This is a genomic window from Trichococcus sp. ES5 (assembly GCF_900067165.1).
Classification (GTDB): Bacteria; Bacillota; Bacilli; order Lactobacillales; family Aerococcaceae; genus Trichococcus; species Trichococcus flocculiformis.
This window is the reverse complement of the sequence record NZ_FJND01000015.1, coordinates 1-57,671: the sequence shown is the minus strand read 5'-3', so window position 1 is coordinate 57,671 and position 57,671 is coordinate 1. Positions and strand designations below refer to the sequence as shown.

52 protein-coding genes and 3 pseudogenes are annotated in these 57,671 nt (G+C 39.1%); 12 read left to right on the top strand and 43 right to left on the bottom strand.

The features are described 5' to 3' along the window. Positions 1-124 precede the first annotated feature (124 nt). The 4 genes from TES5_RS11140 to TES5_RS11125 form a co-directional block, all read right to left on the bottom strand. The gene (locus TES5_RS11140; protein ID WP_068562073.1) at positions 125-856 is read right to left on the bottom strand and encodes a plasmid pRiA4b ORF-3 family protein; all 732 of its coding nucleotides are present in this window, start codon (positions 854-856) and stop codon (positions 125-127) included. 75 nt (positions 857-931) lie between these two features. Beyond that, on the bottom strand, positions 932-1,633 hold the full coding sequence (locus TES5_RS11135) for a DUF3226 domain-containing protein (RefSeq protein ID WP_068562072.1): 702 nt from the start codon (positions 1,631-1,633) through the stop codon (positions 932-934). Then, positions 1,633-2,724: an AAA family ATPase gene (locus TES5_RS11130; RefSeq protein ID WP_068562071.1), complete on the bottom strand. Its 1,092-nt coding sequence runs from the start codon at positions 2,722-2,724 to the stop codon at positions 1,633-1,635. The genes TES5_RS11135 and TES5_RS11130 overlap by 1 nt, the downstream gene beginning before the upstream one ends. 143 nt (positions 2,725-2,867) lie before the next feature. Further along, positions 2,868-3,944: an NERD domain-containing protein gene (locus TES5_RS11125; RefSeq protein WP_178137839.1), complete on the bottom strand. Its 1,077-nt coding sequence runs from the start codon at positions 3,942-3,944 to the stop codon at positions 2,868-2,870. A gap of 515 nt (positions 3,945-4,459) precedes the next feature. On the opposite strand from TES5_RS11125, the gene TES5_RS11120 reads away from it, so the two are divergent. After that, positions 4,460-5,005: a DUF6036 family nucleotidyltransferase gene (locus TES5_RS11120; protein ID WP_068562070.1), complete on the top strand. Its 546-nt coding sequence runs from the start codon at positions 4,460-4,462 to the stop codon at positions 5,003-5,005. Positions 5,006-5,042: 37 nt separating this feature from the next. After that, on the top strand, positions 5,043-5,363 hold the full coding sequence (locus TES5_RS11115) for a hypothetical protein (RefSeq protein WP_068562069.1): 321 nt from the start codon (positions 5,043-5,045) through the stop codon (positions 5,361-5,363). Positions 5,364-5,705: 342 nt separating this feature from the next. On the opposite strand, the gene TES5_RS11110 is transcribed toward TES5_RS11115, so the two are convergent. The 3 genes from TES5_RS11110 to TES5_RS11100 all read right to left on the bottom strand — a co-directional run bounded on the left by TES5_RS11110 (position 5,706) and on the right by TES5_RS11100 (position 8,024). After that, complete coding sequence (locus tag TES5_RS11110) at positions 5,706-6,011, bottom strand: helix-turn-helix transcriptional regulator (RefSeq protein WP_068562068.1); 306 nt, start codon at positions 6,009-6,011, stop codon at positions 5,706-5,708. Then, complete coding sequence (locus TES5_RS11105; RefSeq protein WP_068562067.1) at positions 6,004-6,369, bottom strand: type II toxin-antitoxin system RelE/ParE family toxin; 366 nt, start codon at positions 6,367-6,369, stop codon at positions 6,004-6,006. The genes TES5_RS11110 and TES5_RS11105 overlap by 8 nt, the downstream gene beginning before the upstream one ends. A gap of 458 nt (positions 6,370-6,827) precedes the next feature. Beyond that, positions 6,828-8,024, bottom strand: a complete 1,197-nt coding sequence (locus TES5_RS11100; RefSeq protein ID WP_068562066.1) for an IS256 family transposase — start codon at positions 8,022-8,024, stop codon at positions 6,828-6,830. Positions 8,025-8,571: 547 nt separating this feature from the next. On the opposite strand from TES5_RS11100, the gene TES5_RS11095 reads away from it, so the two are divergent. Beyond that, a complete protein-coding gene (locus tag TES5_RS11095) occupies positions 8,572-9,276 on the top strand; it encodes an EAL domain-containing protein (protein ID WP_068562065.1) in 705 nt (234 codons plus the stop codon). Between the two features lie 658 nt (positions 9,277-9,934). On the opposite strand, the gene TES5_RS11090 is transcribed toward TES5_RS11095, so the two are convergent. From TES5_RS11090 to TES5_RS11070, 5 genes are all read right to left on the bottom strand, one after another. Then, positions 9,935-10,597 (bottom strand): ABC-2 transporter permease, encoded by a 663-nt coding sequence (locus TES5_RS11090; protein ID WP_068562064.1) that lies wholly within the window; start codon positions 10,595-10,597, stop codon positions 9,935-9,937. Then, positions 10,594-11,445 carry an ATP-binding cassette domain-containing protein gene (locus TES5_RS11085; protein ID WP_068562063.1) on the bottom strand — a complete coding sequence of 284 codons (852 nt, stop codon included), beginning with the start codon at positions 11,443-11,445 and terminating at the stop codon, positions 10,594-10,596. The genes TES5_RS11090 and TES5_RS11085 overlap by 4 nt, the downstream gene beginning before the upstream one ends. After that, positions 11,442-11,822 carry a GntR family transcriptional regulator gene (locus TES5_RS11080; protein WP_068562062.1) on the bottom strand — a complete coding sequence of 127 codons (381 nt, stop codon included), beginning with the start codon at positions 11,820-11,822 and terminating at the stop codon, positions 11,442-11,444. Before TES5_RS11080 ends, TES5_RS11085 begins: the two co-directional genes overlap by 4 nt. 550 nt (positions 11,823-12,372) lie before the next feature. Continuing rightward, positions 12,373-14,196, bottom strand: a complete 1,824-nt coding sequence (locus tag TES5_RS11075) for a polysaccharide biosynthesis protein (protein ID WP_068562060.1) — start codon at positions 14,194-14,196, stop codon at positions 12,373-12,375. 585 nt (positions 14,197-14,781) lie between these two features. Beyond that, positions 14,782-15,846, bottom strand: a complete 1,065-nt coding sequence (locus tag TES5_RS11070; protein ID WP_068562057.1) for a glycosyltransferase — start codon at positions 15,844-15,846, stop codon at positions 14,782-14,784. Between the two features lie 757 nt (positions 15,847-16,603). Between TES5_RS11070 and TES5_RS11065 the strand changes: the two genes are divergently transcribed. From TES5_RS11065 to TES5_RS11055, 3 genes are all read left to right on the top strand, one after another. Next, on the top strand, positions 16,604-17,899 hold the full coding sequence (locus TES5_RS11065; RefSeq protein ID WP_068562055.1) for an AAA family ATPase: 1,296 nt from the start codon (positions 16,604-16,606) through the stop codon (positions 17,897-17,899). Then, entirely contained in the window at positions 17,899-18,540 is a 642-nt protein-coding gene (locus TES5_RS11060) for an RloB family protein (protein WP_068562053.1), read from the top strand. Before TES5_RS11065 ends, TES5_RS11060 begins: the two co-directional genes overlap by 1 nt. A 702-nt stretch (positions 18,541-19,242) precedes the next feature. Continuing rightward, on the top strand, positions 19,243-19,647 hold the full coding sequence (locus tag TES5_RS11055) for a PTS sugar transporter subunit IIA (protein ID WP_068562051.1): 405 nt from the start codon (positions 19,243-19,245) through the stop codon (positions 19,645-19,647). Between the two features lie 23 nt (positions 19,648-19,670). On the opposite strand, the gene TES5_RS11050 is transcribed toward TES5_RS11055, so the two are convergent. Next, complete coding sequence (locus tag TES5_RS11050) at positions 19,671-20,579, bottom strand: hypothetical protein (protein WP_068562050.1); 909 nt, start codon at positions 20,577-20,579, stop codon at positions 19,671-19,673. A 416-nt stretch (positions 20,580-20,995) separates the two neighbouring features. Between TES5_RS11050 and TES5_RS15705 the strand changes: the two are divergent. The 6 genes and pseudogenes from TES5_RS15705 to TES5_RS15400 form a co-directional block, all read left to right on the top strand. Further along, positions 20,996-21,532: pseudogene (locus TES5_RS15705) on the top strand (transposase); the annotation flags it as partial. Further along, on the top strand, positions 21,506-21,961 hold the full coding sequence (locus TES5_RS15700) for a transposase (RefSeq protein WP_369813495.1): 456 nt from the start codon (positions 21,506-21,508) through the stop codon (positions 21,959-21,961). The pseudogene TES5_RS15705 and the gene TES5_RS15700, both read left to right, overlap by 27 nt. 647 nt (positions 21,962-22,608) lie before the next feature. Then, positions 22,609-23,190 (top strand): hypothetical protein, encoded by a 582-nt coding sequence (locus TES5_RS11040; protein ID WP_068562048.1) that lies wholly within the window; start codon positions 22,609-22,611, stop codon positions 23,188-23,190. Positions 23,191-23,202: 12 nt separating this feature from the next. Further along, positions 23,203-24,030, top strand: a complete 828-nt coding sequence (locus TES5_RS11035; RefSeq protein WP_068562046.1) for a DnaJ domain-containing protein — start codon at positions 23,203-23,205, stop codon at positions 24,028-24,030. A 105-nt stretch (positions 24,031-24,135) separates the two neighbouring features. Beyond that, positions 24,136-24,387: a hypothetical protein gene (locus TES5_RS15405; RefSeq protein WP_068562044.1), complete on the top strand. Its 252-nt coding sequence runs from the start codon at positions 24,136-24,138 to the stop codon at positions 24,385-24,387. Beyond that, positions 24,384-24,665 carry a transketolase-like TK C-terminal-containing protein gene (locus tag TES5_RS15400; protein ID WP_068562042.1) on the top strand — a complete coding sequence of 94 codons (282 nt, stop codon included), beginning with the start codon at positions 24,384-24,386 and terminating at the stop codon, positions 24,663-24,665. Before TES5_RS15405 ends, TES5_RS15400 begins: the two co-directional genes overlap by 4 nt. Positions 24,666-25,330: 665 nt before the next feature. On the opposite strand, the gene TES5_RS11020 is transcribed toward TES5_RS15400, so the two are convergent. From TES5_RS11020 to TES5_RS10875, 30 genes and pseudogenes are all read right to left on the bottom strand, one after another. Further along, positions 25,331-25,639, bottom strand: a complete 309-nt coding sequence (locus TES5_RS11020; protein ID WP_068562040.1) for a hypothetical protein — start codon at positions 25,637-25,639, stop codon at positions 25,331-25,333. Between the two features lie 161 nt (positions 25,640-25,800). Continuing rightward, positions 25,801-26,091 carry a hypothetical protein gene (locus TES5_RS11015; RefSeq protein ID WP_068562039.1) on the bottom strand — a complete coding sequence of 97 codons (291 nt, stop codon included), beginning with the start codon at positions 26,089-26,091 and terminating at the stop codon, positions 25,801-25,803. Positions 26,092-26,734: 643 nt separating this feature from the next. Next, positions 26,735-27,469 (bottom strand): annotated as a pseudogene (locus tag TES5_RS11010) (UTP--glucose-1-phosphate uridylyltransferase); the annotation flags it as partial. Positions 27,470-27,795: 326 nt separating this feature from the next. Beyond that, complete coding sequence (locus TES5_RS11005) at positions 27,796-28,104, bottom strand: hypothetical protein (protein WP_143148228.1); 309 nt, start codon at positions 28,102-28,104, stop codon at positions 27,796-27,798. Between the two features lie 28 nt (positions 28,105-28,132). Further along, positions 28,133-28,879: an IS21-like element helper ATPase IstB gene (gene istB, locus TES5_RS11000; protein ID WP_068562035.1), complete on the bottom strand. Its 747-nt coding sequence runs from the start codon at positions 28,877-28,879 to the stop codon at positions 28,133-28,135. Further along, a complete protein-coding gene (locus TES5_RS10995; RefSeq protein ID WP_068562033.1) occupies positions 28,876-29,622 on the bottom strand; it encodes a Mu transposase domain-containing protein in 747 nt (248 codons plus the stop codon). The genes istB and TES5_RS10995 overlap by 4 nt, the downstream gene beginning before the upstream one ends. A 172-nt stretch (positions 29,623-29,794) precedes the next feature. After that, positions 29,795-30,826: a tyrosine-type recombinase/integrase gene (locus TES5_RS10990; protein ID WP_068562030.1), complete on the bottom strand. Its 1,032-nt coding sequence runs from the start codon at positions 30,824-30,826 to the stop codon at positions 29,795-29,797. Then, positions 30,816-31,790, bottom strand: coding sequence for a tyrosine-type recombinase/integrase (locus TES5_RS10985; RefSeq protein WP_068562029.1), 975 nt, complete (start codon positions 31,788-31,790; stop codon positions 30,816-30,818). The genes TES5_RS10990 and TES5_RS10985 overlap by 11 nt, the downstream gene beginning before the upstream one ends. Continuing rightward, positions 31,783-33,360, bottom strand: a complete 1,578-nt coding sequence (locus tag TES5_RS10980) for a tyrosine-type recombinase/integrase (protein WP_068562027.1) — start codon at positions 33,358-33,360, stop codon at positions 31,783-31,785. Before TES5_RS10980 ends, TES5_RS10985 begins: the two co-directional genes overlap by 8 nt. Before the next feature lie 102 nt (positions 33,361-33,462). Next, positions 33,463-34,245, bottom strand: a complete 783-nt coding sequence (locus TES5_RS10975; protein WP_072763775.1) for a DDE-type integrase/transposase/recombinase — start codon at positions 34,243-34,245, stop codon at positions 33,463-33,465. A 181-nt stretch (positions 34,246-34,426) separates the two neighbouring features. Next, a pseudogene (locus TES5_RS10970) lies at positions 34,427-34,624 on the bottom strand (sugar phosphate nucleotidyltransferase); the annotation flags it as partial. A gap of 127 nt (positions 34,625-34,751) precedes the next feature. Further along, positions 34,752-35,918 carry a nucleotide sugar dehydrogenase gene (locus TES5_RS10965; protein ID WP_068562023.1) on the bottom strand — a complete coding sequence of 389 codons (1,167 nt, stop codon included), beginning with the start codon at positions 35,916-35,918 and terminating at the stop codon, positions 34,752-34,754. Between the two features lie 6 nt (positions 35,919-35,924). Further along, positions 35,925-37,058 carry a non-hydrolyzing UDP-N-acetylglucosamine 2-epimerase gene (gene wecB, locus TES5_RS10960; protein ID WP_068562021.1) on the bottom strand — a complete coding sequence of 378 codons (1,134 nt, stop codon included), beginning with the start codon at positions 37,056-37,058 and terminating at the stop codon, positions 35,925-35,927. A gap of 3 nt (positions 37,059-37,061) precedes the next feature. Further along, entirely contained in the window at positions 37,062-38,171 is a 1,110-nt protein-coding gene (locus TES5_RS10955; protein WP_068562020.1) for a capsular polysaccharide biosynthesis protein CapF, read from the bottom strand. After that, positions 38,171-39,190, bottom strand: a complete 1,020-nt coding sequence (locus TES5_RS10950; RefSeq protein ID WP_068562017.1) for a nucleoside-diphosphate sugar epimerase/dehydratase — start codon at positions 39,188-39,190, stop codon at positions 38,171-38,173. The genes TES5_RS10955 and TES5_RS10950 overlap by 1 nt, the downstream gene beginning before the upstream one ends. Positions 39,191-39,209: 19 nt before the next feature. Next, the gene (locus tag TES5_RS10945; protein WP_178137840.1) at positions 39,210-40,724 is read right to left on the bottom strand and encodes an oligosaccharide flippase family protein; all 1,515 of its coding nucleotides are present in this window, start codon (positions 40,722-40,724) and stop codon (positions 39,210-39,212) included. An 83-nt stretch (positions 40,725-40,807) separates the two neighbouring features. Further along, the gene (locus TES5_RS10940; RefSeq protein WP_068562014.1) at positions 40,808-41,773 is read right to left on the bottom strand and encodes a hypothetical protein; all 966 of its coding nucleotides are present in this window, start codon (positions 41,771-41,773) and stop codon (positions 40,808-40,810) included. A gap of 562 nt (positions 41,774-42,335) precedes the next feature. Next, complete coding sequence (locus TES5_RS10935; RefSeq protein ID WP_068562012.1) at positions 42,336-43,472, bottom strand: glycosyltransferase; 1,137 nt, start codon at positions 43,470-43,472, stop codon at positions 42,336-42,338. Positions 43,473-43,482: 10 nt separating this feature from the next. Beyond that, positions 43,483-44,574 (bottom strand): EpsG family protein, encoded by a 1,092-nt coding sequence (locus tag TES5_RS10930; RefSeq protein ID WP_068562010.1) that lies wholly within the window; start codon positions 44,572-44,574, stop codon positions 43,483-43,485. A gap of 2 nt (positions 44,575-44,576) precedes the next feature. After that, the gene (locus tag TES5_RS10925) at positions 44,577-45,788 is read right to left on the bottom strand and encodes a glycosyltransferase (protein WP_068562008.1); all 1,212 of its coding nucleotides are present in this window, start codon (positions 45,786-45,788) and stop codon (positions 44,577-44,579) included. A 1-nt stretch (position 45,789) separates the two neighbouring features. Beyond that, a complete protein-coding gene (locus tag TES5_RS10920; protein WP_068562007.1) occupies positions 45,790-47,079 on the bottom strand; it encodes a glycosyltransferase family protein in 1,290 nt (429 codons plus the stop codon). A 4-nt stretch (positions 47,080-47,083) separates the two neighbouring features. Further along, a complete protein-coding gene (locus TES5_RS10915; RefSeq protein ID WP_198143347.1) occupies positions 47,084-48,274 on the bottom strand; it encodes a glycosyltransferase family 1 protein in 1,191 nt (396 codons plus the stop codon). Further along, positions 48,207-49,181 (bottom strand): SDR family oxidoreductase, encoded by a 975-nt coding sequence (locus TES5_RS10910; protein ID WP_068562003.1) that lies wholly within the window; start codon positions 49,179-49,181, stop codon positions 48,207-48,209. Before TES5_RS10910 ends, TES5_RS10915 begins: the two co-directional genes overlap by 68 nt. 15 nt (positions 49,182-49,196) lie before the next feature. Then, a complete protein-coding gene (locus TES5_RS10905) occupies positions 49,197-50,516 on the bottom strand; it encodes a nucleotide sugar dehydrogenase (RefSeq protein ID WP_068562001.1) in 1,320 nt (439 codons plus the stop codon). Between the two features lie 12 nt (positions 50,517-50,528). Then, positions 50,529-51,611: a glycosyltransferase family 4 protein gene (locus TES5_RS10900; RefSeq protein WP_068561999.1), complete on the bottom strand. Its 1,083-nt coding sequence runs from the start codon at positions 51,609-51,611 to the stop codon at positions 50,529-50,531. After that, a complete protein-coding gene (locus TES5_RS10895) occupies positions 51,608-52,231 on the bottom strand; it encodes an acetyltransferase (protein WP_068561997.1) in 624 nt (207 codons plus the stop codon). Before TES5_RS10895 ends, TES5_RS10900 begins: the two co-directional genes overlap by 4 nt. Positions 52,232-52,281: 50 nt before the next feature. Next, entirely contained in the window at positions 52,282-52,914 is a 633-nt protein-coding gene (locus TES5_RS10890) for a sugar transferase (RefSeq protein WP_198143346.1), read from the bottom strand. Position 52,915: 1 nt separating this feature from the next. Next, positions 52,916-54,037 carry a DegT/DnrJ/EryC1/StrS family aminotransferase gene (locus TES5_RS10885; RefSeq protein WP_068561995.1) on the bottom strand — a complete coding sequence of 374 codons (1,122 nt, stop codon included), beginning with the start codon at positions 54,035-54,037 and terminating at the stop codon, positions 52,916-52,918. A 191-nt stretch (positions 54,038-54,228) separates the two neighbouring features. Continuing rightward, positions 54,229-55,590 carry an IS4 family transposase gene (locus TES5_RS10880; protein ID WP_068561993.1) on the bottom strand — a complete coding sequence of 454 codons (1,362 nt, stop codon included), beginning with the start codon at positions 55,588-55,590 and terminating at the stop codon, positions 54,229-54,231. A gap of 738 nt (positions 55,591-56,328) precedes the next feature. After that, positions 56,329-57,627 carry an IS1380 family transposase gene (locus tag TES5_RS10875; RefSeq protein ID WP_068561991.1) on the bottom strand — a complete coding sequence of 433 codons (1,299 nt, stop codon included), beginning with the start codon at positions 57,625-57,627 and terminating at the stop codon, positions 56,329-56,331. Positions 57,628-57,671 lie beyond the last annotated feature (44 nt).

The following is a 57,671-nucleotide window of genomic DNA, read 5'->3' as shown; positions in this document are numbered from 1 at the left end:
GGCCAACATTCGCTCACCGGAGTTGATGTATCCGGCGCAAACCTTACCTTCGACAAGGCCACTCTTCATCGGAGGTAGGTCCGCGCAAAAAGACCAGTGCGGCTGCAACTGGTCTTTTCAGGGTTCAATTCTTCCGGTATTTGTCTTCGATGATGAAATAGTTATCGTGGTTGATCTGGTCCCACTCGGTCTTCTTGTAGTCCAGGTATTTCAGGGAGTTGTTGATCCAGTCGGGGTCGTACTCCCTGAACTCTTGTGAGTCGGCCCATTCTTTCATTTCCGCATATTCGGGGTGTGATGGATCGCGGTAGATTTCCAGGAACTCCTCGAAACCACCCAAGCCACCCACATCTTCAGGCGGAGCCGATTCGGCACCATCAAGCAAAGTCGGGTAGCCAAAGTGATAATCATCAACAGTCTGTTCAAGAGTAATCAGAAACTCCCATCCGTCGCCAAAATCGTACGAATAGCGAATCTCTTTGTATTTTTCCAGATACTTGTCGATTTTAATCCGGGATGGTTGGCGCACTACAGTTTTCATTAAGCGCTCCAGACTGGACCGCTGAAATGATCCAATTGGCGCCAGTCTTAGTCGTTCTTCATATTGCTTTTTATTTTGCTTGTAATATTGATACTCCTCAAAGCTTTCTTCGTCATTCGTGACAGTGATATTTTCTGCCGACAGGTCAAATTCGTAGAGATGGTAGCCGCCATAAGAGCCTCCGCTCAGGAAATTGGTCACGGTTTGGATGACGTCGTGCAGGCGCCTGAACGTCGCATCGGCGGGCATGACCACCCTGCGCCAGATCAGGGGATATGAATCCAGAAGTTCTATTTTGATGATATATGCTTTCATATTAAAATCCTTTCCATCGACAAATAAGGTTTCAATACATTTTGAATGTTATATTGCAGAATCCCTATCTATTTTTTAGTCACCATCTTCAAGAAGTGTTTTAACCTTTGCAAAAAATTCCACAAGTAAGTCTAGGTTCGCATGATTTAAATCAAAATAGTTTTTTTGCGTTCCAAGACCTAAAGTGTTAGGTACATCTTTATGGCTTGCTAAAAAAACTAATAATTTAGACTTATGGATGTTTTTTGGATCAACAACATTAGGATCCCCCGTAATGAGACTCAAATAATTATCTATATATGGCATTATCAACGGATTATCTGGAATACTCAAGCACAAATCCTCCAGCATGTTGCCAGTTATATCTTCTGGTTTTCCTGGAAGAATATATACACCTGTTGTTACGGATCCTCCTGACTCTGAAAAATCATTCATATTATTTGGCGAAGGTAACCCGTTTTTATGCAAAATATGACGTACACTATCAAACGAACTATTGTGACTATTGTCAGCATCTCGGATGATCAACAAGATTTCAATTTTTTCAAATCCGGTCCTAGTAATCAATGCTCCAATCGAAGCATCAAGATTATTGATTCCCTGGATGCTCTCTATTTGAATATTGTCATTTAAGTTTAATGGTTCAAGTCGTTGATTTTTATAAAAAAACTTATTGAAGAAAGCTTCCTCATCTTTTCCTTCAACGAGCATATAGACACTCTTCGAAATAATCGAGGTAAAGGATTCTTTATTTTTTTCAGTAGGCAAAGCTGGCATCACCGAACCTCCCATCCGTTAGAAACTGAAGTCTTCAGATTGTCAAACGTTAATCTTTTAGCTTGTGTCTCATTTTCTATTTGTTCTAATCTGAAATAAGCTAGTTGATCCTGATAAATCTCATCAGTTCCTTCAATGCAGGCATTTAAGAATTCATAACTATGTGTGCTAACGAATATTTGGCAGTTGTTCTCACTTGCAGCTTTTAGGATAGACATCCATATCTTATTTTGTACAGAGTAATGAATGCCATTCTCAATTTCATCAATGAATACAATGCCATTCTTTGTTGTCAAAATAGCTAACAGGATAGAGGTAAGCCGACTAATTCCGTCACCCATAAATGACATCGGAATTTTTTTATTGATTCCAATATCTACGTACAACATTGACTTATTATTAGCGAGAGAAACATTTGAGATTCCCTTAATTTTTGGCTCAATGATACGCAAAAAATCTATAAGCTTTTCTGACTCTCCATTGATATCAAGCTCACTATATTGAACAGCAACTTCAATTGGATTTTGGTACCCCTTAGAAGACAAAAATTTGCAATTCAGCATATTGTGCCTTGTAGCATGCTTAATATTAAATGACAGGTTGCTTAAAGATAAACCCAGATCAAAGGATTCCTTCTTATACCTGGCGTCAGAGTGTCTCACTGTCATCATCAATTTCGTGTTTGATGAAACCAAATTATCATCTGTCTTAATAACACCATCCAGATTCTCCAAGAAAATTTTCTTATCATTAATTTCATTGTGAGAAAAAGGATCACTATACACTATGTCTAAGGTATCTTTTTCTGAACCTGTTGCTATTTCAATGGTTATTTTTTTTGAAGAATCATAACCATTAAATATTGGGAAGAAAATTTCTTCGGGAACAACCTGTAATTCTGTTATGCCTCTCCAGCTATATTGTTTTAACAAGAAATCTGGGCCTAAGCGATCATAAAACATAAATATAGCTTCGAGTACAGTAGATTTTCCGGCGTTGTTCTTACCTCCAATAATGTTGAATTTTGAAAGTTGATTTAATTCAATATTTTTAATTCCTTTGAAGTTACTTATCCGAACTTTATTAATCATTCTGCCAACTTCTTTCTATTGAGAATGCGTTTCCTTAATTATACAGAATGCACGTTCGTTTCACAACGGCATTACACTTGCATTCGCTCAGATGAAAACTTTTTTCAAACAATTAGAAGTGCAGAGAAAAGTATTTTTAATCTCTATCGATGGATTTTATCTTTATATCTCCCCACTATCTCAATAATCCCATCCCCATATTTTTCGCACTTTACATCCCCAAAACTGGAAACCTTCCTTAACTCATCCAAATTCGCAGGCGTTGCCGCAATCAGCGCCTCCAGTTGGAGATTGTTGTAGACATAATATGCCTTGATGCCCTCTGCTTTGCTTGTTTCGTAGCGGTACTGCTTGAGCGCTTGGTACAGCGGCGTTTCGGTGATGTCGACTTCGACCTGATCCGGCAGTGCTTCGACCGCTTCATCACGCACCTCACCACTATCGCTCAACAAATACTTCTCCGCATAATCAACAGTGTTCTCCTTATGCAACCCCACAAAAAACTCAGCCATCTCATACATCTCTTTTTCCGACGACGCCAGATCCTTGTTTTCGCGCAGCAGCCGCTTAATGTAGTCACTCAGCTGGTCGCTCCGGATAATCTGATCTTTCACGTTTTTCGGCGCCTGCTTCAGGTTGATGACGGTTTTCGGATTAGCCAGCACAATCACGGATCGATACAAATCATCAAAATATTTATCGAGCGCTGCACGCATCAGCGGATTTCTCTTATTTGCCAACCGTAGCTGTTTGATCATCTCCATATGCCGCACATTTTGCGTAACCGGACTATAAATGCCTTCCTTTTTGCGCGTACCATTGAACGTTAATTCACGGATGAACTCGCCCCGGCTGTTCACTTCGAGGTTACCAAAAAGGTTTTTGCATTCGACGATGAGGCAAAACTTCGTGGTGATGATGAGGTAGTCGATCTGCGCCGACAGTCCCTCGTGCTCGAGGCGCAGATCGTGCAGCACGATGATCGGCAGGTAGCTGTTGTTCAGCTCAAACGCGACGCTCTCCTCCCCGACAATGCCGTACGCGAGCAGCTTCATGTCGCGCTCGATCTGCGGCTTCACCCTGTCCGGCGCGGTGACGTGAAGCTGCTGCAATCGCTCCAGCTGCTTCTTCGCATCGCTGTCGGCCTTATAAAAATCCGGATTCTTCAGACCCACCGGCTTTTGCGTAACCAATTCTTTGAAAGAATCAAAAACTCCCATCATAATCCTCCAATCTCTTTTGCGTAATTTTACAATTTAGATGCCTTATAAAATACTCGCTCAATACTGAGCAAAATTGTTCAAGCGCCCACCTGGGACAGCTGACTTTCCCATACAAAAGCCCCCTGTCCTTCAAAAAAGAATTCATTCTGAACAAAACGAAATACTTTGAAGAACAGAGGGCTGCTTAAACTTTTTCTCAATTTGTTTTAAACAACTAATACAATATCAATTTTACTATATCCAATCAGATTAAACTATGATTAAAAGTGATTATTTCTATATTTCTGATTTGGTATTGTTAGTGAACAACGGCTTCGCCGGAGTTCGGAAACCAAATAAAGCTCAACTCCGGCCAACATTCACTAGTCGGAGTTGAGCTTTATTTGGTTGGTTTAATTCAGTTGAGATAGGGCTCCTAGGATTAAGTTGTAGAAGCAACAAGAAGCCTCAATTGGATCAATGCGTATATATAATATGAGAAGTTTGTGTAGAAGAAAGGTGAGGAAAGCTGCATGTTTACAAACGAAAATATCAGTACGGATGAAATTCGTGATAAGTTAAGTCTATTAGATAAATTCTGCCATGAACAGGGTATTACTGCTGAATTCGTTATTGTGGGAGGCTCTGCTATGAACTTACTACTTGCTAAAGAGAATATTGTATTTCGTGGTACCCATGATATTGATATCGCCGGTCTTGATACAACCAACCATGACAAACTGTATCAGTATTTACCCAAATTAGGCTTTGAACCTGTCGATGGTGTTCTGCTTCCAGAAGTATCTGAATTTTTGAATTCTGAAAACATACAATCTTTCGATGATGACTATTCAAATTTAACGGTCTATCTCCCCTCCTACGAAATGCAAGCCTGTATCAAATCTTTGACAGATAGAAAAAAAGATTATGAAGATGTCATGAAAAGTGGTATTTTAGATTGTTGCGATATTCAAAAACTTATCGATCTCATCGAGGAGTACAAAGATTACATTTTAAATCCAAATCCACTTTATAGTTATTATCCAGATATTCTGGTTGAATTGCAAAAAAGGCTTTAAGATAGTATTATATAGGAAATGAAAGGAGGCAATGACAATGGTTCATGTTGATAAAATGTTGCGTCTTGTAAGCGACTGGAGACCTTTGTATGAGGGCGAGCGCCAAAAAACAGTTCTTCATGTCCATAACACTTTAGAAAAGTTATCGAATCAACCTGTTGAATTGCCAACTTTATACGACCAGTTATTGAACTCTCCTGCCGATGATCAAACAAAACGAGATGCCGTAAAAATGGTGCGTGTCCTCTATCATACATTAGACGTCAATGATGAAGAACAAGCTGCAAATGAAGCCTATTTAAAAGAACTACGTAAAAAAAGAAAACCTTTGTCTGCGGTTGTAAAAAAACTAAAATAAACTATCACATACAGAAGAAGCTAAGTCTCCTGCCTACAAGGTCGGGGGCTTAGCTTCTTATTTTTGCTTATATCTTTTCAACGGTGTTGTCCACTCTCTTTTGGTGAAACTCACTTCTGCCAGAGGAAAACACCCAAAAAGATTATCACCTCCGACCACCGCGGCTTCGCCGGAGTTCGGCCTCCCCACAACGCACTCACCTCCGGCCAGCGTTTGCTAGTCGAAGGTGAGCTTTTTATGCGGGTGCTTAGCTTCGGTTGGAGTAGGCCTCGTCGGTGTTGGGATGCCACCGATTTAATTCTTTTATTTTTTTGCTGTAGACTACGCAATCAAAAACACTCATCAACGAATTTCGATGTGCACATCTTTCCCCAAGCCCTTAGCGATTTTGATAAGGAAGTCTAATGAAGGGTTGTAAGAACCACTCTCGAGTCTGGAAATGTTGGACTTTCTGGTTCCAGCTCTTTTAGCCAGCTCTTCTTGAGTCATCTTCATACTTTTTCTTGCTTCGATGATTTGTGAAATCAACTCGTATCTTGGCTGCAGCTTGTCGTATTCCTCTTGAAATTCAGCATCTTCCATCATTTGCGCTTTAATGTCGTCAAACTTTACTCCTGCAGATTTTGTTTTAACATCCAATTTACTCATCACTGCACCTTCTTTCATAATCTTCTTTATACTTCCTTGCTCTCTCTATTTCTCTTGGCGGAGTCTTATTAGTTTTTTTCACAAAACCATGAGGCAAAACAAAGGTACTGCCAATATAGGAAAAATAAAATACTCTGGAGATATCCGTTGAGAACTTTACTCGCAATTCATAAATCCCCTTATTTTCTTTCCCTTTTATCGATTTGGTATGAGGCTCTCTTAGGTCAGGTCCATGATCTTTCAATAGTTCAATTTCTCGGAAAGTCTTAGCTCTTAATTTGGGAGGTAAGGATTCGAGGAAATCTCGTACCGGTACTTCCCCATTCTCTTCTTGATAAAATTCAACATCATATGCCAAGCTATTCCCCCCAAGAATATGACTTCCTTCAGCTACATGTTATCATATACGATAACTTTTTTCAATGATAATTTTGGATTATACAAGCGTATTCCAGAATGAGGATGATGAATAATTGACCACACTCATCATAAACATACGCAAACTAGCTACCGAAGATACAATACTCTTTCCTAAAATAAGAGATTCTCTGCCGGAGAAATCCACCCAAAAAGACTATCACCTCCGACCACAGCGGCTTCGCCGGAGTTCGGCCGGCCGCCACGCACGCTCCTCCGGCCAGCATGCGCTCACCGGAGTTGAGATCGTAGGCGCGGTCAAGTCCGAAATCCTGTGTAAAATCACTTTGTAGTTCCTTTTACTTGATAAGTATGCTTTTGTGCCAGGCGAGCCTGGCAGGACCCTCGGTTTCGGTAGGAATCAAAACCCGATTCCTACCAAAACCGAGCGTGCAATTGTTAAGTCCTCCCTACGATCGGATTCCCTTTCTTCATCAGGAACGTCCCTGTGTTCTTCGCCCATTCTTCATTCATGTCCATCAAAACCGCTCCAATCAAGCGTTCCGCTGATTCGGTATTCGGGAAAATTGATACCACTTTTTCCCTTCGGCCGATTTCGCGGTTGACCCGTTCCAAGGAATTGGTTGTCCGCAAGGAAATGTGATAAGCTTCTGGCTCTTGAAGATACTGCATCGCGTCCATAAAGCCGCTGTCCAGCGTCTCCAAGGCCTTGCTGAAGCGTTTCTCCCCTCCGGTCAACTCTTCGAAGGCCTGACGGCTCTCGAGCGCTTGCTGAAGCGTGTTGGCACGGAAGATTTTCCGTAGGGCTTCTCGTTGCTCAACACATTCTTTTTTCGGCATCCCTTCCAGGATGTTCCGAAGGAAGTGGACTGTGCACCGTTGCCAAGCCGAACCCACGAACACTTCCTGGATGGCTGCTTTTAGGCCCGCATGGGCATCCGAAATCACTAAGTTAGGTTGTGTCAACCCACGGTCCCGCAGTTCCTGAAGAAAAGATTTCCAGATCTCTGTGGATTCTTGACCCGACACTTTGAAACCAACGATTTCGCGTTTGTTCAACTCGTTGACTCCTTGCGCGACATAGACAGCTTTACTGATGATGCGATGATTCTCACGTACCTTGATGTACATCGCATCTACGTAAAGATACCGATAGGTATGGCTGGTCAGAGAGCGGGTCCGAAACTCCTCAATCTCGGGATCTAAGTGCTTCATCGCGTTAGAGACAAATGACTTCGATACCGTTTCTCCGCACAGTTGCTCCACGATTTTTGACACTTTCTTCGTGGAGACGCCGTTGACCACAGCCTCCACCATGCTCAGCACGAAAGCCTGATCCATCCTTTTGTATCGCTCAAATAGCTGCGTGGAGAACTCGCCGCTGCGGGTACGGGGTACTTTCAGGGTGAGCCTTCCGATGGAAAGGGTGAAGTCCCGTTCATAGTACCCATTGCGGTAATCTGTTCGACTAACGTTCCGCTCGTACTGACTGGCTTGAATATGCTCATCCCGCTCCGCTTCCATATACGCGTTAAAAACCAATACTGCCATAGACTTCATCATGCTGTTGATATTACTGCTCAAAACTGCCTCTGTTAATTCTTCCATATTTATATTAATATTTAGTTGGGTCATATCCATTCTCCTTTGCGATGTTGTGTGGTAACTACATTGTACCAAAGGTTTGGGTATGACCTTTTCTTTTTACACAATTATACGGAAACAACTGTAGGCGCAGTCTGTCTTCCGACGAGCGCCCCGCTTGTCGGAGCACGGAGGCTCGAAAGGCAGCCACCTCCGGTAATTCGTTCCAGCGCTAATTTTTTCATGACACTGTTGGTTCGGTTATTCTTTTTGGACTATTTTTCTCAAAACGGGGATTACGGCGGTAGAATTAGGTATAAGCTCACAGGATCAGCACAAAATTCCAAAGACGCGGGCCAAAATAGGTTCGTCGCCTGGGAGCGCAAGGGAGCCGTCTTCAAAGAAGGCACATCCCAGTTGCGATGAGGCATCGCCTTCGATCGCTGATGGTTTTAGGGCAATTGATTTTTTATGCACAGATGCAATCGAATAATCAACCGAATTCATTTATTTCAATCGGTGGAATTATTTAACTATAGGTTTCGGTCCCATTTAGTTTGACAGTTTGGTTTGCAGTGATCGGAAGGGGGAAAAAGGAATGGATAAGATGCAGGAGTTGTTAGATGATTTATATCTGGTATGTCAGCCAATCATGCTGTGTTCGCGTGCAAATGTTATCGATGGGTATGAAATTTTATTAAGATCCACAAAATTGCGGGCTTTCCCTGAAAAAATGTTTCTATGGTTCATTGAAAAGGACGAACGTAATACCAGGTTGATGGCTTATTATTTTAGAGAACTGAAAAAATTGGTGGACAAACACAGCAACACAAATCTGTCGCTGAATCTGCATCCACAACAGTTGCAGCATCCTTCGACTTGGGCATTTTTGGATAATATTTCCTCGATGAGAGGGAATGTCTCGATCGAATTGACTGAACATTGCTGCGAATTTGACCCAGCCGATGGAGCGGATGCCCTCCAAAATTATATCTCAAATCTGAAGAACAAAGGTTTTTCATTGGCGATCGATGATATAGGCAGTGGCCAAAACAACTTTGAATTGATATCAAAAAATGTTCAAAATATTCATACCATCAAAATTTCACTGCTGGATTTCAGAAACACCAACGAAGACAGCATGTTCTTTTTCTTGAATAACTGGCTTAACTTTTCCAATCGTTACAATCTTAAATTGGTTGTCGAAGGCGTTGAGTCGGAATGCATCAGCAACAAACTGAAAAACCTGGGAATGGTCTATCAGCAAGGCTATTACCACGGGAAAGGCCAAGTTTTGTGCTGAACTTTCATCGCTAGCCCAATCCGGATGCGCCGGGTTGGGCTATTTTTTTGCGGCCGGAGTAGCCGGCCAAGCATGCTTGCGCTCTCTCCTCCGATGAGAGGCGCCTTCGTCGTAGTTGTCGCAGATTTCTAGGGCTGTCCTCCGGCGAAGCTCCCCTCGCCGAAGTTGATATACCTGGCACAGGGCTGTTCTCCGATGAGCACCGCACTCATCGGAGCTGATGGTCCTTCCAGGCAGAAGTCTTTCGGCCGGAGGAGTACACCCAAAAGATGATTACCTCCGACCACCACGGCTTCGCCGGAGTTGGGCTACCGAAAAAAAGCCTTCCTCCGGCCAGCATTCGCTTGTCGTAGTTGAGCTACCCGGCGCAAGTCTGTCTTCCGATGAGCACCCTTCTCGTCGGAGCTGATATTTTCCTCCGGGCAGGGGCTTCCTCGCCGGAGGAGAACACCAAAAAAGATGATTACCTCCGATCACCGCGGCTTCGCCGGAGTTCGGCCGCCCGCAACACATCCACCTCCGGCCAGCATTCGCTCGTCGGAGGTGAGCTACCCGGCGCAAACCTGTCCTCCAGCGAGCACCCGCCTTGTCGGAGGAGACCACCTCCAGTAATACGAAGAAGCTACCCGGCGCATTTCGCCGGGGAGTTTCTTCTATCTTAAAACGCAACGGACTTATCGATAAACCGTCTGCTCACAATTGTTGAAACACCCAGCATCGCGATGCTCAGCGCGAGGATCAAGCTGGTTATTTGCAGCGGATTGAAGGCTGCCACGCTGGCTATAAAGTCGGAGCTCTCTAAATTGTCGAGTACACCAGTCTTTTGCAGCAGGATGATGCCCATCGCCAGGATCCCCATGATCGCAAAAATGAACACTCGCGCTTTTTCGGTTCCGTAGCGCAGGTACAGCGGCGTGATGATGGCACCGTAGAAACACCCATAAAAGAAACTATAAAGAGCGTTGTACAGCAAATCCTGTGCGCTCGTCTGCAGCTCTGGAACGAATGGCATCAGCAGCAAAATCAAACCGACGGACAGCAACGTGGCCACCAGGGCAGATACCAGAACCAGCAGTTGCTTCTGGATCACGTAATCCTTCTTGCGTATCGGCAAGGTGAACAGATAGAGGAAGCCGTGGTTTTCCTGATCATAGAAAATCGTCGAAGAGGTCGTCGTGACGAAGAAGAACGCCATCATAATAAATACCACCGGAACGGATTTGATCGTGTAGGCGTTGAACGCGGCGATCAGTACGAACATCAGGAACGTTTTCAGCTGTTTCTGCAACAGCAGCAAGTCTTTTACCCAGAGGCCTTTCATAGTCGGTCACCATCCATTATCATCAGCATTATTTGGTCGATCGTCGGTTTTTCCACAACCAACTTGGGGTAATTCTCCATGTAGAACAGCCGCTGGTCCGTCAGCAAGTCGTAGCCGTAGTTGGTCCGCTTCCGATAAAGCAGGAAGTCCCGGTCGATCTGCCCCAGTCCTTCTTCATCCACCTTCAGGACGCCGTATGCATCGAGCAGGCGGTCGGTCTCCTCGTGCAGAAGGACTTTGCCGGCCTTCAGGTAGTAGATGTCGTCGCAGAGTTTCTCCAGATCGCTCGAGATGTGCGAGCTGATCAGGATGCTGCAGCGCGGGTGGGTGACGAGGTAGTCCTGCAACATGTCCAAAATCTCGTAGCGCGCGCTGACGTCGAGTCCGCTGGTGGGTTCGTCCAAAATCAGCAGCTGCGCCCCGTGCGACAGCGCCGTCAGCGTCTTCAGCTTGGCCTTCATCCCGGTCGAGAATTCCTTCAGTTTCTGATCTTTGGGGAGGTGGAAATCAGCACATTTGCGCAGGAAATAGCTTTCATCGAATTTTCGGTAAAAACTTTTCAACAGCCGGTTGACGTCCTTTATCGTATAGATATCGTTAAAAAAGGATTCCGCCAACACGGTGCCGATGCTTTCGCGGTCCGCCAGCGACAACCCGGCGATGTCCTGCCCGTTGATTTTGGCGCTGCCCGATGCGAACGGGACCAGGCCCAACAGCGCTTTGAAAAGCGTCGTTTTGCCGGCGCCGTTTTCCCCGACAATCCCGGTGATCGTGCCTTCATCCACCTGCAACGAACAATTCAACTCGAAACTCGGATACGTCACGACGGCGTTTTCCATTACAATCATCCCAATTCCTCCTCCAGAATCATCGCGATCAGTTCCACCAGCTCCGCTTTGGAGATGCCGGCCTGCCGCGCTTTCTTGATCACTTGCTCCAACTCTGCCTGCGTGCTGTACAGCAGATTTTCCCTTTTCGCGTGCCTGTTCACGGCCAACACAAAGCTGCCTTTACCGTGGACGGTCGCGATAAACCCCTCCTGCTCCAGCAAATCGTAGGCCTTTTTGACGGTGAGCGCGCTGGCTTTGATCTCCTTCGCCAGTACCCGCACCGAAGGCAGAGGCTCGTTCTCCCGCAAACTTTCTTCCAATATCAACGACTTGATCTGATTCACCAGTTGCTCATAGATCGGTACCATCGAATTGTGCTGAATGATGATTTTCATCCGAAACGACTCCCCCTCCCTTTCGATAAACAGTATATAACAGTAGTTAACAGATGTAAAGTCGGAAACGAAAAAAAGCCCGCCTCGATTTGAGACGGACTGGTTGAATTGGTGGGGGCTGCGGTGACGCCGTGCCAGCTCCTGTGAGGGGGTTGTCTGCCGGAGGAGAAGATCCAAAAAGATTATTACCTCCGACCACCGCGGTTTCGCCGGAGTTCAGTCTCCCGAAACACAACGTCCTCCGGCGAACATTCGCTCACCGGAACTGAGATCGCTGGCAAAACACCCTTCTCCGGCAAGGGCTTTCCTCCGGGCAGGGGCTTCCCTGCCGGAGGAAATCATCCAAAAAGATCATCACCTCCGACCACCGCGGCTTCGCCGAAGTTCGGCCGCCCGCAACACACCCTCCTCCGGCTAGCATTCGCTCACCGGAGGAGAGTTACCAGGCGCAACACTTTTTTCCGACGGGCGTTAGCTCCGTCGGAGCTGGCACGAAAAAAAACAAGCACACCCCAGTCTCGGAGGTATGCTTGTTATACAGTATCAATCCCTACACATTTTCATTTGCGAAGGCAATTACTTCGTCACGAAGCTTTTCATTTGCCAAACCATCAAGTGATTCGACAAATTTCCAGACCTCTTGACGGTCATACGTTGTGGCTTTTCCAACAAATATTTTTTCGAAGACTTGATTGTCGGACAATTGGCCATCGACCAGCAATTCCTCGTAGAGTTTTTCGCCGGGGCGGATGCCTGATTCCACGATCGGAATTTCAGCCTCCGTGTAACCGGACAACTTGATCATTTTACGCGCCAGGTCAGAAATCTTGACAGGTTCACCCATATCCAGGATGAAGATCTCTCCCCCTTTGGCCAGCACGCCGGCCTGCAGAACCAGACGGCTTGCTTCCGGAATCGTCATGAAGTAGCGGATCATGCGCATATCGGTGACAGTGACCGGACCGCCTTTTTCGATCTGTTCTTTGAAGACAGGGATGACGCTGCCGCGGCTGCCCAATACATTCCCGAATCGGACTGCAGCGAATTTAGTTTTACCCGGTTCATTCAAGGAAGTCACCAGGATCTCTGCGATACGCTTCGTCGAACCCATCACGTTTGTCGGGCGGACCGCTTTGTCGGTGGAGATCATCACGAAACTCTTCACACCGGCCGCTTTGGCAGCTTCGGCCATGTTTTTTGATCCATAGACGTTATTTTTGATCGCTTCCATCGGGTTGTATTCCATCAACGGCACATGTTTGTGGGCAGCTGCGTGGAATACATGATCGGGTTTATAGGTTTCCATTACTTGGAAAATACGTTCACGATCTTGGATATCCGCGATGACCGGGATGATTTCGATCGTGCGTCCGTGCAGGTTGCGCAATTCTTTATCGATCAGGTAGATCGAATTTTCACCGTGTCCCAGCAAAATCAATTTTTTCGGTCCGAATTTTGCGATTTGGCGGCAGATTTCTGATCCGATCGAACCACCTGCACCACTTACCAATACCACTTCATTTTCCAACTGCTCAGCAATTTTGGTGCGGTCCAGTTGTACTTCTTCGCGTCCCAGCAAATCGACCACATCGATGTTGCGGAGGCGGCTGACGGTCAGTTTGCCCTTCAGGACATCCTCGATCCGCGGCATCTGATTCACTTTCACATTTGCCCGGTTACAATACTCCAAGATGCTTTCCAACTCTTGCGGCTTCAGGGATGGGATGGCAATCGTCACCTGGTCGACGGCAAATTCCTTAACCAATGCAGGAATGTCTTCTTTCGTACCGACGATCGGGATGTCGAACAAGCGCGAATTCGCCTTGTTCCTGTCACCGTCGACAATGCCGACGATTTCGATTTCACTCGGCTGGCGCAGGATGCTGTCGACGAAGATACTGCCGCCAGCACCGGCCCCGACAACCAACGTGCGGACCTTCTTATCGATCGGCACATTGTTCTTTTTAAGCTTCCCATCATTCCATTCATGATAGAACCGCCAAAACACACGCGATCCGGGCAGGAACACCAAACTGAACATGTACATCAGGAAAATGTAGCGGAAGCTGACACCTTTGATGAAAAATAACGTAATGAGTGCCGAAATCGCATAGGATACCGTCATCAAAACCGTCGACTTCCCGACTTCATAGATGCTCGTGTAGCGGACGATCCTCGCAAATAAGTGACTGCGCAGCCCGAGCAGAATGTAACTGCCGATGCAGATGCTCACCATGACGTAAAAGAACGTATTCGGCGGTGCGATATAAGTCTGGATCAACCAGTAGGCCAATAACGCGGATACGAAAATGAAAAATGAATCCAGTAAAATTAAAACCATTGCCTTTTGTTTGCGTGATAAATTAAGCGACATATTTCAGTACTCCTCCTAAAAAACTTCCTTGACGCTTGCTGTCTTCTTACAACATCTCAACTTTATGTCCAAATCTACGGGAACCTGAGTAAAAAGCTGTCCCCATCGAGAAAAATTGTTGCCTTTGTTCGGAAAGCAGCCACTTTCCCAAAACCAAAATCCGCTTCGGAACGGGCAGATGCGCCTTCTGAAAACCGGATCGAACGATGGAAATCCAACAGTGAATAAAATTTCCTTAACATATCATATTGTACTATATCATTCTTGAAATAACTATAATTATTTTACTGAAATTCAGAATTAACTGTGCCGAAAAATACGTCCTTTTGCTCCTTGCGAAAAAAACACGCTGCCATCCGCATTGATGAATAAAATGCGGATGGCAGCGTGCTTTCGTTCGGTTTTTGCGCCGGAGAAGAGAATCCCGAGCGGATTGTCTCCTCCGGTCAGCCGGGCCTCGCCGTAGTTGGGCCACGGGAAAATGACCGTGCTCCGGCAAGCACATTTTCACAGGGGCTAGGCTACCTGGCAGGAAATGCGCTCCGATGAAGAGAGTGTTCATCGGAGCTTGGCACACCTTCGGCGTTATAATACGCGCATAATGTCTTTAAGCGAATCCTGGTATACATCCAGATTTTCTCTTATGATATTGTCCGCAATCAGATCGCTGATTGGGTGCATATCGATGCGCGCCAGGTCGGATTCCTTGATCGAAACAGCGACGCCACGGTGCTTCAGTTCTTCGATGTTTTCGGTATCCTCCAATACGCCTTCCCTTTCGATCAGCACCAAGTTCCTTTTGGAAAGCAAAGCTTCCGATATCGTTCCCCAACCGGCTTTGGCGATGACGATGTCGCTGGCTGCGAGGTAGTTGTGGGTGTCGAAGGTTTCGACGGGGAGTCGGACGACGGTGGCGTTGCCGGTAGCGGTGATGTTGATGCCGCTGGTGGTGAAGATGGTGCCGTCGAAGTTGTCGATTTGAACGTTATTCAGGTCGGCCGACTTGCCGCAAGTGATGAAGATGCTCGGGCCGTATTGGGCTTTGATGGCGGTGATGCGGTCGGAATCGAAACTGCGGCAGATGAAGCCAATTTGTTTTCTTGGAACGGGCAGTTTGGGTGCCGGCAGCATCAGGTCGTACTCGATCAGGAGGTCGAGTTTGGCGTAGACTTCCCTGAAGCGGGCAATGATGGTGTCGGAAAGGCCAAGGAACTCGTACTGCTCGCACCAGGTGAAGTTGGCGATGCCGATGTTGCGCACACCCAATTGTTCCCCCACTTCAATGCCGATGGCGCTGATGTCACTGATGACGCAGGCGACGGGCAGATCGCGCAGAATGGCGACTTCCGCGGGGACGGCGGTATCCCAGCCGGCCATGAAATCGGTCAGTTCGTGCTCGAGACGCGGGATGTCGACCTGGAGACTGTTGTCCTTGTTGACGAGGCCGACTTCGGTGCGGATGTCCCTGTAGGTCACGCGGTCGCCGAAGCGCTCAAGGTACACGCGAGCGAAGCTGTTCTGATAGGCGCCGCTCGCGAGATAAATCAGATGATCGGTCGTCTCCAAAAGTTCCTCGATGATCGCCAGGCAACGGGTCATATGCCCGAAGCCGTGGGATGATGCGTAAAATACTATCCACTGTTTAGCCATGTGACACCTCTCATATTCAATAATTCAGATTCTTTTATTATTATTTCTAATTTAGTTATTCAAAACAGTAGGTATCTAGCTATCCTAAATGAAGATCCCTAAGCGTGTCATGATTTTAATAAACTTTACTTCCAACTAAGGTACGGAGGTTGAATGAAATACGTCAAAAGTAGCAGACCTACCGCAGAAAAACAATGGAAAATATGTAAAATGATTATATATAGGAGAACACTTTTCTCAATGCAAATATGGTGTATCACAAGTACTGAACATGTAAAAAACTCATTTGAAAATCAGATTATCTAACGATTCATTAAGTTTATTAAAATATGAATATTGCGCTCTGGTGACAAAGTGTGTCACTTTTTATAATCTAACTACCTGATTGTGTTCGGGGGATATTCTGAAATAAGCAACGACTATTCCGGATGCACTAGCTAGCAGAATTAATAGCCATTGTTTGATCTCCATAAAAACACAAGCACCCTTAATTTATTCTTTTTAATACGACAGACTTCAAAAGAACTAATTTCTTCTCGTGCCCCTTTTTATAATAAGTTGTAAATTACATTTGAAAACTGAAAATACTATAAACCTTATTCATACAATACTAAGAGCGAGTACGTGGATAACTAAGTCAAATGTTATTAAAACGACGAGAAAAAATCTCGTCAAACTGTTTTTTCGTTTTATTATTACAGTTATATATGGTAGAATATGTATGTGACGAGAAAAAATCTCGAGGAGGATAATTATTATGCTACTAGAATTTAAGGTTAAAAATTTTTTATCATTTAAAGATGAGCAGATTTTCAGTATGGTTGCTTCTAACTTAACGGAACTTCCGGAAAATCGAATAGAAGTTAGTGAGGGTGACTTATATCTGCTTAAGTCGGCCAGCATTTTTGGTGCTAACGCAAGTGGTAAAAGTAATTTGCTAGCAGGAATAAGTTTTATGAGGGGTTTTATATTAAATTCTGTAAAGGATTCGCAAGATGAAGGGAATATAGCAAATATTTCATTTGCACTCAATACAGAATACCAGAAAAAGAACACCGAGTTTGAACTTACTTTTTTACATAATGATCTTTTAGTAAGGTATGGATTTGAAATTGGTAAAAAGAAAGTTGATGAAGAATGGCTATATATCGATGAAGAACTTGTTTTTCTTAGAAAAGATAGCATTCTTGCAGAATTTAGTATCGATTATATCAAAGAAGACGAAGCTTATTTAAAATTCAGCATGACCAATGAGAAATCATTATTTCTTACCATTTTATCGACAACGAATACAAAGTTCGCTGAAATTATACTGGATTTCTTTAGAAATAATATTAACGTAATCAATGGATTAGGAATAAGTAGAATAGATTTTACTAAACGAATGATCAAAGACGGTGACAAAAAATTCAAGGAGCAACTCTTAGAAATGCTCAAAGTTGCGGATTTTAACATTAACAATTTAGAAGTCAAAGAAAGTAAGTTTCAAATTCAAAATGTTGATGACAGCGAAATACCTGAAGAAATTCTTAACCAACTGAAACTCGATACAAATAGACTTCTTTCTGAACATAATGTATATGATGCTAAAGGTGAAATTGTAGGCATTCATAAATTTGATAGTGAAGTTTTTGAATCGAGTGGCACTAACGAATTTCTGAAAATTGCGGGACCAATAATTGATACTTTGCAACATGGTAAAATTTTATTTATTGATGAAATAGATGCACAACTTCATCCATTGATGACACGATACATTTTGGAATTGTTTAATTCCGAACATAATAATTCTGGGCAACTAATTATCACAAGCCATAATTCAACAATTCTAGATAACGAATTACAAAGGAGAGATCAAATATGGTTTGCAGAAAAAGATATTTTAGAAGCAAGCCATTTAACTTCATTAGCCAACTATAGATTCAAAGGTGAAGTTGTTCGAAAAGATGAAAAATATGAAAAAAACTACTTAAGAGGAAAATATGGAGCGATTCCATTCATTAAACCCTATTCAGTAGAAAATATCTTCCATAGCAATTCGGAGGAATTTTAATGGCTAAAAAGGATAAATTTAAACGTTTTAAAAGAGATATTGATAGCCATACTATGGAAGAAATCGAGAGATTCTTAATTGTTTGTGAGGGTGAAAAAACAGAACCTCTTTATTTTGAATCTTTTGAAGTATTTTCCGCCAACATAAAAGTCATAGGTGCAGCTAAAAACACTGAATCCTTAGTTAATAGTGCTATAGACTTTAAAAACAAAGGAGAATATGACCAAGTATGGTGTGTATTTGACAAAGATAGTTTTAATGACCAACAATTTAACAATGCTTGCAGTAAAGCAGCACAAAATGGGATGCATGTTGCTTATAGTAATCAATCATTTGAACTTTGGTATATTTTACATTTTGGTTTATTGGAAAGTCAATTGGATAGACATCAATACATCAATAATCTTGACGTTTTTTTCAAAAAACAGTTTGGAAAAAGCTATCAAAAGAATGACATAGAGACATTTCAACTTTTAAGGCCCTTCCAAGAAATAGCTATTAGAAACGCGAAAAAACTTGCTTCATATTACAATCCTAGTAATACTCCTTCTAAAAGATTTCCAGTAACTTACGTTTTTGAATTAGTTGAAGAACTAAATAAATTTTCTCGTAACAATAGATGGGTTTCAAAAGACCATTAGTACGTATTCTCACACTCAAAAGGCGCATATTAATGATTTGCACTTCCTGATACGAAAACGTATCTATTTAAGGAGGTGCTTTTTATATGCCACAATCCCCCCTTCATAGTCCCCTCTAATTACATCCCGAACACAAAAGTCATTTTATCATACATTCAATGGTACTTCCTTCAGAACCAATTTGTACGATTAAAAATAAATATTGAATTATCGTTCCTAGATGATATGGATCTACACGTTATTCCGGCGATTGTGAGGAGTGATAAATTGATGAATTACGGTTATATCAACTAAAAAATTTTACAATGTATACGAGCATGAGCGCTGAGGGAAAGCCTAAACAGAATTGGCTACACTGATAAAAAATGTTTACAAACTTGTTACTGTCACGACATAATTTTTTGTTCTCAATAAGATGAAAAGACTGTTATATCTATATTAGGAAATATTCCTATGCGGAAATCCAAAGCTGCACACTTACCGCTATCGATATCAGTGTAACAACCATCCCCTTCAACCGAGCAGGATCGAAAGTCATTTTCATCGATGTGATCAATCTGGACAGGGATCTGGACCAGCTGCAGGCTGCTATCAGCCACTCCAAAAACAGCAGTCGTTCGGAGACTATCCAGTTATTCGATAAGAATCATTTTTACTTTTTGGAGCATCCGCCAACAAAGGCAGAACTGCTGAATAGCATGGTTGGAAAGGGAAGAACTTGGCCAAACCAATCTCAATAATATCCTGGCCATCCCGCATCCGATGTCGTTGATGGCATTCAAGTCAGTTGTCCCTGTAGCTGTGATCCCGAACGGCATCGATTGGGGAGACGGCCACCTTGAGAAATTCGTCTTCCTGTTCTCGATCACCAAGCAGGACTATGCGAATACAGAATATATTTATGACTTATTGCTGAAATTGATGGATCAGAACAGGAAACAGGAACACATTCTTAGTAACCATTACTTTGAGTATTTGTCAAATTTTAGACACGAAGAACTTAAGATAACCACAATTGCCACTCATATTACATTTTCCAACTTGATCAAAAAGCAAAAACACCAGTGGAAATCTATGTACTTTTCTTGGCGAATTAGGCATTATTGATTTCCTGTTGTGATAATCACGCATTATAAACACTTTTTAATTGAACTCACTGACACGGACTGTATCTTGTTTCCATCATGTCCAATGGATAGAAAAGAACCAGTACTAAGTTTATAAATATATTCATAACCAATTTCTGTGCGAGTGTCTAATTCAACACAATATCTAAAGGTACATTCTGGATTCTGAAACGTTATATCTTTAAGAATATTATTTATTTGAGTTATTTTACTACCCTTTATTTTCAACAATTTAGATATAAAAACTTTGAAATAGAAATCCAAGTTTTTATTGTAAAATTCTCCACCTTGAGAGAACAAAATTAAAATAGTGGAAAAATAATTATGAACAGTATTCATCATATAATGTAATTTTCTCAAATCTAAATATTTGCTGTTGTAATTTTGTGATAATTCACCCGTATCTTGAAATATATACCTAAAATAAGTATTGTTCCTATCTAATTCATGTATTTCTAAAATGACTCGAGCAACTTCTTCGGGTATAAAAAATGAAATATTATGTTTCCCTATAATAGTTAGAACTTGATTCAAACATTTTCTCAAATTATGTCCGAAGTTACTCCCTATAGGTTCAGAAAAATACAATTGAAGATCAAAAAGAATTTCCTTAAGAGCTATTTCAATATAATGTCTGTAATTATAGATAGTGGGATAGACAAGTACATCGGGCAATGATAATTGTAATTTATATGTAGAATGTGCAAATTCATAAAAACCTTCTATATACCCATAGGAAAAATCCTGACCTTTCCATCCAATTAAAGCATTGTCTGCCTCAAATATCGCTCCTGAAAAATTGCTAAATTGAGTTATTGGTATGCACTCTTCGTAGCCATCGCCTTTACCAACATTTAACACTTCATTAAAATCTTTTTCACTAATACAATCAATAATAGCATCCTGATCCATATTTACATCTCCTGTGCTTATTATATAGCTAACTCAACTTTTGCATTTGAAAAATCTAACTAATCCAATGATTTATTAAAGTTTCCAAATCATTGAACATCAAAAGGTACGCAAAAAAGACACCCCTCTTTGGTGAAATTTAGTTGCTACACAACACATACGAAAGTGGGATATCTTATGGCTACTATTTTACCAGAAAATCAAATCAATCAGGAATTAAATTCTTCTGCTCATCAATTTCTCCCAAACAGAAACTGGGGACGTTACTCAATCAATCCAATATCCGAAAAGAAACAGACATCTCAACGGTACTACTAGCCCAGTTCATCTTCTCATTGGTCCTTTAAAAGAAAAATTTGTATTGGACATTGTAATCCAGACTGAAGCCATAGGCACCTGCCACGGATGCGGTTTATCATCTGCTCAACAACGCAACCTACAATTGGCTCAAGTTTCTGTTGTTGTTGAGCCGGAATGTCATTACCCAGAAATTGCTCCCACTTGTCTCGGAAAACCGCGAACGCGCCCTGATTTTGGACGATTCTTTGTACAGCCGTGCGCGCAGCAAGTCAGTCGAGATGCTTGCGCTCGTTCATGATCACACTACCGGGAAGTTCGTTCGCGGTTTCCGCATGCTGACTTTAGGTTGGTCGGATGGCAACACATTCATGCCGCTTGCCTTCTCTTTGTTGAGTTCAGAAAAACAAAAGAATCGTTTCCAAGAAATCAGCCCTGATATAGATAAGCGCACCGTGAGTTACAGGCGTCGCAAGGAAGCCGTCAATAAGTCGACGGAAGCGCTGTTCGACTTGCTTGATGACATCAATCCGCTCCAAATCTGCGCTCAAATGTTACTTTTCGATAGTTGCGCATTTCCAAAAGTAATCAAGCGTGTGGTTTCGGAGTATCCACTGGAAGTAATCTGTATGCTGAAACGCATGCACCGCGTGTACTATACGTATGAAGGACAACAGTACACCTTGACCCAACTGTATAAGGTTGTGCACAAAAAACGTGGTCGTGCTAAGATTCTTTCAGCCGTTGTCGTCACTTTGGGCCTGGACGCTGATGAAAAAGAAATTCAAGCCCGTATTGTCTTCGTGCGTGATCGAAACCGCTCCAAGAATTGGCTTGCAATCTTATCCACAGATATCAATCTACTGGAAGAAGAAGTTGTACGTCTCTACGGAAAACGTTGGGGCATTGAGTGTTTCTTCAAGGTGGCAAAATCACATCTGGCGCTAGGGAAAGAGTTCCAGTGCCGCAGCTATGATGCAATGGTAGCCCACACGACGATTGTCTTCACCCGTTACATCATGCTTGCGCTTCGGATGCGCGAAGCACAAGCTCCAAGGACCATCGCTGTTCTTTTCGTGTTGTGATGAATTGGAAGACATCCGATTTGCAGAGGAGAATCTATTGGTATTGGACTGTCTTAAGGATTCCCTGACGGAAGAACCCGTCCTATCCGAAGGAATGGTGAAGTCCCTTCTGGACAGAGTTTTCCATAATTTACCAGCTTTCTTGAAACGAGCATTCCCTCAACCGAAAAAGCATCTTCCAAGGGCTTTAGTGGCATAATATCATAGCGAGAAATGTTGGTGTATCAAGTTTAGCTGTTTTTTTAGTGTGCGAAAGTTGAGATCTAAAATAACAAGAGGCACATTGATCAAAAAAATAATAATTTTTTGATATAAGAGTATCTATCTGTTAAAATTATTACATGATTAATAATATTGATTAACTATCAATATTACTTATCGAATAGAGGAAAAATAGTGTCAGTTCATTCTATATTAGGGAAAAGCTGTCTCTGCTCAACGAAACTATAGTTGCAAAAATAGTTTTCGAGGTAATCAATAGAGTTGCTCCTGACTATAAATCATAAATAGAGAATAATTTAATAGAAATTTTTTTCATTTCATAAGTATTCTCTTGAATAATTAGATACATTTTTACCACCACAATTTTTTTAAGTATAGTGTTGATTAGTTGAAAAGAGACTATAAATAGAAAGGATATGCTGAAAATGAGACGAGCAATAGGTCGAGCGATCAACCAGATTGTAGGAGTTCTTTTAACATTTGTTGTAGGTACTTTCGCTTTGTTTGCAATGGTAGGTACTTTTTTGGAGAATTTAAATTTTAGTGGTGAGAAATTTGTAACATATTTTAATATGATATTCTTGTTAGTAGGCGCTCTAATTTTCACAGTAATTGGTATTTATGAATATAAAAGAACTGAGAGAATAAAAGAAGCGCAAAGACTTGTGGATCAGCGCAGAGCAAAGAGAGAACGAATACTTCTTTTAGAACAAACAAGAATAAAAAAAATAAAAAGTAAAGATTCAAATGCCGATCCCTATTTTTTGGGGAATGAATTTTCAAAAGTTTCTCCTGCTTATAATTTCAATCAAGAAGATTTTGTAATCTATTTTAAAAGTTTGGAATTGCCAAATATTCCCACATCGATGAACACGATTGACAGAAAATATAATTCGTTGATGAGAAAATATGAAAAAAATTTAAGCAAAAACGAGGAAAAGAAAGTTGAAATGATTAAATTATGCTATAAAAAACTAAAAGATATATATCCAGAATTTGTAGAATAGAGAGGGATGTACATGATTATTGAATCACTAATTTTTGGAGCACTATTTTCATTTGGTTCCGAATTTTTAAATAATCTGTTTTTTACGGAAAAAATTGGAAATCATACAGTTATCGATTTCAAGCATGGGAAAAAAATTGGTAACATTCAGATTAAAGCAGAATCCATTCTTTATATATCTGGGGATGGTGAACATTATTTCCAACAGTTTAGCCCAGGTGAATATATAATTACAAATTTATCCAATGAACAATATGTTGTAATAAATATTGAAGATGCGCCAGAGGAGGATAAAGAGAATTTATTTATAAATGATATCCAAATCAAAAATCGTCGGGGTAAAACAATTGAGACACTCTCTTTCGGTAGTGATACGGATTATTTGTATTCAATATTAAGTATTTATAAAAAAAATGACGGCATGATCGATACTATCATGCAAACTTTACTGTCATTCAATGCTTACAAAATATTTATATTGGAGAGAGAGATACCCACAGGTATCATTGATATAAGCAGCTTAGATGACTTGGAGTACGAAAATCTTATTGAAGCCTTTAAGAAAATTAGACATGATTTGATAGCCTCCTTTGAATGTAACGAATCATACAAAGTAACAAAAATAAATTCTCAGATAATCAATAGGGATGAGTCTTCAATATTAGCACCGTATTTTCATATTCTTGAACTAGATTTACAAGACAATTCTCCTCAACAAATAAAAAAACAATATAAAAAATTAAGTAAAAAATATCATCCAGATACAGATAGCGGCGATAGTGAATTATTTGATTTAGTCCAAACATCTTATCAATTTCTGAATACTCATTATAATTATTAACCACACAAAATTTACATGTGAATATCAAACCTGAAAAATTGTTACCAATACAAAAATGGACCGATCGAACAACTCGCTAGCGTGTGCTGCACCCCGAATGTGTAAGTGATCCGTCCAGCTGACGGCAACGAAACCGCCGCAGATTGGAAATTGGCGATAGAAACAACGGATAAGCCGACGATTCTTGTCTTGAGCCGACAAAATCTGCCTGTGTTGGAAAGAATCACCACAGTAGTCTTCGAAAAAGTGACTAAAGGTGGGCTACGTCGTTTCCGACTGGAAAACACTGTACCGGAAGGTATCCTGATTGCGACCGGTTCGGAAGGGTCGCTAGCACTCCAAGTCAAAAAAACGTGAGAGAGCACGGACAGGATTGCCATTGTGTCCTCTTCCTGTTGTCCTTCCACTTGTTTGATCAGCATACTCCCCCATATCAAAAAGTCGTCCTGTCGAAAGCCGTGACAAAACACGAAATGGTCGAAGTCGCCGCAACATTCGGCTGGGAACGCTATTTCGAATCTGCAGTAAAAGTCATCGGGATCGATCACTTCGGTGCTTCGGCCCCTGGTGACAGAATCCTTAGGGAATTCGGGTTTACGATCGAAAACGTCGTGGTCATATGTAATAGATTGTAATAAAAAATAGTTCAGCCAATCCAAAAGCGCTTTTGGACTGGGCTGAACTATTTTATTTGTAAGCGCCAAATAATCAGGTAGCTTTTCGGGAGAAGTCTTTCCACTTATATTTCAGTTATCATATATAAGGGAGGTACCAAAATGGAAAGACAGACGGACAATCGGTGTCACTAGGTGGTAATAACTATGTCACTGCTGGTAATATCCTGTGGCGGATATCAAACTGGTGTATTAGACACAAAAACTGGTAACCTCTTTTCCGAGAGTGGTAAAAAGCTATACATTTGGTGGTAGATATCTCCGCACTTGCTGTATATGTTTGCACTACTCCCGCCAACTAGCGTATGTTTGATGGCTAAAGGGATCATCCCCCTCACTGGAAGTATCTACCTTTAGTAGTGTGCTGGTTGCCTTGCAGGAGGTAGGCTGGTATATGGTCTCAAGTAACTACGATGAAGGACTGACCAATCGTAGGTATGTGAACTGAATTAGGGTAATCCCCGGTCAATGGGTTCTTTCCGGAGGTGAGGGATTGATGGGAGCCAGTCCTCCGGACTGGATGTTGTTGGTCGGAGTTCTAAGAATAACGGGCACCCTTCTATACAACAAGAGGCACAGCCCGAAACTCGGGATGTGCCTCTTGTTTACGTGACCTTATGATTGCCTTACGCTTTAAGTGCTAATGCGGCGGCAGTAGGTTCAGGTGGATTTGTGCGGATGTTCAATTTGTGGTCGACTTCTCTAAGCAGCAGATCCAGGAATTCTTGATGGTACGCCTCTTTTTTGCGCACAGGAATGCATTTCATGAAGGTAGTCAGATTCTCAATGGCATGGCTGAAATTACTTGCGTCTTCATCCGTATTGAATATATACTCGCGGCGTAGGTTCTCTTCTGTATTCATGTAGTAAACGAAAAATGTTTTGTCATAGTTGCTGACACCACAATAAGGTGCGACTAGTTTGAAATTTGACATTCTGTTGTAATCCCCCAAATTTATAATTTTCCCTAAACTTAATTAAAACGCTTACAATTAATAATAGATCAATAGTCTTTATCCGCTCCTCCTCCTTATCAGTTGTTCAAAATTGAGCATTCTAACTGTTTAATAGCTTCCCCCCAAGCAATTTGTCCCCGTCAGCCTGCTTCTCTTTCTTCTTCAGGAATCGCCTCGTAAACAATCAATTCATACGCTTTGTCTTTGATGGTTAGTTCCAAAAATTCTTGGTGATAGAGTTGTTCTTTCCCTTTCGGAACGTTGACCATAAACTCGAGCAAATTTTTTGCCGCATTGCAGAACTCCTGCGCATCCTTGATGTTACTAAAAACGTATGCCCTTACCAAATCTTCTGTTTGCAGATAATAAACATTGACAGTATTTTCTTCTCTGTATATACCACAGTAAGGCGAAATCACTTCAAAGTCCATATTGCACCCCCCTAACAATAGTTTTGAGCCTACTAGAGAAAAGAATGCGCTTTCATCATATCGCAAAAAATATAAATATCACCGGAAAACTTAAGCAACTTAGTTTACTTGGGGGTATTCCAACACAAACTCTCGTTTAATCAAGTTTATTGATATTCTATTTTTGCGATTACAATTCCACACGCTTTTCTTTCCTCAGTTGACCCTGTAGCTATAATAACATAAGTAAATTTAAAACAAAAGCAATTTTTAAAAAATAATTCAATTTATATTTAGGCTTAACAAACATCTGGAAAAGGCTTAATCAAGGAAATTAGTTAGCTTTAGCGTTTACTATACATCAATATTCAAACAAATAAGATAATAAGAACCCGGATTTTCCTTTTACTGTCTGAGAGGTTTCCCTATTGATCACACTAATCTAAAGTAAATGCATCACATCAGTATGCACCTACTTTAGATAAAGAGTAATCGTGGTCAAATTGACTATATCAAGTGGCTTATAAATTCAAGCTGTATCCAGAGCATTCACATCATTAGAAATATATATTGTGCTTCTAGTACACTGACCTATCCTTCATTACCTGAGAGCGTCAAAATAGCACACATCCGAAGAACGGCATTTTTCTTTTTTCGAGTACTTCTACATTACTGAAACGGTTGTCCCAGCCACGGTTGTATTATTTTCGCTCTCCCCAGACAACTCTTTCCCAAGCGCGATGATGAAGTCCTTGAGTTTATCTTTGACTTCGGGATGGTTCAGTCCGTAGTTGATGCTGGTGGTCATGAAACCGAACTTGTCGCCGACATCATAGCGGGTGCCTTCAAATCGTTTCGCGAAGACGCGCTGCGTTTGGTTCAGCGTATCGATGGCATCGGTCAGTTGAATCTCACCGCCTGCTCCAGGAGCTTGGTTCTTAAGAATCTCGAAGATTTCCGGCGTCAACAAGTAGCGGCCAATGATGGCCAAATTGCTCGGCGCTTCTTCCGCTTTCGGCTTCTCCACGAAACGGCTGACATTATATAAGCCTGGTTCCAATTCGGAGTCGATATCGATGATGCCGTACTTGGAAGTCTCTTCCTGCGGTACCGCCATAACTGCGATATTGGAAGCATGCGTGCGATTATAGGCATTGATCAGCTGCTTCGCCAATGGCACTTCATCTTGCATCAAATCATCCCCTAGCATGACGACAAAGGGTTCATCCCCTACGAAGGCTTTCGCCTGCAGGACCGCATGTCCTAGCCCTAACGGATAGGATTGGCGCACAAAATGGATACGGACACCAGTCGACTCCTGAACCAAGGCTAAAAGTTCATCCTTGCCCTTTTCGCGTAAATTCATCTCCAACTCAATATTAGAGTCAAAATGGTCCTCTGATATCCGCCACAGGATATTACCAGCAGTGACATAGTTATTACCACCTAGTGACACCGATGTTACCACTGAATGCCAGTCAAGTTACCATTGCGGAAAACGATAAAGAAAAGCTGACCTAATCCTTTAGGACAGCTTTCGTGAATAAGGTCAAAATGAACCACCAGCGTACAAATTTTACCAGTTAGTGGAAAAGAGAGGTTAATACCAACAATACTGACCGTAAGGTCAACTAAGAGCCCTTCCATCTAATCCAGGAACGGCTCTTAGGAGATCTTTGATATATTTTTACCTGTAAAACTTAACCGTTATCATAGGGTGTCGCTCTATAACCATTTCATTATCTCGGATATAGGGTGGTTTTTATTCCATTCAATACGCTCCTCAATAAGTCCTTGGTACTTTCTGTACGCGGAGTAATCATCAAACACTTGATAAATATCTCCCTCTAAATCAGGGAACGGAAGTCGTTCCTTATTCGATAATTGATTTACCGTACGCCTTAGGTCGACGACCTGCTCTTCCAATTCAGCGGAATATTCAACTAGGGCTACGATAAAAGAAATAAGTTCGTCCTCCTCAGATTGCTTATCTAACATTTTATAGTAATCTTCGTTTTCATCTTCATAACACATATTCATTTAAACCTCCTCACGTCGAAAATTAGTTACGGATGCCATGCCGTTCACGCATAGATATTTCTCCATCTATCAGTAATTGAATAGAGTTATGAACAATTCGATCCATAATCGCTTCAGCTACAGTGCCATTCCCAAGCTTTTGAGGCCATCCTTGCGGATCAATCTGGGAACAGAAAATAGTCGATTTGAGCTTGTATCTCATTTCCACGATTTCAAGAACGAGTGCAGCCTGTTCTGGCGAAATATCGATTAAAAGCCATTCGTCAAGAATCAGTAGGTCTACCTTGGAAATCTTTTTGATACTTTTACGGTAAGAATCGTCATTTCGATATTGATCTACCATCAGCTCATCGAGTAACTCCGGAAGACGCACATACTTCACCGTATGGTGCTGACGGCAAGCTGATATACCGAAAGCTTGTGCGATATAGCTTTTGCCAGCTCCAGTTGGGCCTTTGATGATAATGTTGTTTGTTTGGCGAATGTAATTGCAGCTGGACAGTTCCAAAATGCGCATTTTCTCTAATTTCCGGTCCTCGTGGTATTCGATGTCTTCAATGCAAGCCTGTGAATCTTGAAAGTTAGCGCTCTTAATCAATCTTTTTAAAGTGTTCGATTTGCGTCTGTCGTACTCATGATCAATCAACAGCTGGAATCTTTCTTCAAAGCTCATTTTTTTGAACTCCGGCGAACTCTCTTGATGCTGGTATCCTTCTACCATCCCTGATAATTTCATTGAAATCATTTTGCTTATTGTGTGTTCGTTCATTGTCCTTTTCCTCCCCAATAATCCGAGCCGCGTGTAAATCCGAAATCATCCTGAGATTTGGATGGTTTTTCCAGTGCTTGCTCGGCATCTTTTTTCTTATTTGCTTTCAGTTGATTTTGAACTAATTTGACCGTCGGTCGCTGGGTGACATTCAAGATTTCCTTGCATGCTCTTTCAATCTCGTACTTGGTATAACGACGGGAACTATTTTTTAAAGAAAAAATAGACGAAAGTGCCTTGCGCTCAACCTGATAGGTATCTAAAAGATATTGAATGAGGCGTAAGGTGTTCTCTCCAATCGTTTCTGACCATTGTAAGGCGTTTTCCGGTGTTTGCTCGACATACAGTTTGTGGTTGTCAGGCATGTGATCTTTACTGGTGGATAACTGACCGAATTTCCCATATAATCGGGAGTGGGTAGCTACTCGCATTTGTTTGAAGAAGACCTCGATGAGATGCTCAGAAACACGTACATCGACGTTTTTGCCGATGTACTCATATGGGACGGAATAAAACATATTTCCAATACTGATATGATAATCCAGGCGTACTTTAGCGGTTCTCCACTCGGCCATTTTGTATGGTTTTGCTGGTAGAGGGGAAAGTGCGAATTTCTCCTCTTCTTCAAACGCTGTAAAGCGAGTGCCTTTCTTTTTCGAGAAGTCTCTATGATTGAATTCTTCGAGCTTCAGGCTGATTTTTTGGTTCAAGTCAGTCAGAGTAAAACAATGTTCATTCCGCAATGCCGCAATTATCCATGTTGATATGGTGCTGACCGAGCCTTCAACAGATGCTTTGTCCTTGTTATATTCAATTGAAAATAAGCGCGATTATCCTCAAACTCAGATTATCCTCAAAAAAGCCACAGACTGCTCTAGTTATCGAGAGGGCTCTGTGGCTTTTGAGGATAATAATCTAGTTCAATCCACAAAATTCTAAAAGATATTCTTCCTTGCCTTTCCACTTTTTCTGTTGCTTTAAATTTGGGATGTCTTGCACTGACTCCAATGCATTTTTAATAGTTTCGCCGTCGGCGTACGAATAAACTGATGTGGTCTCTAAGCTTTTATGTCCCAGAAAATCCTTGATGTAAGAAATTGGAATACCCTCCTTATACATTGCCATCGCGATACTATGCCGTAACATATGAGCATGAAGATTAATTGGGAAACTAGGATCTCCATTGTATGCAAGACGCGCGTACTTTTTCAAAAAATGATCAACCGTTCCTGGTTTCATCTGGGTGTGCATTGAATCATGGATTGTATAAAATAAAAAATCAGACTTATCCGAGTGATTATGGAATTCATTTAAATATGCCTCTAAATGCTTTATTGTAGCCTTCAGTAATGGAACATAACGAGTTTTGTGCCCCTTCCCTTGAATTCTGAGCTGAACAGAATGATCCCCATAAACTATGGAATCGCACGTAAGGCTAAGAAGTTCTTGTAGGCGTGCACCGGTCTCATACGCAAAAATCATGAAAAAACGGTCTCGTCTGCCTAACTTCGTTGTGGCATCAGGTGCCAAAAATAAATTTTTTATTTGAGCTTGGTTGAGATATTCTATGCGCTCTTTTTTTGATGCTCTGAAAGTATGGATACTACAAACTTCCAAATAAATGGGCGTTAATTCAATATGTTCTTCACTACAGAACTTCAGAAACGATTTGATAGCAGCTAACCGGAGGTTGAGGGTCTGATAAGAACAGTTGCGTGAATCTTTAAGCCACATGAGATAGCCATATATATTACTTCTGCTAAAGCAGGAAAAATCCATTGAATCAAAGCTGATCCCTTTTTCGTCTGAAAAATATTTCCTCAATAGTTTCAAGGATTGTTTATAGGCACGTACAGTCTTGTCGCTAAAATTACGCCTTGTAACTAAGTAATCTGTCAAGAAATCTCGTAATAATTGGTAGAACTGCATTTTTTTATCAGTACTCATCATATACCTCCGGTATTATGTCATCGTTAATACTAGATAATCTTTCTTCAATTTCAGGATAAAACGATTCTACGAGAGTAAGATAGTAGTCTGTTTCTGTAAAATGCGAATGTCCCATATACTCACTTAAATATGGGTAAAGACCTGTGACATTCTCATTCTCTCTGACCCAAGAGTTTAGTCTGTGTACAGCGTACGTGTGTCTAAGATCATGAACTCTTGGTGAATTCCCTGTTACCAATTGCGCTTCGGGGAGATTATCCCAGAATTCATGAAACCAATGATCAATAGTACTTTTGTTATAAAATTCTCCATTTATATTTGGAAAGAATGCTTGTCGAATCGGGAAAATTTCTTCTATATTTTGGTTATATTCTCTACACACCTCTAAAAGATCCGGGCTCATAAATAATATTCTTGCTTTCCAACCTTTCGACTCCCGAATCAAAATCTGTCCGTTCGTTAAGTTAACATCGGTAATGTTCAACAGTCTGGCTTCGGAAGACCTCAGTCCACAACAATACAACAAGCGAAATAGTACAGGAATAACATAACAGCGTGTAGGGGAAAAAGGAGAAACGGGACAACTATCAATTGCATGAAAAAAGGCCTGTAATTCTTTTGTAGTAAAAATATGAGCTTCATATTGGAGCTGTTTATTAGGGATGTTCCCAGGGAGGATGTACGCTGCATGCCCAATGGCATGTAAATATTTACCAAATTGTCGGATAGGCGTAATCCGTCTTAAAAGGCCATTAGGATGTTCATTTGGTTTGTAGTGTATCCATTTATCGACAATCTCTTTTGTTAAAGACTCTATATCTGGAAAATATTCAAAAACCATGTCATCGAAATGGTATAGAATTCGTGCTGATGATTGATAAGGGAACCCAACAGATTGCTTTTGAGCAATAAAGGTTTCTAAATGCGGACCTAATCTGCTTTTAAAGATATGCTCACTCAAATTTATCCTCTCCCCAATGTATTTTCCCAATTTCTGAAAGATCTAAAGCACACATACGCAGCATAGATTCTTCGAGAGAGATATAAGGTTTGTCTGATTCTTTTGAAGTATGCCCAAGAATATCTGTTACGACCTGATGAGGAACCTTAGCTGAAAGTAAACGATGAGTTAGTGTATAACGAAATAGATGCAAACCTTTGGTTTTGCCATTTACTGGTTGGATTTTTAATTTATTCAGGAGTTTTGAACAAAAAGGATAAGCAGATGAGATTTTATTGTAGGGAGCTTGCTTTCTTAAAAAGATGTAGGGGTAATCTATACGCGGATGGCGTTCATGTAAGATGTATTCCATGAGGGCATTACCGATCTCAGGTAATAGGGGAAAAATGATTGATTCACCAGTCTTTTGCTGGACTAAATACAGTTTTTCCTTATTCCAATCAATGCTTTGAAGGGTTAAGTTGCAGACGTCTGAGTCCCTTAGGCCGAAACGTAGAGCGAGTAATATTATGGCTTTGGTTCGCATGGATTCCTGCTCTAGTTGCTCAATCAAGCGCCGCTCATCTTCTACAGACAGATAGGCTGAGATATTGCCTTTTTGAATAAATCTGCTCATGATAACATTTGAAAGATTATAATCGGTAACGTTGTTCTCAAACAAAAAGGTTAAGAGGCTTCTTAATATCGGCAATATAGTGGCCATACTTCTTTTATTGCAGATGGTTGAAAATGACGCGATGATCAATTGGGTTTCTTCATAAGATAATCCGGCTAACTCTTCAATTGTTTGTATTTCTGCCAATGATAAGGTTTTACGGAAAACATAGTCGTACAGATTAATTGTAGCTTTACTAAGGTTTTTTTCACTTAATGTGTTGATATAAATGGTGCGGAGTTCTTCTAAATCGTGATCCGTAAAAGACAAATTTTGTTGAATAGGTTTCCAGTTAAATGTACCTGTGTCAGCGACTTCCAAAAGAACATGTGCAGCCTTTCTGTTCATTTTCCATTTCCACTCATTCATTAAGCATTTACTTCGTAATCCATTTATTTCAGAAATATACTGTTGTAATACTTCGCTGGCATAGATGCCTGCGTTTTGTTTATTAAAATAGTCGCGTATATCTAGCCAAGAGTGTTTATATTGTCCTATTGTAGATGATGATAATTTCAAGCCCCTCATTTCTAATTCAGACTTTATAATCAAGTGATCGATTGTAATCTGAATTGATATGGGGTAGCTCACATCTTTGAAAAAATCCTTCGTTTCATCTTCCGTCGGAAGAGAGCTTCTGTTAAATGGATTTCCGCGCTCATCTTTGGCATGAGTGCCGGCATAATAATCTACTAATTTAACGCATTGCCTATGTCTCGAACTTCTTTCCTTGGAATTTCTGTCATCTTCAATAAAAGCATCATAAAGTTTCTGGCATGGAACAGTGATATTCATTTTAGATGCCATTTGCGATAATTGGTTGCAATAAAAATGTAGCGACTCGAAAGATGAAGATGCAAGTTGAGGTTTTCTCTCTGTCAAAACAACGCTGATTATTTCTTCCAGTTTTTCCATCTCTAGTCCTCCTCATACTATAATCGATCAGTCAAAGAATACCACCAATGGAAAATATTATCTTCAAAAAAGCCACAGGCATCTCTAGTGAAAGAGCTTGTCCTATGGCTTTTTGAAGATAATCTGAGTTTGAGGATAATCGCGCGGGGCCCTGATCCTTGCTGGCATGCATAAAGTCCCATAGTGATCACACATTTCACGGTATGTCGGATTCAACACGAGTTCTTTCAGCGTATGGCGGGTCACGGAAGTTTTGAGGTTGTCCGGAACAACAATCTGCGTACTTCCTCCAAAGTATTCAAAAGCGCGATTATGTGCACCAATCCAAGCGTTCATGTCCATGGATAAGGTGGCCTCAGCGTAAGACAATTGACTGCACGGAAGTGTTGCGACAAAAACATAAGCCTTTACTTTTTCACCTGTATCTCGATCAATAATAAATGCTGTTGATCCTGCCCAGTCCACTTCCATGATTTCCCCCGGTTTTCTACGAACCCTGAGGGTTGCCTTGTACTTGTCTGCATAAGCTTTGTAATGACGTAAAAAAGACCGATAAGTATAGGGAATCTTGCCATTCGCACGACAACTCATACCATACTCATAGTGAAGCAGCGATAAGGTTACATTGGGTTTAGCCAGTTCTCTGTGCACGAGTTCAAAATCAATCATGCCGTAACCCGAATTTTCAATGGCTTTGTATGGATACAGAAATTCTTCTATCCAGTGATCATCCATTTCCTCTGTCAGCGGACATTCAAGTCCCTTGTCTTTAGCCAACTGAAGAATTTCAGTGACTTTTGGCCGACCGTGACCTGTACTTGCGGAGACTGTTCGCAAGCTCAAGCCTTCGTGGGCCATTTCCAATATTTTTCGATATTGAATCATAAAAAAATACCTCCAATATAATGTTTTTGCACACTGGTGTGCTCCTTCATTATATTGGAGGTATTGTTGAGTTAATCATCTATTTTGCTGAGTGGTAACTTCCATGTCACTGAGTGGTAAGATTTGTGTCACTAGGTGGTAATAACTATGTCACTAGTGGTAATTTTAGCTGGCGGATATCATCCTCAATAGCGCGTTTGCTTTTGCCAGTGACGATCAGGATTTCTTCGATGCCGGAAGCGATGGCTTCCTCGACGATAAATTGGATGGTAGGCTTATCAACGATCGGCAACATTTCCTTCGCCATCGCCTTCGTAGCTGGTAAGAAACGTGTGCCGAAACCGGCCGCTGGAATCACTGCTTTTCTGACTTTTTGCATATGAACGATAGCTCCTTTGATATAAAAGTGAAATATACTTAAAATTACAAACGCTTACTCCTGGTATGATAAATAATCCAAAATAAGCACATAATGAGCCTATTCTGGATTCTTTACACCCTAGGGTTTAGTTTTCGTGGAATAGGTCTCTTGTATAAACCTTCTCAGCAACATCGGCTAATTCTTCCGCAAACCGATTAGACACGATTACATCAGAGATTCCCTTAAATTCATCAAAATCTTTGATAACTCTAGAGTTGTAGAAATCATCTTCATCAAGCGCTGGCTCAAACACCACAACTTCAATCCCCTTAGCCTTGATTCGTTTCATAACCCCTTGAATTGCTGATTGACGGAAGTTGTCAGAGTCCATCTTCATAGTCAATCTATAGATTCCGACTACCTTAGGATTTCTCTTAATAATCATGTCAGCAACATGATCTTTCCTGGTTCTATTGGCGTCCACGATTGCAGACATAATATTTTGAGGAACATCTGCATAATTAGCCAATAATTGTTTCGTATCTTTCGGTAAGCAGTATCCACCGTAACCAAATGATGGGTTATTGTAGTGTGTCCCGATACGTGGATCCAAGCCTACACCCTCGATGATCTGTTTGGTATTCAATCCTCGTACTTCTCCATAGGAATCAAGTTCATTGAAGTACGCTACTCTTAATGCTAAATAAGTGTTAGCAAATAATTTAATCGCTTCAGCTTCAGTGGAATCCGTATATAAGATATCTATATCTTCTTTTATCGCGCCCTCTGCCAGCAGTTCCGCAAATACTTTTGCACGTTCTGATTGTTCCCCTACGACGATACGAGAAGGGTGCAAGTTATCATACAAAGCTTTTCCTTCTCTTAAGAATTCAGGAGAGAAGATAATGTTGTTGGTTTCGAATTTTTCTTTGATACTTTCCGTATAACCAACTGGCACTGTAGACTTGATTACCATAACAGCATCTGGATTGATTGATAGAACGTTCGCAATCACAGCTTCAACCGTTCTGGTATTAAAATAGTTTTTCTCTGCGTCATAGTTTGTAGGAGTAGAGATGATAACGTATTCTGCATCTTTATATGCTTTGTAGTTATCTGTAGTTGCTGTTAGATTCAAATCTTTGGTTGAAAGATACTCTTCAATTTCAGTATCCGCAATTGGTGATAGACGATTATTAATCAAATCCACCTTTTCTTGGATAATATCCAGTGCGATAACCTCATTATTTTGTGCCAATAGAACAGCATTTGATAACCCTACATAACCAGTTCCTGCAATGGTTATTTTCATAGTAATTTACTGACCTCCCTTCCCCCAAACAACTCTATTTACATAATCTGTATAAGATAAAATAATCCTCAAAACCTTATCCGACACATTAGGCATACTGTAATCTGCAACCAACCTTAACGTATCTTTTTCTTGTGTCTCAAGTACTTCTAGCCCCTGAAGAATTCTCTCTTTCTTAAGACCTACCATCATTACAGAAGCTTCTTCCATTGCCTCAGGTCTTTCATGTGCCTGTCTAATGTTAAGTGCTCTAAAACCAAGAATCGATGACTCTTCGCTGATTGTACCACTATCACTAAGAACAGCTTTTGCATACTTTTGAAGTTTCACATAATCGTTAAATCCAAGAGGTTTCATTATCCTAACTAATGGATTGAACTCAATCCCTTTAGCTTCAATCATTTTTTTTGTTCTTGGATGTGTGCTTACAATTAATGGTCTATGATATTTTTCTGCAATTGTATTTAAGCTATCTACTAAGTCCATAAAGTTCTGCTCAGAGCTAATATTTTCTTCTCTATGAGCCGATATCACAAAATACTTGCTCTCTTCTAATCCTAGTCTTTCTATCACATTCGATTTCTCAATATCATCTTTTCTTGAGCTAAGAACTTCAAACATTGGACTGCCAGTCTTGATTACTCTATCTGCAGGAAGACCTTCTCTTAAAAGATACTCTCTAGCAATGTCGCTATAGGTTAAGTTGATATCTGCTGTATGATCAACAATCTTCCTGTTTGTCTCTTCTGGGACTCTCTGATCAAAGCATCTATTTCCGGCTTCCATATGGAAAATTGGAATATGTCTTCTTTTTGCAGCTATCGCACACAAACAGCTATTTGTATCTCCGAGCACTAGAAAAGCATCTGGCTTTACTTCTTCAAGGATTGGATCAATCTTAACTAGAATGTTACCAATCGTCTCAACGGCTGTACCAGTTGCGGCATTTAAGAAATAATCGGGTTTCTTTAAGTTAAAGTCATTGAAGAATACTTCATTTAGTTCATAGTCATAGTTCTGTCCAGTATGAACAAGAATATGGTCAATTGCTTCAGATTCATCTAATATATTTATAACAGCTGACAGTCTTATTATTTCTGGTCTAGTCCCAACAACTGTCATGACTTTTAATTTCTTCATTAGTTATACCTCCAAATAATAAGTATCAGGCTTTTCAGGGTCAAATGACTCATTAGCCCACATAATTGTAACCATATCTGCATCACCAAGATTCTCAATATTGTGCGTATAGCCTGTCGGTATATCAACAACTTCCATTTTGTCACCACTTACGAAATACTCTATGACTTCGTCTGCATCAATTTGTCTGAAACGAATAACCCCTTTACCACTTGCAACTAGAAACTTCTCATTTTTCGTGTGGTGCCAATGATTTCCTTTTGTAATTCCGGGTTTCGATATATTAACTGAAACCTGACCACGATCAGGTGTTTTTATAAATTCAGTAAATGATCCTCTCTGATCCACATTCATCTTTAAGTCATAACTAAACTGGTCTTCTGGTAAGTAGCTTAAATATGTACTGTAGAGTTTCTTAGCAAAAGTATTCGACATGTTTGGCACTGACTTATCTTCTCTACTGTTCTTGAACGAAAAAATCAAGTCCACTATTTCACCAAGTGTTACCGTATGAGTCATGGATATTTCACAAAATGAATCCACCTTATTTTCTTTTCCTTCTAGCGCATTAATCAGTTCACTAACTACATCATCTATATAAACAAGATTCATCACTAAACTGGGATCATTGACCTGAACAGACATATCATGAGCAATATTATGACAGAAGGTCGCCACTGCACTGTTATAGTTCGGTTTACACCATTTACCGAAAACATTGGGAAATCTATAAACAAGAACTTTGGCTCCAGTTTCTTCACTATGAGAAAACAGAAGATCTTCTCCTGCTTTTTTACTTTGACCGTAAGGATTATCTATCTCGGCTTGAATGGAAGACGAAATCATCACAGGACAGTTGTTATTATGTTGCTTAAGCGAATTTAACAAATCAGAGGTGAACCCAAAGTTGCCCTCCATAAACTCAGATTGTTCTTTTGGGCGGTTAACACCAGCAAGATGAAATACAAATTCCACTTCTTTACAATAACCATCTAACAAAGAAGGATTCGTATCTCTATCATACTCAAATATATCAGAATAATTTCTATTTTTTAGCTCTGCTATTAGATTTCTCCCTATAAACCCTTTAGCTCCAGTGACTAATATCTTCATTATTTATTCCAACTTTCTAACTCTTCTCTAACATAATCCAGTTGTAATAACTTTTCTTTGATTTGCTCTATATTAAGCCTTTCAGTGTTGTGCGAGTTATATTCATCTTCAGATGAGAGCTTCTGATCTCCTTCAACAAAGTACTTGTCGTAGTTTAAATCTCTCTTATCCGCAGGTACTCTATAGAATCCACCCATGTCTTTTGCTACAATATTCTCTTCTTTTGTAAGAAGTGTTTCATAAAGCTTCTCACCATGACGAGTACCAATAACTTTAATTTCATTGTCTGCTTTGAAAAGTTCTTTAATTGCTTGTGCAAGATCTCCTACTGTTGAAGCTGGTGATTTTTGAACCATAATATCTCCTGCCTGAGCATTTTTAAATGCAAATACAACAAGCTCTACCGCTTCATCAAGGCTCATTAAAAATCTCGTCATGTTTGGATCTGTAACAGAGAGTGGTTGCCCATTCTTGATCTGATCAATAAATAGTGGTATTACAGATCCTCTAGACGCCATCACATTACCGTATCTGGTACCACATATAAGTGTCCTTTCTGAATCAACAGTATTGGCTTTTGCAACAAAAACTTTTTCCATCATAGCTTTAGAAATTCCCATAGCGTTTATTGGATAAGCGGCTTTGTCGGTTGAAAGACAAATTACTTTCTTAACGCCCAAATCAATAGCACCTGATAATACATTATCTGTTCCAAGTACATTTGTTTTAACCGCTTCTAGTGGAAAAAACTCACAAGAAGGTACTTGCTTTAGAGCCGCTGCATGAAATATATAATCTACGCTATGCATTGCATTCTTAACACTTGCTAAGTCTCTAACATCTCCGATATAAAACTTCAATTTATCATTCTTATAGATCTTTCTCATATCATCTTGTTTCTTCTCATCACGAGAAAAAATACGTATTTCTTTAATGTCTGTATCCAAAAATCTTTTCATTACTGCATTTCCAAAAGAACCTGTACCACCTGTTATTAATAGCGTTTTGTTTTTGAACATAACCTTGCCCCCATTTATATTATTTCATTCTAAGAACCTTTTTAACAGGCCCAAGTAAAAGTTGTTTTTCGTAGTCATTGAAAGAGAATTTATATAATAATAATCCATATATGACTAAAAATATCCCGGCTTTTATGATAAAATTTATTGCTGTATCTTCTAAGATTAGAGAAATCGGGATAGACAATAAACTAGTTAGAATTATACAGGGCAAAGTACCTTGAAAAATATCCTTAAACATTCTTAAGACATTCAGTCCTATAACTTTATGATAATACAAATTCATCAATACAACATCTCCAAAAATTAAAGAAACAGATGTACTTATTGCAGCACCCAGGTAACCTATTTTTGCGACTAAAATAATAGTCAATATTATATTTAATCCCGCCATTAGTGCCAGTATTATTGATCTTGCAACTCTTTTTAACATTGCGTCTAAAATTGCTATCGTAACATTCTGCACCAAAGTTATAGTTGCTGGCACAAGCAAAAGAATTGTAGGAATATAAGCCCCTAAAAAGTTATCCCCTACCCAAATTTTAATAAAATTCTGGCCGAATAAAATAAATCCAGCTACCGCTGCCCCTGCAACCATAAACTGTAATCGTCCGGGTCGTATAACAAGATCAGTGAGTTCTTCTCCTGATGCCTTCTTAGCAATCATTTTAGTTGCTTGAGGAAGAAAGACACCACCAATAACCCCTGTTATACTGCTAAACATAGTAAAAAAAACCAATGCGATAGAATATAATGCAACAGTTTTTGTATCAGTCAAGGCACCTAAAACTACCCTGTCAACATTTTGATTCACTTGATTGATGATAGCCTGCAAAAATACAGCCGAAGAAAACGAGAACACCATCCACATTAATTTTTTGTCATAAAAATGAAATTTTATTTTTACTCCTAATTTTTTGAAACTATATCTAGCTTCCAATGTAATCAAGATTATTGTTAAAAATAAATCAGTAGCGACAATAGCTGTAGATTTAAATCCCATTAACAACAGAATCACCAGTGTTATTACACGTAATATTATGCGCAATAGTTTAAAAGTATTTGTAACAGCGAATTTTTCGTATCCACTTAATATTCCTGAAAAAGCATTGTTAAAAAATGAAAAAGCAATATTTAATACCATTAATATAAATAATTGTTTTGCTTTCGTTATTTCTACAGAAGTTAACGAATTTCCAAATAGATTATCTATGCCAAAATACAGAACGGAACTTACAACCATTGTTAAAATCGATAACAAGCCTGTGATCATAAAAGCTTGGAAAATAAAATTTTCTTGTCCTATTTTATCATCTTTTGTTCTATATAAAGCTACATATCTTGCGATAACAGAACCCGTGCCAAAATTAAGTATGACAAGATAACCTGCAAAGGAATTCACCAATTGATAAAGCCCATACTCCGCAGCACCAAGTGTTGATATTAAAAATGGTGTGAAGAATATCCCAAAGAATGAATTTATAAAAAGTGTAAGATATGATATTGCGATACCTAATTTTTTTTGACTTTTCAAACCTATCCACTTCATTTCCGTATATTTCTAAATTTTTTTGTGGATATAAAAATATCACACACCACCTATACATTCCAGATAAACTATTTAAATATTATTCTTCTGACTAGACTTTCAACTCTTCGCGTCACGGCAACTACTTTATTCGGTTTCATGATTTTATTAAGCTTACTATCGAATTCCACATCTTGAACAATGTATTTAGGGTGTTTGAGAGGAAAATCCAGTTTATATGTCTTCATGTAAAACAGCCTTTGTGTTGCTTTAGGTATCTTTTTAATGGAATTCACCGCATGAACAGAATCATCAGTTAGCCCAATGTTAGTAATTAAGTTTTTATGCGGTACAATTATCAGACCTGAATTTAAATACATATTTAAACCTCGCTGATACGACCATGATGTCAATTTACCACCATTTTCTAAAAAATCATATTTCTTTTTACCATTATTAATCAAGTCATCTGCAAATCTTTTAGGTTTAACTAAATTCTTAACGAGTCTTATCGCATCTTTATCCTCCATGAACTTCAGCTCATAATCTACGGTGTCCCAAACACGCTTCCATGTAGCCCATCCCCAGATTGACCCTGTTCTGGCAAATATATAACTGTATGGAGTTATATCATATCTCTCCAAATTATTCATTCCACTTATCATATCTATTCGCTGATCATCTTTATATTTTTCAAGTAATTCGTTACAAAATTTAAAGTAGTCTAAAGTTGGTTTACAATCATCTTCTATAATGCACAATCTATCAACATATTCAAAACACCATGATATTCCTGAATAAATCCGCATACCACAGCCTAGATTTACTTCCGAATAATTTCGATAGACTTCACATTCCCAATCAATTTCCGATACAATATCCTTACACTTCTTAATATTTATCTCATCATTTGGCCTAGATTCCCTAGCTCCATCCTGTATTAAAAACAGCTTCGATGGTCTGGCTTCTTTTATTGCATCAAAAACTTCACGCAAAGGCTCAGGTCTATTAAAGAAAATTAAAGCCACCGGTACATCTATTCCGTATGGTTTCATATGGTTTTCCTCTCCCTTAAATATACTTTTTAATCTCTACTCTCTATATCTTATAATTTTTGCGGGTATTCCTGCTGCAACTGCATAACTACCAATTTCCTTATTAACCAAGCTCTTAGCCCCAATAACAGCGCCCTCTCTTATAACACTATTCTTTAGGATAGTACAATTTTCAGCAATCCAGACATCATTCTCTATGCAAATTTTGCCGCTTTCAAGGCGCTGATCTCTAATCAGCTTATTTCTTTTAATTCCATTGTTGCTATCGATAATATAACAATTAGCTGCAATTGCGACGTCGTCCCCAATATAAACACCACCATTTTCCGAAGAAAAAAAATCGTGTTATAACCTATCTCAACATTATCTCCAGTTTTTATTTCAACGTCTCCCCAAAAAGTTAGATTAGGGTATAATGTAACATCATTCCCTATTATTACATTGGTAGCATTATAATTTACCTTCCCTACGACTTTACAATTTTGATTTTTGATAAAAATATTTTTTATTATAATATCTTAAGAATTTTTCTTTTATTCTACCAATCAATAAAAACATTTTACTACCTCAAAAGTTTTTTCATTGAGTCCAAGAATTCCAGATGCAATTTTTTAATAATTTCACTGCTACTATATTCTAAATCCATGTCAATAGTTTTAATAGCTTCTGCAATTGCCTTTGGTTCATCATTACTATAGTATGTTACTAAACTTGCAATTTTACTTTCAGTGACGCATTTTATTTCAGAGGAAACTACTCTAAGCCCCAAAGCTAAATATGACAATATCTTGCTTGGAAATGAGGATTCAAGATATTCCCCAATCATAGTTTGGGTACTTAATCCAATGTGACAACTCTGGCAGTATTGAATATATTCATCACCACTTTTCAAGCCATCGTACTGTACTTTACATTTATTAGTTTGATTGTATTCATTTATTAAAAACTCTAACTTTTCTATTTGTCCAAACCCTATGATATGTAAAACATATTTTTCAGATAAATACTTTGATGCTTCCAATGCATTAAAAGCACCTTTTTTGTGTTCATCAATAATTCCAGCGTAGAGGAGATGAATTCTTCCATCATTAATTGGACTTGATAGCTTTGGATAGGTTTTATACTCTCCGTATATTACTAAATTAGGTTTGCTAAAAGCTAACTTATCTTTTAGCAAATCAGTTGAATAAAGAAAAGCGTCTGCCTGATTGAGCAATCTATTTTCCCATCTAACAAAACGATTACTAAAAACCATCACATCACTATAAATTTCTTCCACTTCTAAAACCAATTCGAATTTCCTAATTGATTTAGCCATTCTAATAGGCAACGATATCCATTGAACATGGTAAGCTATCACTTTTTCATTTTTCTTAGTCGTGAAAAGCAAATATATAAATAGCCATATTAAAGCAATTAAGATTTTCAAATTTCTCATTATTTTGCTTTTTGTTTTCCATGACGGACAATATGTCACTCGCTTGTGCTTATCTATTTCCAATGTTTTCTGCATTTCAAACGGTACTTTTGTCTGATCACCCATCCAAGAAGGCGAGATGAACTGAACTTCATAACCGGCTTCAACCAAAGTGTCCGCTATGTAGTTCATTTTATTTGTAGCCGCTAGATTGCAAACCCTATCTGTTGAGCTTTTAGTTATATCGTAAAACCCAACATATTTGATCTTTTTGCGCTCCATAAAAATACCTCTATCCTAAGTCTGATCCTTGCCAGAAGAACATGTATTGTGGGTTACTTCTTAGCAAGAGCAACACCAACAAACCTATTACAACAAAATAAACCATTGGCCTTTCATCTTTTTTAAATGAATTTATAATTTCAGGAACCAACAACATCAAGAATATCGAATAATACTGTACAACTCTCATGGCGCTTGGATTAACCCAAGTAAGTGGAGTTGCCAAAACAGATATAATCAAAGCATTGAAGAAATGAGTTGCTTGAGGATTATTTGTCAGTATAGTCTTTGATTTCCATAATCCAACAATAGCTACAAGAAGTAACAATATTGTGAAATTCACAGTGCCAGCACCCTCATAAATACCATACTCATACCCACTTAAATTTTGTAATAAAAGTGCAAGCGGTATTCGAAAATACATTAAAAGTGGAAATACTGCAAACATCCCTATCAAGTACTTTTTTGTTACTTTTTTGTTTGCCAAAAAATAAAAAGGAAAAAATACCAAAGCCGACTTATGGATCGTAAAACCTATAAATGATAATAATATAAAAGCAAGCAATCTCCGTTCCCTTATATACTTGTATCCTATTAATACTACAATCGACGTTGCGATTGTTTGTCGGATTCCTGTAATAGAGAAAAACGAGTAAAAAAGAACAGAATAGATTAGAAAGCTAATTAATGAATTTTTAGAGTTTCTATATATCCATATGCCAAGTGGTACTGTAAAAATAAAAGCAATAATCACGAGGAAAACTTGATAGTTATGTGTTAAAAGTTGAGTAATTTTTACAAACAAATAATACCCTGGGTCTTTTCCCAGCTCTTCAGAACCAAAGATAATAATTTCTGTAAAATTATTAATCAATTCTCCCCAGCTTGTCCATAGCGTTCGATTAAAACTATGATAATATGCACGTGTATCAGAGCCAATAGAAATATGTCTCAATCCTGATAAAACAATCCAATTTAGGGTCGCAAAAAAAACGAATACCTTACTCTTGCTTTGTAAATTTTTATTATTATTTATTACAATCGCAAGTGATATTAAAAAAATTATATTTAAAAAATATGGATTCAAGAGTATCGAAATCATTTTCACACTTCACTTTCGATCAATGATGTGTATAACTTTACATAATCTTCCATTCTTTCTCTGGAATCAAAGTTATCATGAGCAAATTGAACACATAATTTTGAATAAGACTTTTTCCCACAAATTTTTATTTGGTCTATTCTTTTTCTTATATCATCAAAACTATCAATAATATACCCACACCCCTCACCTACAATTTCAGGATTTGCAGTTGAATTATTTGTTATAACTGGAGTTCCACAAGCTAAGGCTTCTGCTGAAACTTTACCGAAAGACTCCTCATTTGATAGATTTACAAAAACATCTGAAATTGAGTAATACCTCACCAATTCCGCAATATCATGGGTTTCAGGAATATTAATTATATTTTTGGGTAAATGTATGCTTTCATTCACTCTACCAACTAATAAAATGCATTCATCATCTTTCAGACTATTTGATAACTCAATAAATTTGTCAAGCCCTTTGTTATTTCCCCAACCACTTGCAACACCTAGAATGATAAATTTATTTTGAATATTCATTTCTTCCTTTAAAATCGGATCGTCAACTGGATGAAATGTATCCAAATCTATCCAATTATAAATAGTCTGTACATGCGACCTGTCCGTTACCTTTGATTGTCTTGCTTCGGATGTTATCCAGTTTGAAACTCCTACAAAAGAAACCCTTGGAATTTGAGTAAACCATTTTACTTGATCATTAAATATCTTTTCACTTCTATCAAAAAACCAACTTGGATTACCCATTATTTTTTTGTTCTTATTGTATTTTGAGAACCCGTCTCTCCAATCGTAAAATTTATCTTTAACGTAATGAGTATGACCACCTGAATAAAACCAACAATCATGTAGTGTTATAATTGTTGCAATATCATTTTTTGCTAAATAATCAAAAAGCATTCCCATGTTTATAAAATTGCTATGCAAATTTCTCACATGAACAATATCAGGTTTGACATCATCTATATATTTTAAAAATTTTCGAGTTGACAATGACGAAAAATAACCTTGTAATCCAGTCACTCTAGAAAACAGCCCATGTATTTTTTTCCCAAATGTACCACCAATTTTATAACCACTATTACTATACGGAGCCTCTGAATATGCTACGATACTCTCGTGACCCAATTTAATCAAGTATTTCTCCATTTCTAAAACAGTGCGACCAGTTGACATTATTCCATAAACTGCATTAATTTGTAATACTCTCATTTTAGTCTTCCTCTGCTAGTAACTTTAATTCTTGATATAATGAATCTTGTATTACATTTTTTTGATGATTTCTTTTACCACATTCCCAGGCCTTATTTGAGTATTCAAACATTAGTTTTGAGTCATTAACCAGTTCACTTAATTTTATAAAAACATCTTCTTCACTTTGTGCTACTATTGCAGCATCTTCATTTATTAAGTAATCAATCGATGCTACATCATCTTTTCCAACTGCAAAGATACATCTATTCGCTTTAAAGTAATCTACTATTTTTGTTGAAAATGAATGCCTTACCTCTAAACGCTCTTTCAGTTTTGTTGATTCAACATGAATAAGAATGTCTGAATCTTTTTGTATTTGAGGAATGTTCTCAGCTGGAACTCCTCCCATTAAAAATGAATTTCCCTCAGAATATAAACTTTTTTTCATAGTCTCAGTCATTGGAGTCATCGTATATATATATATTTGCGCCAGTATTTCTTTACTATTTATTTTTTCTAAGGCGTTTACTATTAACTCTAATGACTTCCATCTTCCAGCACTTACATTGCCTGTGAATACCATTCTAATTGGCTTATTAAGTTCTGTTTTCACATCTTGATTCTCATCTTTAAAATCTGCACCTTTTATTAAAATCTTGCAATTTTTCTTGAATATCTTCTCATACTCTAATTTTTGGATATCTGAAATCACATACATATATTCGCATTGATCGACTACTTTTTTTACCATTCTCCTCGTTGTTAGTCGATCCACCCAAAATAAAGGATTAGCAGATATTCTTTTTAAGGTATACACATCATCTGACACATAGCACACCATTTGAACGCCTGTTAGTTCTTTGATGTATAGTATGATTCTATTTAAGTATGTACTATGATAAAGTGGCACAAAAATTATATCAGGTTTAAAATTCCGAACAAATTCAATAAGCTCAATACTCTTCCATCTGCTTATGTACCATAGTGCTCTTCTTAACCAAAAGAGTATTCTCCAACGCCTCTTTTTAGCAGCATTAATGGTGTTTGTTTCGCGATTGGTTAAGACAATGGCATCATTATCACTCCCTATTACTTTTCCAGTTTTAATATTCCGGTTGAATAAGTTCTTGTATAAAGATTTTTCATTTATCTGAAAATATGAACTTGTAATGTTGTTTTTAGGTACACCATAAGACGTATAAATATTGGCAAACTCAAAATCATCTATACCCTCAAATAGATTTGAATAAGTATTTCCAAAACTATTATCGATATTCCATGGCGTTGAAGAAAACACTAGAATTCTCATATATTTATCCTTTCAAGTTATTAATTTGGTCTAGATAGAAATTTTCTAACCATTTTGTTGTGTCATGAATATCATAGCCCGCATTTTTAATAAATTTTGAAGTATCTTTACGTAGATAGTTAGTCTTTTTCATAGCTTTTTCGGCCCAATATTCAGACGATTTTGAAAGCGGAGCTTTCTCAACCAGATTTGTTACAATGGCTTCATTAGGAATTTGATCTGAAATTATACAACTTAAACCCGCAGCTTGAGCTTCAACAACTACAATTCCTAGCCCTTCAAATAGTGAAGGAAATAAGAACAAGTCCATCCCTTGAAATATATCAGACACATCGGATCTAACTCCTGCAAATATGACACTGTTTTCTAAGTTCTCTCTTCTAACTTTTGATTGAACTGATTCTTTAAGTGGTCCATCACCTATTAATAATAGTGTAGAATCCTCAATTTCATCATGAATGCTCTTAAATATATCAATTAAAAATTCATGATTCTTCATACGTTGAAATCTTCCAACATGTCCAATTACATATTTACCTTCTATATCAAATTCATTTCTAATAGCCTTTCTAATCTGGTTATTAAATATGAATTGATCAGTTTCAATAGCGTTGTTTAAAATATTAAACTTATTACTTGCGACAATTTCATCCCCAAAAAGCCATTTACCTGCGGATTCTGAGCATGCTAAAAAATAATCTGAAGTATTTCTGATTGGGTATTGAAAAAGGTTTTTTATTACAGAACTAACTCCCGTACCAGATGAAGTACTATGGCTGTGCGCAATCGTAGTTAAATTATAACTTTTAGCTATTTTAAGATATATTGATGCAGTGCTTCTTACATGACCATGAATAATTTTATAATTAGCATGATTAACAAAAAAATCTTTCCAAACTTTTTTATAAGCAAAGTGATTTGTCCCAATATATCTGGGGACCCTATAGATTTTCCCGCCGAGTTCTTCTATTTCATCGTCGAAAGCACATTTTTCTTGCGTGTGAACTATAAAGTCAAACTGAATTTTTTCTCTATCAATATTCCGATAGAGATTCATAATCATTGTCTCTGCTCCGCCTCTATTCATTTCAGCAAAAACTTGCAAAATCCTAATCGGCTCATTCATATTACAAATTCTCCCTATACCATTCAATTGCCGCTTCAATTCCTCTTTCAAAGCTCCAACTTGGATCATAGCCTAACATCTCTTTAGCCTTTTTAATATCAGCATTACTATGCTTTATATCGCCTTTTCTATTAGATCCAAAAATTGGCTCAATATCTTTACCTAAGGCTTTACAAAGTGAATTGTATACATCAATCAGATATTCTCTTCCACCATATGCTATATTATAAGCTTCTCCAGCAGATTCTGACGGTGCTTTGCATGACTTCAGATTAGCTTCAATGACATTCTCAATGTAAGTAAAGTCTCTGCTCTGTTTACCGTCACCGTTTATAGTTGGTTGTTCATTATTAAGTAATTGTTTAATGAACTTCGGAAGTACCGCTGCATAAGCTCCCTCAGGGTCTTGTCTCTTACCAAACACATTGAAATATCTCAACCCATAAGTATCAAGTTCGTATAGTTTTGTGTAAAGCTTCGCATACTCCTCGTCAACCATTTTTGTTAAGGCGTATGGAGACAACAAATTACCTTCTCGTCCTTCTTGTTTCGGAAGGTTTGGTTCATCGCCATAAACAGAAGAACTTGATGCATAGACAAATTTCTTGACGCCTTTTTGTCTTGCAGCTTCCAGCATATTTAAAGTGCCTTTAATATTGATTTCCTCATATAATAATGGCATCTCAATACTTCGTGGAACACTCCCCCAAGCTGCCTGGTTGAGGACATAATCTACATCTTCGCAAGCTTCGAGACATGTATCTAAATCTCTTATGTCTCCATAAATAAAAGTATAATTCGGATTATTAATAAATAAGTCGACATTAGATTGTTTTCCCGTAGACAAATTATCTAAACACCTAACTTTATATCCTTTATTCAGTATCGCCTCACACAAATTGGATCCGATAAAGCCGGCTCCTCCTGTGACTAAAAATAGACTGTCTTTATCAAAAGCTACATTTTCATATCCCATAATTTCATACCCCTCTTACAATCTCCAGTATCTATATCCTGCAGCTTCATATTCTTTCCGGTCTAAGACCCCTTTTATATCCAAGAGCACTTTATTACCATTTTCAGCTTGTTTGAACATTTTATTAAAATCACTTTGTTCCAATTGCATAAATTGATCATGGCCAACAGCTACAATGACTGCATCCATCTGGTTGACTTCTTCAATTGAATTAAATGTAATTCCGTACTCGTGATTTGCTTCCTCAGCATCCGCTTCAGGATCAGCTATCATAGGATTAATTCCATATTCATTTAATTCATTGACAATATCGATAACTCTTGTGTTTCTGGTGTCAGGGCAATTTTCTTTAAACGTGAACCCAAGAATTGCAACTTTAGCATCTTTAACAGGCACATCTGCTTTTATGAGATTTTTCACCAAGTTCTCGACAACATATTTACCCATATCATCATTTATTCTTCTTCCTGAAAGAATAATCTGGGAATGGTAACCCATTTGTTCTGCTTTGTAGGTCAAGTAGTATGGGTCCACACCAATACAATGTCCCCCAACTAAACCTGGAGAGAACTTCAAAAAGTTCCATTTGGTGCCTGCTGCTTCTAGCACTTCGTTTGTGTCAATGTCCATTTTATTAAAGATGATTGACAGCTCATTCATAAACGCGATATTAATGTCTCTTTGTGAATTTTCAATTACTTTTGCAGCTTCCGCAACTTTAATGGATGCTGCTCTATGTACACCTGCGTCTACAACAAGCTCGTATACTTTAGCTATATCATCAAGTGATTCTTCATCCATACCAGCAACGACTTTGACAATGGTTTCTAATCTGTGTACCTTATCGCCTGGATTGATTCTTTCAGGAGAATAGCCTACTTTGAAATCTATTCCGCATTTTAGACCTGATTCTTTTTCAAGAATTGGAATACAAATATCTTCCGTGACACCAGGATAAACAGTAGATTCAAATACTACAATCGAATCCTTAGTCAAGTTCCTTCCAACAGTCCTGCTAGCAGATTCTACTGGTCTTAAATCAGGTGTATGATCAGAATTCACTGGAGTTGGCACCGCAACAATATGGAACTTAGCTTCTTTAAGTTTATTTTCATCAGCTGTAAATTCAACTGTGGTCTGTTTAATGACTTCATCCCCGACTTCTTTTGTTGGATCAATTCCTTTTTTATACAAGTCCACTTTTTCTTGGCTAATATCAAAACCTATTACATTTGCTTTTTTTGCAAAAGCTACAGCGATAGGCATGCCTACATAACCTAAACCTACAAGTGAAATTTTTGCTTCTCTATTGTTTATTTTGTCGTATAAATTCATTTTTTTGTCTCCTCAATTCATTATTTGTTTAATATAAGCATCTATGATAATCTTCCTATCATATTCTTGTTTCATTTTATTTCTACCCTCTATACCCATCTGCTTTTTAGTTTCATAGGGTAAGTCCAAAAATTTGGTGATAGCCTCTTTTAAGCTCGCTTCATTCTTTGCTTCAAAACCAAAACCACTAATACTTTCATCGAAAGTCTCTCTACACCCTGTCACATTCGAAGCAAGAATTGGCCGGCCAGATGCAGCAGATTCTAGTAAAACGTTCGATGTTCCTTCATGGTATGATGGGAGGATGGTCGCATGGGATCTTTCTAAATAACTTTTAATATTTATTTGTTGTCCGTGGTAGCGGATTATTCCAAGATCATGCAATTCATTAAGTTGCTTCGAATATTCTTCTTCGCAAAATCCTACTAGTTCGAATTCTACACTATCATATTGTTGCTTGATATCTTTGGCTGCTCCAATTAATTCATCGATACCTTTTGCTTTCATTATTCTGCCTATATATAAAAATCTTATAATTCCATCATTTTCTGGATAATTCAACACCCTGTATTCTTGCAGATTCACTCCAGAACCGGGTAATACTTCTACGTTCGATCCCACAATCTTTTTTTCCGAAAAAAACTTTCTATGTGGTTCATTTTGAAAGAAGACACATTTTGCTTGTCGCAGTGCCACTTTATATAAATTTAACGTTATGACTTGCATTAGATTCCGATTCTCTACGGCAGTTCCTAGCCCAGTAATATTTGTTAGATAAGGTGTATTTGTCATTCTACAAGCAATCCCACCATATATATTAGGTTTGATGGTATAGGTCAGAACAATATCAGGCTTAACTTTATTAATATTATAAATATATGAGTATAACAATTTCAAATCAGTTATGGGGTTTGTGCCTCTTCTGTCTACATTTGTAGGAATATATTTACAACCCAAATTTGTAAGTAAGGGTACATATTCATCATAGGGAAGCGACACATAGACTTCATGTTGTAAATCTATGAGTTCTTGGAGCAATTCTTTACGGAAGTTGTGTAACCCCATCCCAAAATTAGCTAAAACTAATACTTTCATCCACTAATTCTCCTAACTGGAACCCCCACATACGTACCTGATTCAGTAATATCTTTAACCACTACTGCTCCAGCACCGATTTTGCATCCACTACAGATATTGATATTATTGCTTACCACACTGCCAATCCCCAACCAACTACCTTTGCCGACATTTACTGTGCCGGCAAGGTGGGTTCGAGGAGAAATATGGACATAGTCGCTTATATTATTATCATGATCCAATCCACTGTTTGAGTTGATGATGCAGCCTTTACCTACTACAGTTGAGCTATTAATGACCACACCAGCCATAATTGCTGTACCAATGCCTACATTGACGTCAGTTCCGATTATTGCACTTGGATGGACAAGACTTACGATTGAAGTGCCCTGTGCCAATAAGCCTTCTTGAATTCTCTCTCTTGTGGAATTGTTTCCGATGGCCACAAAGAAATCCGAGTTTTTTTGGTGTTCAACAACGTTTGTCGAATTTCCGATGACAGGGATACCCATGATAGTTTTTAGGGACTGATTATCATCCAAAAAAGATATGTTCTTCCACTTATTCATTTTCATAGCTATGTCAGCTACGACTTTACCATGTCCACTAGCACCAATAATGATTAAGCTCTCATTCATGACTATTTGTTCCTTTCTAATAACCTAAGTAGCTTTCTGTAACTATCCATTTATTCGTTTCCTGTAAAGACTTCCATGGTCACTGAACTGCCTGAGCTGATGCCGTCTTTGACAAAGACTTTCTTTAGGGTCAGCAAGATGATTTTTACGTCATTAACGAAAGTGACGTTGTCTACGTACTGAACATCCAAGTCAAATTTGTCTTCCCAGCTGATAGAATTCCGGCCATTTACTTGAGCATATCCTGATAGACCTGGTCTCACTTCATGCCTTCTTTTTTGATGGACATTATAGAGCGGCAAGTACTGCACCAGTAACGGTCTTGGTCCAATGATACTCATGTCACCTTTTAAGATGTTGAATAATTCAGGCAACTCATCCAATGAAGTAGCTCGCAACATCTTTCCAAACTTGGTCAATCGGATATGATCTGGTAAAAGTTCGCCATTTTCGTCTTTTTGATCGGTCATCGTCCTGAACTTGTACATGGTAAAAATCTTCCCATCCAGACCTGGTCTTTTCTGCTTGAATAGGATCGGACTTCCAAGTTTGGTTCTTACCAATACTCCGGTAATGATGAATACTGGACTCAACATGATGATTGCCAACAGAGACAGTATGAAATCCATCGGTCGCTTGAAATACAGCCTGTATAATCCACCTTTATCTCTATTTTGCATCATTTCACCACATTTCCTTTATCAAGCCGCAGATTCTTTCAAGATCCTGATCTGTCATCTTCGTGTCAGATGGTAAGCAAATACCGTTTTCGAAAAGTTGTTGGCTTACGTCGTTGCCAATGTAGTCATATTCTTCAAAGAATGGCTGCAGATGCATCGGTTTCCAAACCGGTCTTGACTCGATATTGTTCGCTTCCAATTTTTCCATGATATCTAAAGGCTTGATCTTGCCACTTAGCGTCATGCAACTTAACCAGTAGTTCGGTTCATCCCATTCATTCACGGGCATAAATTTGATGCCTTCAAGATGTCCCAATTCTCTCTTATAGTACTCGAAGATGTGTTTTTTCTTAGCTACCCTTTGCTCCAACACTCTAAGTTGTCCTCTTCCGATACCAGCAACAACATTACTCATTCGATAATTGAATCCCAGTTCACTGTGCTGATAATGTCTTGCTTGGTCTCTCGATTGTGTCGACCAGAAGCGCACTTTCTTCACTTTTTCTTCGTTATTTGATACTAACATTCCGCCACCGGATGTTGTGATGATTTTGTTACCGTTGAAAGAGAAGATACCAAATTCCCCGAAAGTTCCGGTATGCTGGCCTTTGTAATATGCTCCAAGAGATTCAGCCGCATCCTCGATGACAGGTACATTGTATTTGTTGCAAATGGCCATGATTTTATCCATATCGGCTGACAAGCCATACAAGTGCACGACCAAAACTGCTTTGATTTTATCTCCATATTTTTCGAAAGCCGCTTCTACTGCATTCGGATCCATGTTCCAAGTTTCATAATCGCTGTCTATAAAGACAGGAGTTGCATTCACATAGATAATCGGATTCGCTGTCGCAGAAAAAGTAAGCGTAGGGCACAACACAATGTCCCCTTCTCCAACGCCTGCAGCCATAAGCGCAAGATGGATAGCTCCTGTTCCTGAAGTTAAAGCCGCAGCATGATCCGCACCTACCTTAGATGCTAACTCCTTTTCGAATTCATTCACGTTAGTTCCAAGAGGCGCAATCCAGTTGCTATCAAAAGCTTCCTGAACGTACTGCATCTCATAACCTTCATCACTCATATGTGGTGAAGCAAGCCAAATTTTTTCACTAGTCTCTGTCATAATACCGCCGACCTTTCAATGTCTAATAAAATTAATTGTTTTGGTAACTATCATCCAAACATATTTTTTCTTGCTCTTGCTGTTACTAAAAGCAACTTTCTCTGACATAATTTGTGTTTTTTGTAATTAGTAAGACGTTTTTTAATATTCAAAGATAGTCTTCGTTATATTTACTTGCGATATATAATTACTCAACTTTCGCAGCTCAAAATAGGCAAGTACACCTTAATATAATTGGGCAAACTCGCAAACCATTGCTGTAGTTGACATTTGATAAATTTTTTGAATATTTTTGATGATTTTTCTAAAGCTTCCTCCAAAATTTCGACTAACTGCTGTAATGCTATGGCCCAATCTAGCTCTTTCAATTCATCACAAAGTTCATAAAACATGCCACCCAGTGTCCGCTCATCCGTGTTGCATCGGTTCTGCCAAGACAACACAATGTACCGCGCGAACACAATTGTTGTGTGGCTAACGAGAGAATCATACGATCTACCTTGCATTTCTTTCTGCAGTTTCAAAAGCGATTTTGTCGCCTTGAAGAACACCTCAATGTCCCAACGCATGCCATAGATACGGACAATTTCCTGTTCCGTGAGAGAACAGTCCGTGCTTAATATAGCCAGCCAACGGCTGTGGTTGTTTCGGTTTCTGATGAAGACAACCTTTACGGGAACACCGTTTGCCATTGTTGTCTGGATGGAGCGCAAGATATCTTTACGACGGTTTGTCGGTGTGGCCAGTTTGTAAAGCTGCTTCAAATCCACTCGCTGGTTGTTAACTAAATAGCGCTGATTAGTAGCTTTAACCATTCCAATCACATCAATCCCTTGCTCTGTAATGGATTTGATCAATGGTTGCTGTGTGAACCATGTGTCCATAAGGACGTAGGAAGCCTCGATACCGGAATTTAGGGCGCGTTGAATCATTCCAGGGATAGCGGATGGCGCAGTCTCAAGCGCTTCTTTCCGTCTTTTATACCCGCAGGTTCGCTTGTCAATTCTTTCATCGATCCCGTTAATGTTGGATTTGGTTGAGCTTAACAGGGAAAAATCAATGGGCATGAAGGTGGCGCCATCGGACCAACCAAGTGTAAGCATCCGGAATCCTTTGTAAAAGCGCATTTTCTGTGAAGAATGATCAAAACAGCGCGCAAGCAGTTCTACTTTTTTGCTGCGATTTCTCTCATAGGCAGAATCATCAATAATCAAGACCTTTGGTCGATTATGATTGGTCAATACACTGACTTTAGAGATTGTGGCTGCACTCAAGGACAGTAAAAAACGGCGCCAATTGTAGGTTGGACTGTTCAAAAATCGATAGACAGCGTCCTTACAGGGCAATCCATCGGATTTCTTGCTTTCAAGCATTCTGAACCAATTCTTACCTTCAAAGATGAAGCAGAAAATCAGCTGGAATAAATACCCGCAGGAAAATCCGGAACCTTTCTTGATTCCAGCATTTCTCAAATGTTTGAGGATCTTAAGTTCTTCGAATACAGCTTGTAATGAATTTGGTAGTTGATTATTTAGGCCATTATTGGTTATCATAGTGATAAGCACCTCGCTATTGGTAGTTTTTTTGTGGTAATTAAACTATACCAAATAACGATGTGTTTTTCTTATGCATTCAACTGTCAAGGTACCTAATTAATACCGGACTACAGCAACACACGTAAAGTTTCACTCAACTTTTTCTACTGCGAAAGTTGAGTAATTATATGAAGAAAATGTCTTTCAGTATTTTTTATGATAACATTTCTACAAGTGATTTTGCACAAAAATCGAAGTTTTTTTAAAATTTTACTTAAAATTTACTTTTTAAAGCCGAATGATAAGAAAGCAAACGAATACATTGTGAAGATAGTGTGAAATTTCGCTATTCAAGCCTTTTGTTTTTGATTCCAATAAATTGGATAAAAGCTAAATTACGATTTAGTTTTTTAAGAGTTACACCGTCCTATATTTAATGTTCTACATCATATTAATTCCCACTCGAGAGTTTCGCTTTGTTAGTTCTTTCTTGCAATCCGTATCTTCTATTATAATCCTTTTCAGACAAATTTTTTCCTGAATTATTCATACTACCCGAAACTTTGACATGAATAACCCTATTTCATCTGCAGTATTGGATTTTTGGCAGAGTTGTTATTTTTTCCCTTTCAAAATGTCTCTTAGAGACGAAAAGAAGCACGGAGTGCGATTGTTATTGTGTTTTTGGGCATACTAATCCCTTTGTTCGAACGATTTTTTTAAATTAGCGGGATCTCACCAAGACAAGGATTGAATTTACCGTAAGATATGAAAAAATTCGTCTTGATAGACATGATGGGTACTGATTTTTAGCATCATGCGTCTTCCGCTGTGGATCAGTTTCCCGGCAATCTTGAAAAACCGAAGACGAATACTCTGTATCTGTAGGCCTTTGGCCTTTTCTGGGAAAGCTAGTGTACGCATAAAATTGTTGATGTTGTAGGAAAGCAAGCTGACCATCATGCGAACAGCATTCTCCAAGAAATGAGAACTGTCCGTCTTATCGAAGAAGAAACCATTCTTCGCTTCCTTGATGAAATTCTCCATGGTACCTCTCTTCCAATACGTTTGATAGACTTGTTCAGTCGAGACAGCATCGGATAGATTGGTGATAATGAACTCATGGTGAAAAATCAGTTCATCAGCTGCCCTTACGGAACGAATACAAACCCTACGGTCGTGCTTCCAAGTACCTGCTTGGTAGCGAATGGAGTAAAAATACTCTTCCTTCTGACTCCATTCGGTCTCATCCCCAACTTGAACAAACTCTTCCGCCATCTTGAATAAGCGGCGATTTCGCTTGAGTCGAATGACGTACTGATGCTCTTTTTCTTCACAGAGGTCATACAGTTCCGGCGATGCAAAGCCACTATCTGCGCGAACAAGAATGGTGCTGACTGGAACAGTCTGATTATAGTGTTCAAGAAGCGGATTCAAAAAATCGGCTGCTCCGGTTGAGCAGTAGGTGTTTCCGGAACGCAGTTCCGCCTTCAGAAAGTCTTTGGTCAGACCATCGAAGGCAACGAGCGGATGATAACCGGTTGTTTGATAATGTCTGTTGAAGGCCGTTTCTTCTTGGTTGCCGTAGGTGTCACTATAGGTGGAATCCAAATCCAATACCATTTCTGTTGCATTACGTTGTATGCGTACCTTATCCAGCATCGCTTGATTGAGTGCTTGGAGTTGCACAAGTGCATCGGGACTCTCACTGATGCGATCCCAAAAACGCGAAAGCGAAGGCTGTGAAGCCAATGTACTTTTCTCAAGCATCTGTTGGAAGAAAGGATCCTGGCGTAAGATGTTGGCAGATGCATCGGTATCATAGCCTGCAATTAATTGGAAAATCAGTTGTTCAAGGATGGTTTCATTCGAATGTGTAGGTGAGAGACGGGAGTCTTGAAAATGAAGCTCTTTCTCCATCAACTGTTCGAATCCGATTGAATGAAGGAATTCTTTAACCAAAATGAGACCAGCATCCGTGGAGAGATTACCTCCAGTATTTGTAACCGTCATTTTTTGATTGAATTTTAGAGTGTTTTCGTGTAAAGTTGCCATTGAGAGAACCCCTTTCTATGGTTGTTGGTAGTACATTAACCATA

Bases quoted from the DNA above. Each gene is read 5' to 3' on its own strand.
- TES5_RS11140 (WP_068562073.1), bottom strand. From the start codon at position 856: ATGAAAGCATATATCATCAAAATAGAACTTCTGGATTCATATCCCCTG.
- TES5_RS11135 (WP_068562072.1), bottom strand. From the start codon at position 1,633: ATGCCAGCTTTGCCTACTGAAAAAAATAAAGAATCCTTTACCTCGATT.
- TES5_RS11130 (WP_068562071.1), bottom strand. From the start codon at position 2,724: ATGATTAATAAAGTTCGGATAAGTAACTTCAAAGGAATTAAAAATATT.
- TES5_RS11125 (WP_178137839.1), bottom strand. From the start codon at position 3,944: ATGGGAGTTTTTGATTCTTTCAAAGAATTGGTTACGCAAAAGCCGGTG.
- TES5_RS11120 (WP_068562070.1), top strand. From the start codon at position 4,460: ATGTTTACAAACGAAAATATCAGTACGGATGAAATTCGTGATAAGTTA.
- TES5_RS11115 (WP_068562069.1), top strand. From the start codon at position 5,043: ATGGTTCATGTTGATAAAATGTTGCGTCTTGTAAGCGACTGGAGACCT.
- TES5_RS11110 (WP_068562068.1), bottom strand. From the start codon at position 6,011: ATGAGTAAATTGGATGTTAAAACAAAATCTGCAGGAGTAAAGTTTGAC.
- TES5_RS11100 (WP_068562066.1), bottom strand. From the start codon at position 8,024: ATGACCCAACTAAATATTAATATAAATATGGAAGAATTAACAGAGGCA.
- TES5_RS11095 (WP_068562065.1), top strand. From the start codon at position 8,572: ATGGATAAGATGCAGGAGTTGTTAGATGATTTATATCTGGTATGTCAG.
- TES5_RS11090 (WP_068562064.1), bottom strand. From the start codon at position 10,597: ATGAAAGGCCTCTGGGTAAAAGACTTGCTGCTGTTGCAGAAACAGCTG.
- TES5_RS11085 (WP_068562063.1), bottom strand. From the start codon at position 11,445: ATGATTGTAATGGAAAACGCCGTCGTGACGTATCCGAGTTTCGAGTTG.
- TES5_RS11080 (WP_068562062.1), bottom strand. From the start codon at position 11,822: ATGAAAATCATCATTCAGCACAATTCGATGGTACCGATCTATGAGCAA.
- TES5_RS11075 (WP_068562060.1), bottom strand. From the start codon at position 14,196: ATGTCGCTTAATTTATCACGCAAACAAAAGGCAATGGTTTTAATTTTA.
- TES5_RS11070 (WP_068562057.1), bottom strand. From the start codon at position 15,846: ATGGCTAAACAGTGGATAGTATTTTACGCATCATCCCACGGCTTCGGG.
- TES5_RS11065 (WP_068562055.1), top strand. From the start codon at position 16,604: ATGCTACTAGAATTTAAGGTTAAAAATTTTTTATCATTTAAAGATGAG.
- TES5_RS11060 (WP_068562053.1), top strand. From the start codon at position 17,899: ATGGCTAAAAAGGATAAATTTAAACGTTTTAAAAGAGATATTGATAGC.
- TES5_RS11050 (WP_068562050.1), bottom strand. From the start codon at position 20,579: ATGGATCAGGATGCTATTATTGATTGTATTAGTGAAAAAGATTTTAAT.
- TES5_RS15700 (WP_369813495.1), top strand. From the start codon at position 21,506: ATGCTGAAACGCATGCACCGCGTGTACTATACGTATGAAGGACAACAG.
- TES5_RS11040 (WP_068562048.1), top strand. From the start codon at position 22,609: ATGAGACGAGCAATAGGTCGAGCGATCAACCAGATTGTAGGAGTTCTT.
- TES5_RS11035 (WP_068562046.1), top strand. From the start codon at position 23,203: ATGATTATTGAATCACTAATTTTTGGAGCACTATTTTCATTTGGTTCC.
- TES5_RS11020 (WP_068562040.1), bottom strand. From the start codon at position 25,639: ATGTCAAATTTCAAACTAGTCGCACCTTATTGTGGTGTCAGCAACTAT.
- TES5_RS11015 (WP_068562039.1), bottom strand. From the start codon at position 26,091: ATGGACTTTGAAGTGATTTCGCCTTACTGTGGTATATACAGAGAAGAA.
- TES5_RS11005 (WP_143148228.1), bottom strand. From the start codon at position 28,104: ATGTGTTATGAAGATGAAAACGAAGATTACTATAAAATGTTAGATAAG.
- istB (WP_068562035.1), bottom strand. From the start codon at position 28,879: ATGAACGAACACACAATAAGCAAAATGATTTCAATGAAATTATCAGGG.
- TES5_RS10990 (WP_068562030.1), bottom strand. From the start codon at position 30,826: ATGAGTACTGATAAAAAAATGCAGTTCTACCAATTATTACGAGATTTC.
- TES5_RS10980 (WP_068562027.1), bottom strand. From the start codon at position 33,360: ATGGAAAAACTGGAAGAAATAATCAGCGTTGTTTTGACAGAGAGAAAA.
- TES5_RS10975 (WP_072763775.1), bottom strand. From the start codon at position 34,245: ATGATTCAATATCGAAAAATATTGGAAATGGCCCACGAAGGCTTGAGC.
- TES5_RS10965 (WP_068562023.1), bottom strand. From the start codon at position 35,918: ATGAAAATAACCATTGCAGGAACTGGTTATGTAGGGTTATCAAATGCT.
- wecB (WP_068562021.1), bottom strand. From the start codon at position 37,058: ATGAAGAAATTAAAAGTCATGACAGTTGTTGGGACTAGACCAGAAATA.
- TES5_RS10955 (WP_068562020.1), bottom strand. From the start codon at position 38,171: ATGAAGATATTAGTCACTGGAGCTAAAGGGTTTATAGGGAGAAATCTA.
- TES5_RS10950 (WP_068562017.1), bottom strand. From the start codon at position 39,190: ATGTTCAAAAACAAAACGCTATTAATAACAGGTGGTACAGGTTCTTTT.
- TES5_RS10940 (WP_068562014.1), bottom strand. From the start codon at position 41,773: ATGAAACCATACGGAATAGATGTACCGGTGGCTTTAATTTTCTTTAAT.
- TES5_RS10935 (WP_068562012.1), bottom strand. From the start codon at position 43,472: ATGGAGCGCAAAAAGATCAAATATGTTGGGTTTTACGATATAACTAAA.
- TES5_RS10930 (WP_068562010.1), bottom strand. From the start codon at position 44,574: ATGATTTCGATACTCTTGAATCCATATTTTTTAAATATAATTTTTTTA.
- TES5_RS10925 (WP_068562008.1), bottom strand. From the start codon at position 45,788: ATGAGAGTATTACAAATTAATGCAGTTTATGGAATAATGTCAACTGGT.
- TES5_RS10920 (WP_068562007.1), bottom strand. From the start codon at position 47,079: ATGAGAATTCTAGTGTTTTCTTCAACGCCATGGAATATCGATAATAGT.
- TES5_RS10915 (WP_198143347.1), bottom strand. From the start codon at position 48,274: ATGATCCAAGTTGGAGCTTTGAAAGAGGAATTGAAGCGGCAATTGAAT.
- TES5_RS10910 (WP_068562003.1), bottom strand. From the start codon at position 49,181: ATGGGATATGAAAATGTAGCTTTTGATAAAGACAGTCTATTTTTAGTC.
- TES5_RS10905 (WP_068562001.1), bottom strand. From the start codon at position 50,516: ATGAATTTATACGACAAAATAAACAATAGAGAAGCAAAAATTTCACTT.
- TES5_RS10900 (WP_068561999.1), bottom strand. From the start codon at position 51,611: ATGAAAGTATTAGTTTTAGCTAATTTTGGGATGGGGTTACACAACTTC.
- TES5_RS10895 (WP_068561997.1), bottom strand. From the start codon at position 52,231: ATGAATGAGAGCTTAATCATTATTGGTGCTAGTGGACATGGTAAAGTC.
- TES5_RS10890 (WP_198143346.1), bottom strand. From the start codon at position 52,914: ATGATGCAAAATAGAGATAAAGGTGGATTATACAGGCTGTATTTCAAG.
- TES5_RS10885 (WP_068561995.1), bottom strand. From the start codon at position 54,037: ATGACAGAGACTAGTGAAAAAATTTGGCTTGCTTCACCACATATGAGT.
- TES5_RS10880 (WP_068561993.1), bottom strand. From the start codon at position 55,590: ATGATAACCAATAATGGCCTAAATAATCAACTACCAAATTCATTACAA.
- TES5_RS10875 (WP_068561991.1), bottom strand. From the start codon at position 57,627: ATGGCAACTTTACACGAAAACACTCTAAAATTCAATCAAAAAATGACG.